This window comes from Paraburkholderia tropica, from assembly GCF_014171495.1.
In the GTDB taxonomy this organism is placed as follows: domain Bacteria; phylum Pseudomonadota; class Gammaproteobacteria; order Burkholderiales; family Burkholderiaceae; genus Paraburkholderia; species Paraburkholderia tropica.
In genome coordinates, this window is sequence record NZ_CP049134.1 from 977402 (window position 1) to 1034396 (window position 56995).

56 protein-coding genes (2 of these 56 cut by a window edge) are annotated in these 56995 nt (G+C 64.0%); 22 read left to right on the forward strand and 34 right to left on the reverse strand.

All coding sequences use genetic code 11. The features are described 5' to 3' along the window. The 3 genes from G5S35_RS04370 to G5S35_RS04380 form a co-directional block, all read left to right on the forward strand. A protein-coding gene (locus G5S35_RS04370) for an acetolactate synthase large subunit (protein ID WP_065063635.1) crosses the window boundary here: on the forward strand, nt 1-17 show its end. 1630 nt of this gene lie to the left of the window's left edge; 17 of the gene's 1647 nt are visible here — the last part of the coding sequence; its start codon lies beyond the left edge, outside the window; it ends in the stop codon at nt 15-17. 153 nt (nt 18-170) lie between these two features. Continuing rightward, complete coding sequence (locus G5S35_RS04375; RefSeq protein ID WP_074984771.1) at nt 171-1613, forward strand: aldehyde dehydrogenase family protein; 1443 nt, start codon at nt 171-173, stop codon at nt 1611-1613. A 690-nt stretch (nt 1614-2303) separates the two neighbouring features. Next, the gene (locus G5S35_RS04380) at nt 2304-3812 is read left to right on the forward strand and encodes a DEAD/DEAH box helicase (protein ID WP_183038661.1); all 1509 of its coding nucleotides are present in this window, start codon (nt 2304-2306) and stop codon (nt 3810-3812) included. Between the two features lie 81 nt (nt 3813-3893). Here the strand turns inward: G5S35_RS04380 and gluQRS are convergent, their stop codons facing one another. Both gluQRS and G5S35_RS04390 read right to left on the reverse strand, forming a co-directional pair. Then, nucleotides 3894-4850, reverse strand: coding sequence for a tRNA glutamyl-Q(34) synthetase GluQRS (gluQRS, locus tag G5S35_RS04385; protein ID WP_074984864.1), 957 nt, complete (start codon nt 4848-4850; stop codon nt 3894-3896). A gap of 13 nt (nt 4851-4863) precedes the next feature. Next, nucleotides 4864-5730, reverse strand: a complete 867-nt coding sequence (locus tag G5S35_RS04390) for a sulfurtransferase (protein WP_065063629.1) — start codon at nt 5728-5730, stop codon at nt 4864-4866. Nucleotides 5731-6071: 341 nt separating this feature from the next. Between G5S35_RS04390 and dnaE the strand changes: the two genes are divergently transcribed. Further along, complete coding sequence (gene dnaE / locus G5S35_RS04395; RefSeq protein WP_183038807.1) at nt 6072-9650, forward strand: DNA polymerase III subunit alpha; 3579 nt, start codon at nt 6072-6074, stop codon at nt 9648-9650. 126 nt (nt 9651-9776) lie between these two features. On the opposite strand, the gene G5S35_RS04400 is transcribed toward dnaE, so the two are convergent. Beyond that, nucleotides 9777-10517 (reverse strand): glycosyltransferase family 2 protein, encoded by a 741-nt coding sequence (locus G5S35_RS04400; RefSeq protein WP_231957713.1) that lies wholly within the window; start codon nt 10515-10517, stop codon nt 9777-9779. Nucleotides 10518-10894: 377 nt separating this feature from the next. On the opposite strand from G5S35_RS04400, the gene msbA reads away from it, so the two are divergent. Next, a complete protein-coding gene (gene msbA, locus G5S35_RS04405) occupies nt 10895-12688 on the forward strand; it encodes a lipid A export permease/ATP-binding protein MsbA (protein WP_074984774.1) in 1794 nt (597 codons plus the stop codon). A gap of 222 nt (nt 12689-12910) precedes the next feature. Here the strand turns inward: msbA and G5S35_RS04410 are convergent, their stop codons facing one another. Next, nucleotides 12911-14125, reverse strand: coding sequence for an O-antigen ligase family protein (locus G5S35_RS04410; RefSeq protein ID WP_313903841.1), 1215 nt, complete (start codon nt 14123-14125; stop codon nt 12911-12913). 298 nt (nt 14126-14423) lie between these two features. Between G5S35_RS04410 and G5S35_RS04415 the strand changes: the two genes are divergently transcribed. Both G5S35_RS04415 and G5S35_RS04420 read left to right on the forward strand, forming a co-directional pair. Next, on the forward strand, nt 14424-15485 hold the full coding sequence (locus G5S35_RS04415; protein ID WP_183038662.1) for a glycosyltransferase family 4 protein: 1062 nt from the start codon (nt 14424-14426) through the stop codon (nt 15483-15485). 205 nt (nt 15486-15690) lie between these two features. After that, nucleotides 15691-15996, forward strand: coding sequence for a DUF4148 domain-containing protein (locus G5S35_RS04420; RefSeq protein ID WP_065064476.1), 306 nt, complete (start codon nt 15691-15693; stop codon nt 15994-15996). A 231-nt stretch (nt 15997-16227) separates the two neighbouring features. Here the strand turns inward: G5S35_RS04420 and mnmH are convergent, their stop codons facing one another. Together mnmH and G5S35_RS40160 are read right to left on the reverse strand one after the other, a co-directional pair. Further along, nucleotides 16228-17304, reverse strand: coding sequence for a tRNA 2-selenouridine(34) synthase MnmH (gene mnmH, locus G5S35_RS04425; protein ID WP_183038663.1), 1077 nt, complete (start codon nt 17302-17304; stop codon nt 16228-16230). Between the two features lie 268 nt (nt 17305-17572). Continuing rightward, on the reverse strand, nt 17573-18145 hold the full coding sequence (locus G5S35_RS40160; RefSeq protein ID WP_338048709.1) for an excisionase: 573 nt from the start codon (nt 18143-18145) through the stop codon (nt 17573-17575). Between the two features lie 230 nt (nt 18146-18375). Between G5S35_RS40160 and G5S35_RS04435 the strand changes: the two genes are divergently transcribed. The 3 genes from G5S35_RS04435 (at nt 18376) to G5S35_RS04445 (ending at nt 20291) form a co-directional block, all read left to right on the forward strand. Then, nucleotides 18376-18987: a DUF4145 domain-containing protein gene (locus tag G5S35_RS04435; RefSeq protein ID WP_237181340.1), complete on the forward strand. Its 612-nt coding sequence runs from the start codon at nt 18376-18378 to the stop codon at nt 18985-18987. Nucleotides 18988-19585: 598 nt separating this feature from the next. Next, nucleotides 19586-20074: an HNH endonuclease signature motif containing protein gene (locus G5S35_RS04440; protein WP_183038665.1), complete on the forward strand. Its 489-nt coding sequence runs from the start codon at nt 19586-19588 to the stop codon at nt 20072-20074. Then, entirely contained in the window at nt 20064-20291 is a 228-nt protein-coding gene (locus tag G5S35_RS04445; protein ID WP_183038666.1) for a hypothetical protein, read from the forward strand. The genes G5S35_RS04440 and G5S35_RS04445 overlap by 11 nt, the downstream gene beginning before the upstream one ends. 103 nt (nt 20292-20394) lie before the next feature. On the opposite strand, the gene G5S35_RS04450 is transcribed toward G5S35_RS04445, so the two are convergent. From G5S35_RS04450 to upp, 27 genes are all read right to left on the reverse strand, one after another. Further along, nucleotides 20395-22143 carry an AAA family ATPase gene (locus tag G5S35_RS04450; protein WP_183038667.1) on the reverse strand — a complete coding sequence of 583 codons (1749 nt, stop codon included), beginning with the start codon at nt 22141-22143 and terminating at the stop codon, nt 20395-20397. 497 nt (nt 22144-22640) lie between these two features. Continuing rightward, a complete protein-coding gene (locus tag G5S35_RS04455; RefSeq protein ID WP_237181341.1) occupies nt 22641-23546 on the reverse strand; it encodes a tyrosine-type recombinase/integrase in 906 nt (301 codons plus the stop codon). Between the two features lie 107 nt (nt 23547-23653). Further along, nucleotides 23654-24433: a phage tail protein gene (locus G5S35_RS04460; protein WP_183038669.1), complete on the reverse strand. Its 780-nt coding sequence runs from the start codon at nt 24431-24433 to the stop codon at nt 23654-23656. After that, the gene (locus G5S35_RS04465; RefSeq protein ID WP_183038670.1) at nt 24430-24816 is read right to left on the reverse strand and encodes a hypothetical protein; all 387 of its coding nucleotides are present in this window, start codon (nt 24814-24816) and stop codon (nt 24430-24432) included. Before G5S35_RS04465 ends, G5S35_RS04460 begins: the two co-directional genes overlap by 4 nt. 62 nt (nt 24817-24878) lie before the next feature. Next, complete coding sequence (locus G5S35_RS04470) at nt 24879-25067, reverse strand: hypothetical protein (protein ID WP_183038671.1); 189 nt, start codon at nt 25065-25067, stop codon at nt 24879-24881. A 9-nt stretch (nt 25068-25076) separates the two neighbouring features. Further along, nucleotides 25077-25949, reverse strand: coding sequence for a hypothetical protein (locus G5S35_RS04475; protein ID WP_183038672.1), 873 nt, complete (start codon nt 25947-25949; stop codon nt 25077-25079). Between the two features lie 289 nt (nt 25950-26238). Next, on the reverse strand, nt 26239-27321 hold the full coding sequence (locus G5S35_RS04480; protein ID WP_183038673.1) for an HlyD family secretion protein: 1083 nt from the start codon (nt 27319-27321) through the stop codon (nt 26239-26241). Beyond that, complete coding sequence (locus tag G5S35_RS04485; RefSeq protein WP_183038674.1) at nt 27318-27821, reverse strand: hypothetical protein; 504 nt, start codon at nt 27819-27821, stop codon at nt 27318-27320. Before G5S35_RS04485 ends, G5S35_RS04480 begins: the two co-directional genes overlap by 4 nt. Before the next feature lie 171 nt (nt 27822-27992). Continuing rightward, a complete protein-coding gene (locus tag G5S35_RS04490; protein WP_183038675.1) occupies nt 27993-28559 on the reverse strand; it encodes a hypothetical protein in 567 nt (188 codons plus the stop codon). Nucleotide 28560: 1 nt separating this feature from the next. Next, complete coding sequence (locus tag G5S35_RS04495) at nt 28561-29211, reverse strand: hypothetical protein (protein WP_183038676.1); 651 nt, start codon at nt 29209-29211, stop codon at nt 28561-28563. Beyond that, nucleotides 29208-30845: a YfjI family protein gene (locus G5S35_RS04500; protein ID WP_183038677.1), complete on the reverse strand. Its 1638-nt coding sequence runs from the start codon at nt 30843-30845 to the stop codon at nt 29208-29210. The genes G5S35_RS04495 and G5S35_RS04500 overlap by 4 nt, the downstream gene beginning before the upstream one ends. Nucleotides 30846-30999: 154 nt before the next feature. Then, on the reverse strand, nt 31000-31359 hold the full coding sequence (locus G5S35_RS04505; protein WP_183038678.1) for a hypothetical protein: 360 nt from the start codon (nt 31357-31359) through the stop codon (nt 31000-31002). Continuing rightward, nucleotides 31356-31646, reverse strand: a complete 291-nt coding sequence (locus G5S35_RS04510) for a hypothetical protein (RefSeq protein WP_183038679.1) — start codon at nt 31644-31646, stop codon at nt 31356-31358. The genes G5S35_RS04505 and G5S35_RS04510 overlap by 4 nt, the downstream gene beginning before the upstream one ends. Then, on the reverse strand, nt 31639-31905 hold the full coding sequence (locus G5S35_RS04515) for a hypothetical protein (protein ID WP_183038680.1): 267 nt from the start codon (nt 31903-31905) through the stop codon (nt 31639-31641). Before G5S35_RS04515 ends, G5S35_RS04510 begins: the two co-directional genes overlap by 8 nt. Before the next feature lie 293 nt (nt 31906-32198). Then, complete coding sequence (locus G5S35_RS04520) at nt 32199-32507, reverse strand: transcriptional coactivator p15/PC4 family protein (RefSeq protein ID WP_237181342.1); 309 nt, start codon at nt 32505-32507, stop codon at nt 32199-32201. Further along, nucleotides 32507-32737: a helix-turn-helix transcriptional regulator gene (locus G5S35_RS04525; RefSeq protein ID WP_183038681.1), complete on the reverse strand. Its 231-nt coding sequence runs from the start codon at nt 32735-32737 to the stop codon at nt 32507-32509. Before G5S35_RS04525 ends, G5S35_RS04520 begins: the two co-directional genes overlap by 1 nt. 180 nt (nt 32738-32917) lie before the next feature. Then, nucleotides 32918-33895, reverse strand: coding sequence for a DUF6387 family protein (locus tag G5S35_RS04530; protein ID WP_183038682.1), 978 nt, complete (start codon nt 33893-33895; stop codon nt 32918-32920). A gap of 91 nt (nt 33896-33986) precedes the next feature. Next, nucleotides 33987-35222, reverse strand: a complete 1236-nt coding sequence (locus G5S35_RS04535; protein ID WP_183038683.1) for a tyrosine-type recombinase/integrase — start codon at nt 35220-35222, stop codon at nt 33987-33989. Nucleotides 35223-35401: 179 nt separating this feature from the next. Then, nucleotides 35402-36871, reverse strand: a complete 1470-nt coding sequence (gene rng / locus G5S35_RS04540) for a ribonuclease G (protein ID WP_183038684.1) — start codon at nt 36869-36871, stop codon at nt 35402-35404. A gap of 9 nt (nt 36872-36880) precedes the next feature. Then, complete coding sequence (locus tag G5S35_RS04545) at nt 36881-37504, reverse strand: Maf family protein (RefSeq protein ID WP_065064634.1); 624 nt, start codon at nt 37502-37504, stop codon at nt 36881-36883. 225 nt (nt 37505-37729) lie between these two features. After that, complete coding sequence (rlmH, locus tag G5S35_RS04550; protein WP_065064482.1) at nt 37730-38200, reverse strand: 23S rRNA (pseudouridine(1915)-N(3))-methyltransferase RlmH; 471 nt, start codon at nt 38198-38200, stop codon at nt 37730-37732. 37 nt (nt 38201-38237) lie between these two features. Beyond that, the gene (gene rsfS, locus G5S35_RS04555; RefSeq protein WP_074984781.1) at nt 38238-38702 is read right to left on the reverse strand and encodes a ribosome silencing factor; all 465 of its coding nucleotides are present in this window, start codon (nt 38700-38702) and stop codon (nt 38238-38240) included. A gap of 2 nt (nt 38703-38704) precedes the next feature. Next, the gene (locus G5S35_RS04560; protein ID WP_074984782.1) at nt 38705-39433 is read right to left on the reverse strand and encodes a nicotinate-nucleotide adenylyltransferase; all 729 of its coding nucleotides are present in this window, start codon (nt 39431-39433) and stop codon (nt 38705-38707) included. A gap of 4 nt (nt 39434-39437) precedes the next feature. Then, entirely contained in the window at nt 39438-40385 is a 948-nt protein-coding gene (gene hemF / locus G5S35_RS04565; RefSeq protein ID WP_074984784.1) for an oxygen-dependent coproporphyrinogen oxidase, read from the reverse strand. Nucleotides 40386-40652: 267 nt separating this feature from the next. Beyond that, nucleotides 40653-41927, reverse strand: coding sequence for a phosphoribosylamine--glycine ligase (gene purD, locus G5S35_RS04570; protein ID WP_183038685.1), 1275 nt, complete (start codon nt 41925-41927; stop codon nt 40653-40655). Nucleotides 41928-42035: 108 nt separating this feature from the next. Beyond that, the gene (locus tag G5S35_RS04575; protein WP_065064492.1) at nt 42036-42764 is read right to left on the reverse strand and encodes a YebC/PmpR family DNA-binding transcriptional regulator; all 729 of its coding nucleotides are present in this window, start codon (nt 42762-42764) and stop codon (nt 42036-42038) included. Between the two features lie 719 nt (nt 42765-43483). Beyond that, on the reverse strand, nt 43484-44134 hold the full coding sequence (upp, locus tag G5S35_RS04580) for a uracil phosphoribosyltransferase (RefSeq protein WP_065064494.1): 651 nt from the start codon (nt 44132-44134) through the stop codon (nt 43484-43486). 322 nt (nt 44135-44456) lie between these two features. Here upp and G5S35_RS04585 point away from each other — a divergent pair, with 322 nt between their 5' ends. From G5S35_RS04585 to G5S35_RS04595, 3 genes are all read left to right on the forward strand, one after another. Further along, nucleotides 44457-45236 (forward strand): SDR family oxidoreductase, encoded by a 780-nt coding sequence (locus G5S35_RS04585; protein WP_065064496.1) that lies wholly within the window; start codon nt 44457-44459, stop codon nt 45234-45236. 92 nt (nt 45237-45328) lie between these two features. Next, nucleotides 45329-45718, forward strand: a complete 390-nt coding sequence (locus G5S35_RS04590; protein ID WP_065064498.1) for a methylglyoxal synthase — start codon at nt 45329-45331, stop codon at nt 45716-45718. An 83-nt stretch (nt 45719-45801) separates the two neighbouring features. After that, complete coding sequence (locus tag G5S35_RS04595; protein ID WP_074984787.1) at nt 45802-46776, forward strand: quinone oxidoreductase family protein; 975 nt, start codon at nt 45802-45804, stop codon at nt 46774-46776. A gap of 50 nt (nt 46777-46826) precedes the next feature. On the opposite strand, the gene G5S35_RS04600 is transcribed toward G5S35_RS04595, so the two are convergent. Then, on the reverse strand, nt 46827-47030 hold the full coding sequence (locus G5S35_RS04600) for a hypothetical protein (RefSeq protein WP_124261146.1): 204 nt from the start codon (nt 47028-47030) through the stop codon (nt 46827-46829). A gap of 17 nt (nt 47031-47047) precedes the next feature. On the opposite strand from G5S35_RS04600, the gene G5S35_RS04605 reads away from it, so the two are divergent. From G5S35_RS04605 to G5S35_RS04645, 9 genes are all read left to right on the forward strand, one after another. Then, nucleotides 47048-47173, forward strand: coding sequence for a potassium ABC transporter ATPase (locus G5S35_RS04605; RefSeq protein ID WP_065064636.1), 126 nt, complete (start codon nt 47048-47050; stop codon nt 47171-47173). Then, on the forward strand, nt 47151-47261 hold the full coding sequence (locus G5S35_RS04610) for a potassium-transporting ATPase subunit F (protein WP_237181343.1): 111 nt from the start codon (nt 47151-47153) through the stop codon (nt 47259-47261). Before G5S35_RS04605 ends, G5S35_RS04610 begins: the two co-directional genes overlap by 23 nt. Further along, nucleotides 47258-49063 carry a potassium-transporting ATPase subunit KdpA gene (gene kdpA, locus G5S35_RS04615; protein ID WP_065064502.1) on the forward strand — a complete coding sequence of 602 codons (1806 nt, stop codon included), beginning with the start codon at nt 47258-47260 and terminating at the stop codon, nt 49061-49063. Before G5S35_RS04610 ends, kdpA begins: the two co-directional genes overlap by 4 nt. A 16-nt stretch (nt 49064-49079) precedes the next feature. Next, nucleotides 49080-51164 (forward strand): potassium-transporting ATPase subunit KdpB, encoded by a 2085-nt coding sequence (gene kdpB, locus G5S35_RS04620; protein WP_065064504.1) that lies wholly within the window; start codon nt 49080-49082, stop codon nt 51162-51164. A 44-nt stretch (nt 51165-51208) separates the two neighbouring features. Continuing rightward, nucleotides 51209-51787, forward strand: coding sequence for a potassium-transporting ATPase subunit KdpC (kdpC, locus tag G5S35_RS04625; RefSeq protein WP_183038686.1), 579 nt, complete (start codon nt 51209-51211; stop codon nt 51785-51787). Nucleotides 51788-51974: 187 nt separating this feature from the next. Then, a complete protein-coding gene (locus G5S35_RS04630; protein ID WP_176080501.1) occupies nt 51975-54950 on the forward strand; it encodes a sensor histidine kinase in 2976 nt (991 codons plus the stop codon). Beyond that, nucleotides 54943-55641 carry a two-component system response regulator KdpE gene (kdpE, locus tag G5S35_RS04635; RefSeq protein WP_065064506.1) on the forward strand — a complete coding sequence of 233 codons (699 nt, stop codon included), beginning with the start codon at nt 54943-54945 and terminating at the stop codon, nt 55639-55641. Before G5S35_RS04630 ends, kdpE begins: the two co-directional genes overlap by 8 nt. Before the next feature lie 154 nt (nt 55642-55795). Further along, the gene (gene sugE / locus G5S35_RS04640; RefSeq protein ID WP_065064508.1) at nt 55796-56116 is read left to right on the forward strand and encodes a quaternary ammonium compound efflux SMR transporter SugE; all 321 of its coding nucleotides are present in this window, start codon (nt 55796-55798) and stop codon (nt 56114-56116) included. A 292-nt stretch (nt 56117-56408) separates the two neighbouring features. After that, nucleotides 56409-56995, forward strand: the 5' portion of a protein-coding gene (locus G5S35_RS04645; protein ID WP_065064510.1) for a DUF4126 domain-containing protein. 28 nt of this gene lie beyond the right edge of the window; only the first 587 of its 615 coding nucleotides appear in the window; it begins with the start codon at nt 56409-56411; the stop codon falls past the right edge of the window.

Here is a 56995-nt window from a genome sequence, read left to right on the forward strand (position 1 = left end):
TGAGCGCGCAGCTTTGAGCCGTTCGTTGAGCCGTTCGTTGAGTCATTCGTTGAGCCATTCGCGCGGGCGCGCGCCTTGCGCGCCGTCCCGCATTGCCTGACTTCAGGCGCAGTGCAGGCGCGGCTGATCCGACGCGACCCGACGGACCGCGCTTCCCCGGAGAACACGCCATGCTCAAGCCGACTTATCCGTACTATCTGGCGAATCAGGCCGTCGCCGCCAACACCGATCTCGAGGTCACCGACAAATACAGCGGCGAAGTCGCCACGCGCGTCGCGCTTGCCGACGCGAAGGCGATCGACGAGGCCATCGCCGCCGCCGAAGCCGCCATGCCTGCCATGCGCGCGTTCCCGCCGTTCAAGCGCCAGGCGGTGATCGACCATTGCGTGGCGCGCTTTCGCGAGCGATTCGACGAGCTGGCGATGGCGCTCTGCATCGAGGCCGGCAAGCCGATCAACGATGCGCGCGGCGAAGTCACGCGCCTGATCGACACCTTCCGCGTGGCGGCCGAGGAGAGCGTGCGCATCGACGGCGAAATCGTGAATCTGGAGATTTCGCCGCGCGCGAAGGGCTATCACGGCTACGTCAAACGCGTGCCGATCGGGCCGTGCTCGTTCATCTCGCCGTTCAACTTTCCGCTCAATCTGGCCGCGCACAAGGTCGCGCCCGCGCTGGCGGCGGGCGTGCCGTTCGTGCTCAAGCCCGCGAGCCGCACGCCGGTGGGCGCGCTGATCATCGGCGAGGTGCTGGCGGAAACCGATCTGCCGAAAGGCGCGTTCTCGATCCTGCCCGCGCATCGCGACGGCGCCGATCTGTTCACGACCGACGAGCGCTTCAAGCTGCTCTCGTTCACGGGCTCGCCGGGCGTCGGCTGGGATCTCAAGAAGAAGGCGGGCAAGAAAAAGGTGGTGCTGGAACTGGGCGGCAACGCGGCGGCCGTGGTCGACGCGGATCAGGGCGCGAAGCTCGATTATGTCGTGGACCGGCTGGCGTTCGGCGCGTATTACCAGTCGGGGCAGAGCTGCATCGGCGTGCAGCGCATTCTCGTGCACGCCTCGCTCTACGACGCGCTGCGCGACAAGCTGATCGCCAAGGTCAAGACGCTCAAGATGGGCGATCCGAAAGACGAAAAGACTTTCGTCGGGCCGATGATCTCGGAGTCGGAGGCGAAGCGTCTCGCGGGCTGGATGGAGCAGGCGGTGCTGGCGGGCGCGAAGATCCTCGCGGGCGGCCAGGTCGACGGCGCGATGTTCGAGGCCACGCTGCTCGAAGACGTGGGGCGCGGCACCGATCTGTATCGCAAGGAAGCCTTCGGGCCGGTGGCGATCCTCGAACGTTTCAAGGATTTCGGCCAGGCGCTCGATATCGTCAACGACAGCGACTTCGGTCTTCAGGCGGGTGTGTTCACCGACTCGCTCGCCAACGCGCATCGCGCGTGGGACGGGCTCGATGTGGGCGGCGTGGTGATCAACGATATTCCGTCATTTCGCGTCGATAACATGCCGTATGGCGGCGTGAAGGACTCGGGGCTCGGGCGCGAGGGCGTGCGCTACGCGATCGAGGACATGACCGAGTTGCGGCTGATGGTGATGCGCGAAACGTGGCAGGGCTGAGGGAGGCGCGGCATCCGCGTGAGGGGCCGGATGTCGATGCCTGACGCCTCGGTCCGCACTTCGGGCGCGCCGAGGCAAATGGCCCGGCGCCGTCAGGTAAAAGTAAGCACCATTGACAGAAGGCCGCCCCTGCGGCCATAGGGATTTATGCCAAGGTGCTACAATACCGGCCTTTCGCCGTATTGCGCCTGCACCCTTTGCGGGGGCGACATGGCAAAAACCCGTGGCGGCGCAGGTCTGCGCGCCCGGATACGCCGGCGCAAGCGCCGGCATCGACTGAAGCGGCCGCGCCCGAGCGCGCAGCCGGAAAGAGGGTACGAGCAAACGCTCGAGCGCAAGGGGGCTGCCCCGCTCGCGTGAAGGCATCGGTTGGACCGGATGACGCGGGTCGAGCGCGGTCGGAGCGCCAGCGCACCCCGTCGCCATCGCCGCCGTTGCCGTTCAGCACGCCGCCGCGCTCTGCGTCGCGAGCCGTCCGCCGGACGGCCCACGCCCGAGCGTCCGTCCCGGTGTCGGGTTGCGTCACCGCCGGCCCGGCGTCAGGCAGGGCCTCGCGACACGCGGCCCACCGGGCGTACCCAGCGACACCAGGCGTACCCAGCGACACCAGGCGTACCCAGCAACATCCGCAGTGATTATTTGAGGCGCGCCGCGCCTCGCGCGCATAGCGCCTTTATAGCGAAAGCCACCATGTCCGACACAGCCGTCACGCCCAGCACTGAGACCTTCGATCAGTTCGGCCTCGCGCCCGAGATCCTCAGGGCGATCCAGGAGCAGGGCTACACGACGCCCACGCCGATCCAGGCGCAGGCCATCCCCGTGGTCCTCACGGGCCGCGACGTGATGGGCGCCGCGCAAACCGGCACCGGCAAGACCGCGAGCTTCTCGCTGCCGATCCTCCAGCGTCTCCTGCCGCTCGCGAGCACGAGCGCATCGCCCGCGCGCCATCCGGTGCGCGCGCTGATCCTCACGCCCACGCGCGAGCTGGCCGACCAGGTTGCCAACAACGTGCGCACCTACGCGCAGCACACGCCGCTGCGCAGCGCGGTGGTGTTCGGCGGCGTCGACATGAATCCGCAATCGGACGAACTGCGCCGCGGCGTGGAAATCCTGATCGCGACGCCGGGCCGTCTGCTCGACCACGTCCAGCAGAAGACCACGAACCTCGGCCAGGTGCAGATGCTCGTGCTCGACGAAGCCGACCGCATGCTCGACATGGGCTTCCTGCCCGACCTCCAGCGCATCCTGAACCTGCTGCCGAAGGAGCGTCAGACGCTGCTGTTCTCGGCCACGTTCTCGGCGGAAATCAAGAAGCTGGCGGCGACCTACCTGCGCACGCCGCAGACCATCGAAGTCGCGCGCAGCAACTCCACGAACGCCAACGTCACGCAGATCGTCTATGAAGTCGCCGAAGGCGACAAGACGGGCGCGGTCGTGCAACTGATCCGCGATCGCGGCCTCAAGCAGGTGATCGTGTTCTGCAACAGCAAGATCGGCGCGAGCCGTCTCGCGCGCCAGATCGAGAAGCAGGGCATCGTGGCCGCCGCGATTCACGGCGACCGCACGCAGAGCGAGCGCATGCAGGCGCTCGACGCCTTCAAGCGCGGCGAGATCGAGGCGCTGGTGGCCACCGACGTGGCCGCGCGCGGTCTCGACATCGCCGAACTGCCGGCCGTCATCAACTTCGACCTGCCGTTCAACGCGGAAGACTACGTGCACCGTATCGGCCGTACGGGCCGCGCGGGCGCGACCGGCGACGCGCTGTCGCTGTGCTCGCCGAACGAGAAAAAGCAGCTCGCCGATATCGAAAAGCTCATCAAGCGTCCGCTGACCGTCGAGCATCTCGCGGTCGATACGCCGGTGGCGCACCACGAAGGCGGCAGCCGCCGCCGCGAGCGCGACGGTCATGAAGGTCGCGAGGGTCGTGAAAGCCGCGAGGGTCGCGAAGGTCGTGGCGAGCGCGTCGGCCACCGCCGTCCGGGCGCGCACGAGCGCACGCATCATCACCGTTCGGCGCAGCCGGTCGACGACTTCTTCCTGAAGCCGTACGAAGCGCCGGCATCCGCGCGCAGCAAGGCCGAAGACAAGGCCGTGCCGGACAGCGCGCCGCAGAAGCAGTCGAAGCAGCCGCTCGCCGCGCTGCTCGGCGGTCTGGGCGCGGGCTGGCGCAACAAGCCGACTTCGTCGTCGTCTTCGTAAGCTTCGCCTCGCGCTGGATCGGCGCGTAAAAAAACGGCATGTCGTGGTGAACGACATGCCGTTTTTGTTTGTGCGGCTGTTTTATTCCGATGCCGATGGTGCGGGCAATGACGCGAGCCGCCGCTTCCAGGCGTCGATGGCGTCGGCCTGAAACGCTTCGAGCGTGGTCGGCGCGCCGTCGTGCAGGTCGAGCCCGAGATGGCGCGCGGCGCCCACCAGCGCATCGATCGGACGCGCGGCGTCGAGCGCCAGCGCGCCGGTCTGCTTCGAGAGCTTGTCGCCGTCCGCGTTGGTGACGACCGGCACGTGCAGATACGCGGGCGTCGGCACGCCGAGGCACTGCTGGAGCCAGATCTGGCGCGCTGTGGAATCGAGCAGATCCGCGCCGCGCACGATGTGCGTGATGCGTTGATCGGCGTCGTCCACGACGACCGCGAGCTGATACGCCCACTGGCCGTCGGCGCGCAGCAGCACGAAGTCGCCGACCTCGGTCGCGAGATCCTGCTGCTGCGGACCTTGCCAGCGATCGTCGAAGCGGATCAGGGCGGGATGAGTGCGCGGATCGCCGGCGTCGGTGGGTTCGTCGGCGAGTTCGTCGGGCACGCGCAGCCGCCACGCGCGCGCGGGCTTGCCGTGCAGCCCGTCGCGGCAGGTGCCGGGATAGATCAGCGTGGTGTTGCGCCGATGCGCGTGCAGTTGCGAATCGGCGATTTCCTTGCGCGTGCAGCCGCACGGATAGACGTGGCCGGACGCGATCAGCGCGTCGAGCGCCGTGCGATAAAGCGCAATGCGGCGGCTTTGCCACTCGGGCGGTTCGTCGGCGTGAAAGCCGAAACGTTCGAGTGTTGCCAGAATGTCTTCGGCCGCGCCCGGCACCGTGCGCGGCCCGTCGATGTCCTCGATGCGCACGAGCCACGCGCCGCCGTGCGCGCGCGCGTCGAGCCAGCTCGCGAGCGCGGACACGAGCGAGCCGACATGCAGCGGACCGGTGGGCGACGGCGCGAAACGCCCGCGATAACCGTGCGGCGACGCGCTCACGCGCTCGCGCACCTTACGCGGCTTGCACGCTGGCCGCGCGCTGCGGATGGCACGCCGGGCAGCTCTTGCCCGCTTCGTAGAGCGGCGAAGCCTGCTCGGCGGGCGTGACCACGGCGCGGCAGGCGAAGCACTGCACGGTGTCGGTGGGTTCGAGTTGCGGATTGAGCGCGGTGCGCTGGTCGAACACGAAGCAGTCGCCGGTGTAATGTGCGCCGCCCACTTCCTCGAAGTACTTCAGGATGCCGCCTTCGAGCTGATAAACGTGGTCGATACCCACTTCCTTCATGTGGATCGCGGCCTTTTCGCAGCGGATGCCGCCCGTGCAGAACGACACCACGGTCTTGCCGTCGAGGTCGGCGCGGTTCGCGGCGATCACCTCGGGGAATTCGCTGAACTTGTCGATGCGGTAATCGAGCGCGTTGTCGAAGGTGCCGACGTCGATTTCGAACGCATTGCGCGTGTCGAGCATGACGACCGGACGGCCTTCGTCGTCGAAGCCGCGGTCGAGCCATTGCTTGAGCACGACCGGGGCGACCGACGGCGCGCGACCTTCCTCGGGACGGATGGCCGGCTTCTTCATCGTAATGATCTCGCGCTTGAGGCGCACGAGCATGCGGTTGAAGGGGCGCGTTTCCGAGAAGCTCTCCTTGAACGGCAGCGTCGCGAACTTGCCTTCGAACAGCGGATCGTTGTTGATGTAATCCATGAAGGCGCGCACGTTCGGCTCGTCGCCGGCGACGAACAGATTGATGCCTTCGGGCGCGAGCAGAATGGTGCCGCGCAGGTCGAGCTGCTTGCAGCGTTCGAGCACGAACGGGCGCCATTGCTCGGTCTTGTCGAGCGTCGCGAACTGATACGTAGAGAGATTGAGAATACGCATGGCCAAACGGTAAAAGCGGGATCGGACGGGCCCGGCGGGCTGCCTCGACGAAAATTGGGGCGATTCCTGCGATTCGGGCGGTTTCGTCGAGGAAAGACGAGGGCGCAAAACGGTGAAATCGGGGCGAGATCGGCTGAAAATACCGGGTCTCGCGAGGCGTCGGGCGCGGCGGGCGCAATCCGCTATTATCCCTCAATCGCGCGATGCGCTGCCCGTCCGGTGCACGCATGCGCCGGGGCCGTTACGGCATCGGCGTGACCTCGCGCAAAGCCTTGTCCGTTTGGCCAACGTGGTCCCGACGCCGCCCGGCGCGGCAAAAATCGCGCGACCGTAGAGGTACAATCACGTCCATGTCAGATCCCCGCTTCGTCCATCTTCGCGTCCACTCCGAATTCTCGATTGCCGACGGCATCGTGCGCCTCGACGACCTCGTCAAGGCGGCGGCCAAAGACGGTCAGGGCGCGCTCGCGCTCACCGACCTCAGCAACGCATTCGGCCTCGTCCGTTTTTACCAGGAAGCCCGCGGCAAAGGGGTCAAACCCATTGCCGGCTGCGACGTCTGGATCATGAATCCCGACGACCGCGACAAACCTTCGCGCCTGCTGCTGCTCGTGAAGGATAAGCGCGGCTACCTGAATCTCTGCGAGCTGCTCTCCAAGGCGTGGCTCACGAACCAGTATCGCGGCCGCGCGGAAGTCGACGTCGCATGGCTCGAAGCGGGTCTCGGCGAAGGGCTGCTGGCCATTTCGGGCGCGCAGCAGGGCGACGTGGGCCTCGCACTCGCGGCGGGCAACGTCGAAAGCGCGAAGCGTCATGCGCAGCGCTGGGCGAAGCTGTTCCCGAACGCGTATTACATCGAGCTGCAACGTTGCGGCCAGCCGGGCGGCGAACAGTACGTCGAGCAGGCGGTGGGCATCGCGGCCGAGCTGCAACTACCGGTGGTCGCCACGCACCCCATGCAGTTCATGACCGACGAGGAATTCACCGCGCACGAAGCGCGCGTGTGTATTTCCGAAGGCGACATGCTCGCGAATCCGCGCCGCCAGAAGCGCTTTACGACCGATCAGCGTTTTCGCACCCAGGACGAAATGGTCGCGCTGTTCGCGGACATTCCCTCGGCCATCGCGAACACCATCGAGATCGCCAAGCGCTGCAATCTGACGCTCGAACTCGGCAAGCCCAAGCTGCCGCTGTTCCCCACGCCGGACGGCCTGTCGCTCGACGACTACCTCGTGCAGCTTTCTAAGGAAGGTCTGGAAACGCGCCTCGTGCAGCTGTATCCGGACGAAGCCGAACGCGAAAAAGAGCGCGCGCATTACTACGAGCGTCTGGATTTCGAGTGCGGGACCATCATCAAGATGGGCTTCCCGGGCTACTTCCTGATCGTGGCGGACTTCATCAACTGGGCGAAGAACAACGGCGTGCCGGTCGGTCCGGGCCGGGGCTCGGGCGCGGGCTCGCTGGTCGCCTACGCGCTCGGCATTACCGACCTCGACCCGCTGCGCTACAACCTGCTGTTCGAGCGTTTCCTGAATCCGGAACGCGTCTCGATGCCCGACTTCGACATCGACTTCTGCCAGCACGGGCGCGACCGCGTCATTCAGTACGTGAAGGACAAGTACGGCGCGGACGCGGTGTCGCAGATCGCCACGTTCGGCACGATGGCGGCAAAGGCGGCGGTGCGCGACATCGGCCGCGTGCTCGACCTCGGCTACAACTTCACCGACGGCGTGGCCAAGCTCATCCCGTTCAAGCCGGGCAAGCACGTCACCATCGCCGACGCGATGAAGGAAGAGCCGCAGCTCCAGGAGCGCTACGACAACGAAGACGAAGTCCATCAGCTGCTCGACCTCGCGCAGCTCGTGGAAGGGCTCACGCGTAACGTGGGCATGCACGCGGGCGGCGTGCTGATCGCGCCCGGCAAGCTCACCGACTTCTGCCCGCTCTACACGCAGGGCGACGAAAGCGGCGTCGTGAGCCAGTACGACAAGGACGACGTGGAAGCCGTCGGCCTCGTCAAGTTCGACTTTCTGGGTCTGACCACGCTCACGATTCTCGACTGGGCCGAGCGCTATATCCGCATGCTCGATCCGTCGAAGAAAGACTGGTCGCTCGCCCAGGTGCCGCTCGACGACGCGCCGTCGTTCCAGATCCTCAAGAAAGCGAATACGGTCGCCGTGTTCCAGCTGGAAAGCCGCGGCATGCAGGGCATGCTCAAAGACGCGCAGCCCGACCGCTTCGAGGACATCATCGCGCTCGTGGCCTTGTACCGTCCGGGCCCGATGGACCTGATCCCGAGCTTCTGCGCGCGTAAGCACGGCCGCGAAGTGGTGGAGTATCCGGACCCGCGCGTCGAACCTGTTCTGAAAGAGACCTACGGCATCATGGTCTATCAGGAGCAGGTGATGCAGATGGCGCAGATCATCGGCGGCTACTCGCTCGGCGGCGCCGACTTGCTGCGCCGCGCGATGGGTAAGAAGAAGCCCGAGGAAATGGCCAAGCACCGCGAGATCTTCGCGGAAGGCGCGGCGAAGAACGGCCTCACGCGCGAGAAGGCGGACGAAACCTTCGACTTGATGGAGAAGTTCGCGGGCTACGGCTTCAACAAGTCGCACGCGGCCGCTTACGCGCTGCTCGCGTATCACACGGCTTGGCTGAAGGCGCACCATCCGGCGGAATTCATGGCGGCCAATATGTCGCTCGCCATGGACGACACCGACAAGGTCAAGATCCTCTTCGAGGACTGCCTGACGAACAAGATGGTCGTGCTGCCGCCGGACGTGAACGCGTCGGCGTATCGCTTCGAGCCGGTCGCCGATGCTCACGTGGCCGAAGGCAAACGCTCGCGCACGATCCGCTACGGTCTGGGTGCGATCAAGGGCAGCGGCCAGAACGCCATCGAAGAAATTCTGCGCGCGCGCGAGGAAGGCGGTCCGTTCAAGGATCTGTTCGACTTCTGCGAGCGTATCGACCGCCGTCTCGTGAACCGCCGCACGATCGAAGCCATGATTCGCGCGGGCGCGTTCGACACGATTCACGCGAACCGTGCGCAGTTGCTCGCGTCGGTGCCCATGGCGATGGAAGCCGCCGAGCAGGCGAGCGCCAACGCCATGCAGGCCGGTCTGTTCGACATGGGCGACGCGCCGCTGGCCGCGCACGAACTCGTCGACGAACCGGCTTGGGGCGAAAAGCGCAAGCTCCAGGAAGAGAAGGGCGCGCTCGGCTTCTATCTGTCGGGCCACCTGTTCGACGCCTACAAGGACGAAGTGCGCCGCTTCGTGCGCCAGAAGATCGGCGAACTCAAGGAAGGCCGCGACAAGCTGGTGGCGGGCGTGATCGCCTCGCTGCGCACGCAGATGACCCAGCGCGGCAAGATGCTGATCGCGCTGCTCGACGACGGCACCGGCCAGTGCGAAGTGACGGTGTTCAACGAGCAGTTCGAGGCGCACAAGGCGTTGTTCAAGGAAGACGAACTGCTGGTCGTGCAGGGCGGCGCGCGTAACGACGCGTTCACGGGCGGCATCCGCTTCACCGTGGATACCGTGATGGATCTGGAGCGCGCGCGCAGCCGCTACGCCCAGGCCGTGAAGGTGCAGATGAACGGCAACGCGAATGCGGGCGCGCTGCGTGCGGTGCTCGAAGCCCATCGCGCGAAACCCGACGACTCGCTGCCCGCGCCGGTCGAACAGGCGCGCGGCCGTGGCGGGCGCGATGGTGGCGGTGGTGGATATGGCGGCCGCGATCGCGACCGTGCGCAGGCCGTGATTCCGAACGGGCTCGCGGTGCAGATCGTCTATCGCAACGAACGCGCGGAAGGGGAAGTGCGGCTTGGCGACGCCTGGCGCGTGAAGCCCACCGACGACCTGCTCGTCGCCCTGCGCGGCGAATTCGCGAACAGCTCGGTCGAAATCGTCTACTGACGATTCAGGCGGATGTGGGATGCGGCGCGCGATGTTTCATCGGCGCCGCGCCGTGCATTTCAGGTGTATCGCGCTGAGTCGCGGGTATTGGTCGCAAGCGCCGGTTGCAAGCCCCAGTTGCAAACCTCAGCGCTTTTTCGCCACCTTGCCGTCGCGCGTGAGCAGCGCGAGTTTCGCGTAGCGGTAGTACGTCGTTTCGGCGTTGTTGATCGCCAGCATCAGGCCTTCGGCACCGTCCAGAAAGCCCGCGCGTATCACCCACGTGCGGAAGAATGCCCAGAAACCCTTGCCCAGCGCCTTCGCGAGCGACGAGCGCTTGCCGTTCTCGGCCATCGTCAGCGCGCCCTCCGACGAATAGACGTTGGTCTTGTCGAGCGCTTCGTGCAGATCGGGCATCGAAATATGGATGAACGGGCCGTCGAAACGTCCGGTCGTGCCGTCGATTTCCAGATGCGTGTGCGTGCGCACATCGGTGAAGCGCGCGCTGCCGCGCCGGAACAGGCGCACGATGCGGTCGGGCCACCAGCCCGAATGCTTCATGAACCGGCCGCAGAAGCTCGAACGGCGCGGCGTGCTGAAGGCCGCATGCGGGCTGCCTTGCGCGAGCAGTGTTTCGATTTCGGCGCGCAGCTCGGGGCTCAGGCGTTCGTCGGCGTCGAGGCAGATCACCCAGTCGCCGCGCGCTTCGGCGAGCGCACGGTTTTTTTGCGGACCGTCGCCGGGCCAGTCGGTTTCGAACACGCGCGCGCCCAGCGCGCGGCAGATATCGGGCGTGCCGTCCGTGCTGCCGGAATCGAACACGATGGTTTCCAGGGCGAGTCCGCGCACGGATTCGAGGCAGTCGCGAATGTCGTGCGCCTCGTTCATCGCGACCACGATCACGGAGAGCGTGGCGCGCGGCGTGCGGCTGCTGGCCTCGCGGCCCGCGCGGTTCGGGGAAAGTCCTTCGGACATGAAGATGACGCCTGTGCTGGAAATGTGTCGAATGCGGCGCGCCTGCCGGTGGCGGCCCGGCGCGCAGAGGTGCGTATTCTAGTCCATGTCCCGCCGACGGCCAGGGGGCGGGCGGCCGGCACGTCCTGTGCGCGCCCTGCGGACGCCGCGCCACACTGGCCCGACTCGCGAGGCGAGCCGCCGCGCCTAGCGTATACAATGCGGTACCTTGCTGTCGCGACCGGGCAAAAGCCCCGCGCGCGGCGCGAGACGAGACCATATTTTCAGCATCCGCCTTTCCAGAGGATTCCTTGAGCGAGAAGCCAAAACAATCCACCCTCAGCAAGCCGATCGGTAACGGTGCGGCTTCGAATCCGGCATCGGTTGGCCGCCGGTTGTGGCCCTATCTTAAGCCGCTCATCTGGGTCTCGATCGCCGCCATCCTCACGCTGGCGCTGGTGGCCGCGACCGAGGCCGGCATTCCGGCGCTGCTCAAGCCGCTGCTCGACCACGGCTTCGGCACCAAGGGCAGCCCGAGCGCGATGTGGATCGTGCCGGTCGCCATCATCGGGCTCGCGCTGGTGCGCGGTCTGGCGCAATACGCGTCGGGCTATCTGCTGCAGTACGTGTCGAACCGCATCCTGCTGGAACTGCGTCTGAAGATGTTCGAGCGGATGATTCACGCGAGCGTCGGCTTCTTCCAGCGCGAGACGGCCAGCACGGTCATCAACGCGATCGTGTTCGAGGTCAACCAGATCCTGAGCGTGCTGATGGGCGTGCTCGTCACGTCCGTGCGCGACTCGCTCACGGTGTTCTTCCTGCTCGGCTATCTGTTCATTCTCAACTGGCGCCTGACGCTGATCGTGGCGGTGCTGCTGCCCGCCATCGGCTGGCTGGTCAGCAAGATCAACCGCCGCCTGCGCCGCCTGAACCGCGAGCATCAGTTGCTGACCAACGAACTGTCCTACATCGTCGAAGAGACGGTGGGCGGGTACAAGGTCGTCAAGGTGCACAACGGCGAGCAGTACGAAATGAGCCGTTTCGGCGAGATGAGCCGCCGTCTGCGCGGCTACCAGATGCGCATGACGGTGTCGGGCGGTCTGGCTCAGCCGCTCACGCAGTTCCTCGCGTCGATCGCGCTCGCCATCGTGGTGACCATCGCCGTGGTGCAGGCGTCGCACGACCAGACCACGGTCGGCGGCTTCGTCGCGTTCGTCACGTCGATGCTGCTCGTGATCTCGCCGCTCAAGCATCTGATCGACGTGAACCAGCCGCTGCAGCGCGGCATGACGGCGGCCGAGCTGATCTTCGGTCTGATCGACGAGCCGGCGGAACCGGAAGGCGGCGGCAAGCCGCTCGAACGCGCGCGCGGCGAGATCGAGTTCCGCGATGTGTCGTTTGCGTATGGGCCGGAAGGGCGTCCGATTCTCGAAAGCGTGCATTTCAGCGCCGCGCCGGGCGAGATGATCGCGCTGGCGGGGCCGTCGGGCAGTGGCAAGACCACGCTCGTGAACCTGCTGCCGCGCTTCTTCGATCCGAGCGGCGGCCAGATTCTGGTCGACGGCGTGCCGCTGCCGGAGTACGACATTCACGCGCTGCGCAGCCAGATCGCGATGGTGAGCCAGGACGTCACGCTGTTCAACGACACGGTCGCCAACAACGTCGCGTATGGCCAGACGGCCGACCCGGAGCGCGTCGAGCACGCGCTGCGCGCCGCCAATCTGTGGGACACGATTGCCGCGCTACCCGAAGGCGCGGCCACGCTCGTGGGCGACAACGGCATGAAGCTCTCGGGCGGCCAACGTCAGCGTCTCGCGATCGCACGCGCGATCTACAAGGACGCGCCGATCCTGATTCTCGACGAAGCCACCTCGGCGCTCGATTCGGAATCGGAACGCCACGTGCAGGCGGCGCTCGAAACGCTGATGAAGGGCCGCACGACGCTCGTGATCGCCCACCGTCTGTCGACCATCGAGCGCGCGGACCGCATCCTCGTGATGGAAGCGGGCCGTATCGTCGAGCGCGGTTCGCATCAGCAATTGCTGGAGCAGCGCGGTTTGTACGCGCATCTGCACAAGATCCAGTTCCAGCAGCACGCCGCGTAACGTCGCGTATCGTCGCGTATCGTCGCGGACTATGCCTGAAGCCACGCGGGCGTCGCGTGCCTTTGGCGCACACTGCCCCGACAACGCAAAACGGGCCGCGCAATGCGGCCCGTTTTCATTTCTTGAGCGATATCCGAAGGGAAAGGCTTTTCCGTTGTGCACGCAACGGAGCGAAGGCGTGCGCGCGAGTCGCGCACGGCCGCCCGGCGCTTGTTCAGCGCATCAGACGCGCGGCGCGTCTGCGGCGAGTTCGCGCCGGCGCGACACGATGATCGCGAGGAAAGTGGCGGTGAGCAGCGAGACCAGCACGGTCACCTGAATGGGCACCAGCACGTCGATCGTCAGTCCGAACAGGATCGTGCTGAACGAAATCGCGAGCCCGCCGCAGGCCGCCGTGCGGATCACGGCGTCGTCCGAGCGGCGCGCGCGCCAGAAGTGCACCGAGGTGCCGACATAGAACAGCAGCAGCGTCGCCACGCCCATCGCGCCCATTTCCGCGATGGCCGAGAAGAAGTCGCTGTGCGCGCGTTCGTTGACGATCTGCGTGCTCGCCTCGCCATGCTGCGCGAGGTCGCCGAGCGCGCGTTCCAGATGCCCCTTGCCCACGCCATAGAACGGATGGCGTTCGAACAGCGTGATCGACGCGCTCCACAACTGCAGGCGCAGGCCGACCGAGGTGTCCTTGTCGCCGCGCTGCATCAGGGTGACGTCCGATCCGGCTGCGGCCACGCGCTCGCGGATGTTGCCCGTCGACAGCAGCACGCCCGCGGCGGCGGCCAGCAGCACGACGCTGATAAGCACGCGCTTCCAGTGCGAGAACCAGCCGTATTGCAAGCCGAGCAGCAGCACGAAGACGGGAATCGCGATCCAGCCGCCGCGCGTGCCCGAGAAGTAGGAGGCGAAGCCGCCCGCGACGAGCGCCGCGAGTTTCACGACCAGGGCGAGCGGACGCGCCTTCGTGTCCCAGCCGAATGTGAACACGGCGAGGAAGGCGAGCAGCAGGGCGGTATCGCCGAACGGAATGGCGTTCGTGTACGAGTTCGTGAGACGGTCCGCGACGTTCCAGCCACCCGCGGGACGGTCGACGACGATCCATGCGCTGGCGGCGAGCGCGCCGAGCGCGCAGCCCCAGCCGACCACCGTCAGATAGCGCGAAGGCAGGCGGCACAGCAGCAAAAAGAGCGGCAGCGCGAGCGCGAAGCGCGAGAGCGGGTCGAACTGGTGCGGCGCCCAGTAGCCGAACAGGGCTTGCTGCACGATGACGACGCAAAGCGGCACGATCATCGCGGCGGTGTACCAGCCGTATTCACGCCACGGGGCGAAGTAGCTGCGGTCGTGCCGCCAGGCCCAGGCGCTGTAGAGCGAAAAGGCGAGCAGCAGGAAGAAGCCGTAACCCGTTCCGCCGCGCCAGACCAGATTGACGGCCGGTGCGAGCACGAGAAGCAGGGAAGCGATTGGAGCCAGGCGGCGTGGGTATGTCGTCGTATCTTGATTCATGGCGGCCGGCGCAAATCGGTCGGGCAGTCGATTGTTATGTCGCTATGGCCGCGCCCGAGTGACCTCGCGCCCGGCACGCCCAAGGATGGACACGTGATGCCCAAAAAGCCGGTCGATTATACCGGAGGCACTTTTGGCTACGCAGTTCGGGGCAAGTCCCTGCACTCCGGTAGGGCGCGAAGCGCCCGCTATATAATCGTCGGCACCAGATTGCACAAAAAATCACGTCGGACGGGTCATGAAGGTCGGAATTTCCAGCAACGCGCTCAAGCACAGTGGCGGTCTCGAACGCTATGCGATGGATCTCGTGCGCGGTCTCGCCGCGCGCGGCATGCGGCCCGCGTTCTTCGCGCGCAAGTTCGATGTCTCGGTGCCTGAATGCGCGCTCGTCGAGCGGCATCGCATCAACGTGTCCTTGTTGCCGGGCAAGCTGCGCGACGCCTGGTTCTCCTGGCGGCTCGCCGCGCTGCGCCGTCGCGCGCGCGTGGACGTGCTGGTCGGCTGCAACCGGGTCGATTCGTCGGAAATCGCCATTTGCGGCGGCACGCATCGCGGTTTTCTGCGTGCGACCGGGCGGCCGCTGCGCGCCTCCGATCGGCGTCAGATCGCGCTGGAGAGCCGTCAATATGCGCAATCGCGAGTCGTCGTCGCGCACTCGGAACTGATGCGCGACGAACTGCGCGAACTCTACGGCGTCGACGACAGCAAGATCCGCGTGCTTTGCCCGCCGGTCGACGGCGAGCGGTTTTCGCCGGTGGACGCCGCCACGCGCGCCGCGCTGCGCAAGCAATACGGTTTCGCGGACAACGAAACGGTCCTGCTGTTTCCGTCGAGCAGCCACACGCGCAAGGGTCTGCCGCTGATCCAGTCGGTGGTCGAGGCGCTCGATCTGCCGGTCGTGGTGGCGGTGGCGGGGCGGCCGCCGGAGCGCACGAGCACGCGCGTGCGCTACATCGGCTACGTGAAGGATCTCGAAAACGCCTATCGCGCCGCCGACTATTCGATCCTCGCCTCGACCTACGAGCCGTTCGGGCTCGTCGGCATCGAGTCGGTGATGTGCGGCACGCCGGTGATCTTCTCGACGAACATCGGTTGCGCCGACGCCATCGCCGGGTCCGCCAAACAGCTTTTCGCGCCCGGCGACGCCGCCGGACTGCGCCGCATCATCGAGTCGGCCGTGGCCGCGCGCGCGCCGCGACTCGATGCGACCCCGCGCGACGCCATCCTCTACGACGCCAGCGTGCCCGCGCACGTGGACGCGCTTCTCGCCCTCGCAACGGACATCGTTTCCACACGATAGTGGCGTGTCCGGGTGCGGCGCGACTGCGTGTCGCGTCGCGCAACCGCCCGTGTGACGGGGCTTTCCGCGATATTTCCTGAATCTGGAACGGTCTTCTGAGAGGGACGGGGTTAACCCTGGTCTTCTACAGGACTAGGATGTGTACATCGGTCGCATGCACATACCGTCGCACGTCGGCCGTCTAGTCCAAACTGGAGGTCGTATCATGAAGTCCCTGATTCAAGCCGTTGCTGTTGCCGCCGCTCTCGTCGTCCCCGTTGCTTCGTTTGCGCAGCAAGCCCCCGTCACCCGCGCCCAGGTGCGCGCCGAACTCGCCCAGCTCCAGCAGGTCGGTTACCACGTCGGCGACGGCGATCAGGCTCACTATCCGCAAGCCATCCAGGCCGCCGAAGCGAAGGTCGCCGCGCTGAATGGCCAGAGCGCCTACGGCGGCGTCGCGAACGCATCGCAATCGGGTGTGCGTGCCGCCACCGTTTCGCAGCAAGACTGGAACGCGATGTACTCGCGCTAAGCACCAGCAAGCGAAACACGTTGTAAGGCAGTACAGAATACGCGTCACGCCGCAGGAGGGCGGCACAGCATGAGCTGACGCGACGATGCGGGTCCGGCGCCCACGCCCTGTGAAGGCGCCGCCGGCATCGTAAGCAACCTCCACCATCGGTCATGCCGATGGTTTAGCCCGGGCACGGATGGGTGCCCGGGCGCTTTTTCCCCGGGAGCGGCCGGCGCCATCACCGCGAGGCTAGCCCCCCGGCATCTCGCCGATGAGGTCTTCGCCGCGCAGTTGCGCGAGCAACGAATGCGCCTCGTCGAGCGGATTCCCCGACATCGGATGAAAGGCAAAACGCGGCGAACGCGCCAGCGTCGGAAAATGCTTGCGCGTGCTGCGCGCATAGGCCGGATCGTAGTGTTCGGTCACGAGCGCTTCCGACAACGCCAGGCGGTTGTCCTCGTCGAGCAGTTTGCACCACGATTCGATACGTTCGCGCCCATGCAGCGGCGTGAGCCTCACCAACTGTTCCCTGAAGTACTCGCGCTCGTCGAGCAGATGCCCGTATTCCTCGAGCAGCAGCGCGACGCGCTCCGCGTGCGTCACGTCCACGACGACGCACGGCGCGCCGTGCATCGTATCGACGAGCGAAAGCGGCAACGTGATCGCGCCGATGCGCCGGCTCTCCGCTTCCACGAACACCGGCTGCGCGGCGTCGAAGCCGCGCAGCGTCTGCGCGAGCGTGGTGTCGAACCACTTCTGCGAAGGCTGCGTGCGCGTGGGCAACGCGCCGAGCAGCGAACCGCGATGCGCCGCGAGCGCTTCCAGATCGAGAATCTGCGCGCCGGCACGGCCTAGCGCCTGCAACAGACGCGTCTTGCCGCTGCCGGTCGGGCCGGTGAGCACGAGGTAGCGGAATTGGGCGGGCAGGGCGTCGAGCGTCTCGAGCACGCTATGCCGATACGACTTGTAGCCGCCTTCGAGCTGCCGCGCGCGCCAGCCGATCATGTTGAACATGGCCGTCATCGAAGCGGAGCGCTTGCCGCCGCGCCAGCAGTAAATGAGCGGGCGCCAGTTGCGCGGACGCTCGGCGAACGTGGTGTCGAGATGATGCGCGATGTTGCGCGCGGCGAGCGCGGCACCCAGACGCGTGGCGTCGAACGGCGACTGCCTGTACAGCGTGCCGACGATCACGCGCTCCTCGTTGCTGAGCACGGGCGCGTTGATCGCGCCCGGCATGTGGTCCTCGGCGAATTCGAGCGGCGTGCGGACGTCGATAACTTCTTCGAATTCGCCGAGCTGGGCAAGGGTGACGCGCTGGTGATTCAACTGCGGTACTCCGGTGAAGCGATGACCTGCGTGCGGTGATGGCTTACATCAGCACGATGTCATACTGCTGCGAACTAATTTGAAAATTCACATTAAATCAATGATTTACATGTAAATTTAACTCTGGGTGACGTCGCTGGCTACCCATCTAGCTACCAATCGGCTTTGCAGATCGTCGCGTTAGGGTAATGCGCGCGCTAGTCCTCTCCCGAGTTGGGCTTCGTACGACCGCGCACATGGGGCGGTGCAATTGGGCTGGCATACCGGATCACTGCCCATAGATTTCATCGATTCGTTCTGCGACGTCGTCATAGCATTGCGCTGTGGGAGTGCAATAAAAGGCCCGCCCAATCTTCCTCGGTGCCGGGAGGATCTTGCCGTTGCGCGCCCACCTGCGCAACGTTTGGATTGACGGTGCGTGTTCTCCGAAAACTTGCCGTGCCCATACTTCCATTGGGATCAGTTTCTGGAAATCTTGGGTCTGCCGCGTCCTTGGCTGTTCGCGGGTGACTGCTTGCTCCGGTCCGGCGGGGAGGGTATGTGCGATGCGCTCCCCAAGGGGCGGTGTATGGTGTCGAACCTCGACTTCCAGCCACTTAAAATAAGCGTCAACGTTGATCTCTATTACCCAAGCTCCCTTACGCGGTAATGCTGGCCGCGGATTAGCTGGCCGCTCTTGATTTGAGAGCGAATGCGCGCTGCGCTGCGCTGCATTCCTTGGGCTGCTTCTTCGAGTGTCCGCCACCCATATCGTTCCATATTCGAATTTCCGATGCACGTGCCGTGCGTTGGCTGCAAGGCCGCCCCGCTTGGGGGCGCGCAGCGCTATCCCGCAGTCCATCCGTGGCGGATCAGTACGCTCTTCGAGCGCGGCTTACGCTGTTGATCATCACCTTAGTAAACGATTTAAGTCGTTTGGTCGATGTTACGCCACAAGCCGAATAACTTTGATGCTTGAGTTGCGACCTGGTTTACGGCACGCTCTTCGCGTCGAAAACGAACGTCGGGGTCCGTCAAATGAAGTGCCCACATTGCTTGGTTGAGGTTCATGCTGGATTTTTGTCTGATCGCTTGAATACGTATCCCATCGCAGGCGGCGGCACACATCACGACCAGATCGGCAGCCGATATTGGACTGCGGGTCACATGACATGTCCGTCGTGCAAAGATGCAATTATCTTCCTTGAGGCAAGTACAGGGTCAAAGTCACAGGTGCTGCCATTTATGGCTTACCCGTCAACCACGGGCCGACCACCGGCACCTATCGAAGTGCCATCACACATAGCGGAAGACTACGAAGAAGCAAGCTCCACAATAACGGCTAGCCCAAAGGCTTCGGCAGCGCTCAGTCGTCGGTGTCTTCAGACGATCTTGCGCGAGCATGGTTTTACGCAATACAACTTAGCCGAGGCGATTCAAGCAGTAATCGATTCTGGCAAGTTGCCGACCGGCGTAGCTGAAAACATTGACGCTATTCGCAATATCGGAAATTTCGCAGCGCATCCGATGAAGGATACGAGTACAGGCCAAATCTTGCCGGTCGAGCCGGAAGAGGCTGAGTGGAACCTTGACGTGCTGGAGGAACTTTTCGATTTCTTCTATGTACAGCCGGAGAAGGCCCGACAGCGGCGAGCAGCTTTGGATGCAAAGCTCGCCGCGGCTGGCAAGCCTCCGATGAAGTGACGTTGGGATCGCCAATCAAGAGTATCGTCGGGCCCCCGATGGTGGCATCTACGTGTCACTAGATGGGTTCCGGCGCTGGGCAGGGAGCCGCTACTTTCAAGTTGGTATGCGCGCCGGCTTTCATTGCCTCAGCTAATGTGGCCATGAAAAAGCCCCGGGGATTAGGCCGGGGCTTCGTCATATTTAGCGCCGCCTCACTTTTTCTTCGTCGGTGCGGGCGCCGGCTTTTTCGCCTGGCTCAGATCTGACCCAGCAACCGACTTCTGCGCTGGCGTGCTCTTCTTGTTCGACAGCTGTTTGCTGGCGAGCGAAGCGTCCTTTTTCCCGTAGTCATAGACAGTCCTTGGTTATTTAGTTGGGCACGTACTATCGCCTAAATGTAGGAAGAATTCATCGTTACCGCCGACTATCGTTTACCCGCGTGTTACCGCGAAGGTGATGGGACGTCATTGAACTCAAAATACGTTTACGGCACTCTCTTTCTCCCAACACCGGGGTCGCCTTAGAGGTTGATGCTGCGGGATAAGTACATTACGGAAAAGCAGAGCGGCTGCTGTTGATAGGTGACGGGATAGCAGGCCACTTATTGGACGGGTATATGAAAAATAACAGATGGAAACCCGAAGAGAAGGAGTTGCTTCGAAAAATATATCCGGACGCAACACCTGCGGAATTGGAGTCTAATTTTGATAAGTCTTATTCGACGGTAAGAGCCTATGCCGTTAGGATTGGCCTTAAAAAATCAGATGAATATATGAGGAGATTGATTGCGCGACGTGGATATGAACCTCGACCGGTTGGGTATGAGCGTATATGCAAAAATGGCTTTCTTTGGCGTAAGGTAAGCATCGAGCGAGGGTTCGTACTAGTTCACCAACTTGTGTGGGAAGAGGCGCATGGAGCGATTCCGCCAAATCATCATTTTAATTTTTTGGATGGAAATAGATTAAACGTAGACTTGGCTAATCTCCAACTCGAATCTAATGTGGATAAGGTGCTTAGAATATCTGTGCACAATTTGCCAGAGGAGCTTCGGGACGTTATTCGTTTAAAATCATTGATTACGAAGAAAATTAATGGAAAATAATATAGAAACACTAAGAGGGCATCTTTTCGATACATTGCGAGCTCTCAATGATAAGGAAAAGCCGATGGATATTGAGAGGGCTAAGGCTGTTGCTGAGGTCGCACAAGTGATCATCAATTCGGCAAAGGCTGAGGTCGAGCACTTGAAGGTTGTGGGTGGGAAAAGTACCGGTTTCATTTCTCCTCCCGGAACGATTCAGCATAAGCTCGGAGGGTAGTGCATACGGACTTCGCCATAGGCTTAGTGTCCGGAAAATCTGAGGGTGTCACAAGGGAGGATGAAGCAAGCCCGCTTAGTTAGAGCGGGCTTCATCGTTTTTTTCAGTCGTTCGCGGCGCGGATCATCGCCACTACTTCGCAGATCCTTTTGCGCAGATCGAGTACATCGAGATTTGCTGGCATCTGACAGACAGCCCGCGCGACCTTTACCTTGTCAACGTCGACGAATATCTCGCTGGAGCGAGACTTTGAGCGTTGTCCCGGCGTCTGATAGAACGGCAAGACATGATCATATTGCCCGTTCGCGGCCGGGGCACTGTAGCGCTCACCGTAAACCTGCCTCATGGCAATATCGAGGTCAGGGGGCGAAACGTAGTTTTCGATCTCACGTCCCTGTGTGAGCCAGCCAACGCCGCCATCGGCATTGAATTCGTCGAGAATTCTTTTCTTCGTTGCGTTGATTCGAGCATGGGCCGACTTCTTATCGCTATCGATGACAATAGCAAGGTGCCTGTTGAGCCTTCTCAATGCGATGAAGTCACTGATCTCCTGATCGCTTGCGCTCAGATGGCTCAGTAACCGGCCGCCGTAAAACATGATCGAATAGTGAGTCCCCTCGATCAGATCGGGGGCAAAAGCTGCTAGCCAATGGCGGAGATAGATGCGGTCAGACGGCCCTTCGACCCAGATAACCGCATTGGCTTGCATAAGGTCGGATGCTTTGTATCCTAGATCTCGACATATGCCGAACCGCTGATTCGGTGAAATCGTTCTATCAGCGACCGTTTCGCCGGAGTGCGCGTGGACATGGAAAACCGCGGCGTCGGGGGTGTCAATGAATGCAGCGGAGTGGGTTGCGATGAAGTACTGATTCGACGTGTTTCCTTGGAGGTAGCGGATCAGCTTGCGTTGAAGGACCGGATGGAGATGGATTTCGGGCTCTTCAATGCAGACGATTGATTCTTGTCGCAACGTGCAAAACGAGGCAAGCATGACGACCTCGTGAATTCCCGTACCCAGCGACTCCAAGGGAAGAAGCTTGTCGCCAATGTGGACCAACACATGTTCCCTGCTATGTGGAATCTCGATGCGGGCCGACGGCTCGTCCGTTACTTGCTGAACAAAACGATTGATTTCGTTGAACTGTTCAACCTTTCCTCTCTCATGTATGTCGGGATTTTGCAGGTTGGCGAGCTCCGCGATTAAGCCGCGGCCGCTATGATCGAAAGGAGTCCCGTCGTCTGCTCCGATTTGCCGGATGGCTGGAATTAGAACGCAGCCCGGAAAGTTCAACTGGATGCCCGTCAAGGTCTTGGTGAAGCATTGATTGATCGCTTGCTCTAGAGTCCCGCCGTGGTAATTCGGAAACATTGCGCCTGAAAGGCGTCCCCACGTCGTTTGGTCAAGCTGTTGCTGCGCAGCGAGTTCGTTTCCGAGGCTCCATCGCTCCTTGGCCCCACTCGGCGGAGATAACCATATCAACCCGTCTTCCGCCAACAGTCTGCTGATCCTCTCGGCTGTGGTACCCATGGCCGATCTATTCTGCTCGTTATCGATTTTCGCTAACAATGCGTCACTAACAAGTGATGGCTCTACGCCTATTCGCGCCGAAACTGCTGATGCCATGGCGCCCAGATGAATCTCAAGCGGATTCAGTTCAAAAACTGGCTTCTTGGTCGACAGGCTTCGCAACGAGCGCAGATGACGCGAGATGAAATTCAGGACCGTAGATTTGCCGGAGTTGTTTGCTCCAACGAAAAGGTTGCACGATCTGAATGGGCCCATCTGTTGGTACTTGTCCCCGAATCCACAGTAATTCCTCAGCGCGAGACCATGCAGAAAGTTCGCCATCTTTGTTCTGATGTTTGTGTTGTGATCGCAAATGCTAGCACGCGCTCACGCTGGCGCTCTTCTGGATCCTCAATCGGTGAGTGGAGCGAGTGGGGCGGCCTAACAAGAGCTGGGTGTTACCTTCGATTTTGTTACCCAAGTGCTGCTACTTCATCGTTTGGGTAACGGCATGGGTAACAGCGCAATGCCTTTCTGCATAAGGCTGCGCCCTCTCTGTTACCTGTTACCCGAATTCAAAAATTTCACAGCTAGACGAAGATCGCGGCTCGAATTGCCCTCATGTCAACGTTCCGTAGGGGGACCCGCGCCCCTTGATCGGAGGATTTCCCGGCCGGAAACTGACCTCGCCATGGTCAAAAGAGAGCTCCAGATGGCCCTATGCGGCGAGCGAAGGGCGGTTGACTCTGCACAACTCACGATAAAGGCAGGTGCCTTGCTGGGCGGCTGTTTGCTGGTGCTTTTCGCCACTCGTTCGCCACAGGGTCGGAGTGGGCTCACTAGAAGCCGCATTGCTCAGCGATGAGAGCTTGGGCGCGTGCTGCATGGACCAGGTCGACTTCGAGATAACCCATGGTCGTAAGCGGGCTCTTGTGTCGCATGACGCGCTGGATGACTTGAACGGGGGCGCCGTTCTCGCTCAACAATGTGGCGAACGTTCCGCGTAGCCGATGCGGCGTGATCTCGCCGATGCCGGTGTGCGCATTGGCAGTCTTGATTGTTGCGCGTGTGAAGCCACGGGCGAACGCTCGGCTGTCCGGTCGAGCGACCATCAGACCTGTCGACTGGCGCATGGGGCGCAGATAGTCGGCGAGCCATGCCGGAACTGGCACCGGGTCAGCTTCCCGCCCCTTCGTGCGCCCAGGGGTGTACGTCTGGCGAACGAGGTCCAGCCACTCCCAGCGCGCGCTGGCAGCCTCTGATTCCCGCAACCCCATTCCGAGCATCAGCCGAATGGCAACGCGCACTGGATTGCTGGCCACTGCGTCGACTGCCTCCAGCCATTGGCGTGCGAGTGCGACGGGCAGCGTAGCGCGCGGCCGTCGCTGGATCTTCAGCATCTTTACCTTGAACGGCACCTGACCGATGAGGCCGCGGTGTACGGCCCAGTTGCAGAGCAGTCTGATGATGCGCGACCAATGATTGACCGAACTCGGGGAGTGCGTTCGAAGGTGCTTGTTGCGTGCATCTTCCACACTGGCCGTCGTCAGACGGTCAATTGCCGTTTCGCCCAGGTCGTAGAGGTGCAGGCGTCTGAAGGCGTCGACGCCGTTCAGGTGTGATGCGCTGGCGATTGCAGCGTGGGAGTCAATCCACGCTTTGGCTAACTGCGCCAACGTCAGCGCGGGCCGAACCGGAAAGTGGTTTGCAACTGCAGATGCAGACTGGTAGGCAGCTTGCGCCACGGCCAACGCGTCACCATAAGCCAGGAGCCTTGTGGATCTTTGTATGCGGCGGCCGTCTACTTGAAAGCGATAGTGCCAGACGCTCCCGACACGGAATAGGCGCACCTTCATTTGGCAGTCGCGATCGCCTGATCGAGGCGGGCACGCATGAAGCGGTCAAAGTTCTTTTCGACGCTTTCCTCGACAACAGCGCCGAACGGGAATCTGGCCTTGTATGTCGGCGACTGGACGAAGAGGATCACTGGCGTGATGATTGCGCCATGCGTGCCACTTTTGGCGTAGATGCCCGGCGCGAGATGGACCGTTTTGCCTCTGCCATTGGCTGCGAAATACACCACGCCGTTGATTTTCTTGTATCCCCGGGTACTGACGCCGACCTTGGCGAGTTTTGCTATGCGCTTTTGCGTCATGTTGGCGCGGTAACCCGTTTCCGAGAAGGCTTGGAAATACGAAAGGAGTCGCACGAGGAAGCTGCCCGGGATATTACCGTTGCCGTTGATCGGAGCGCCGTCCCCGGGTACGGCATAAGTGCCTGCGGGCATGATTCCCTTGATCTGAAGTGCTTTCTCGAATCGCTTGTGGTTGCGCGGGCCGCCGAGAATTTCCGGCGATAGGTATTTCGCCGGCGGGATTCCCTTGTCCGGATCGTCACTGATAGCTACCGTGGCCACGGGCCGAGCCTTCGTCGCCAGCTTCAGGCGCACGCTGTTTAGTGTGTAAGGCACAGGATTTTCGAACACGCTTTGCATCGTGTCCCGAAGGTCCGTCCGAGCGTGTCTTGAGACATCGTTGATGGCCATCGCGGTTGCGAAAGGGATCTGCTTACGAGCGAGGTCGTCGAGCTGACGCTCGATCGCTTTCGAATCGATCTTGATGTCGAGATTCATTGCATCGCACTCCGTGGCTCTGTCCATGGGAACGCATCGAGCGTAGGCGGAGTCTCGAATCCTCCGGAAAGGGCGACGTCGATGAGGCCCCGAGCTGCGAGCATGAGGGCGGCCTCGCGCGAGTCGGCGAGCAATCCGAAGAAGCCGAGGTAGAGCCCGACGCGATTGTGCTCGAGCGGCAGGAGCACCAACATCGGATGGATCGCCGCGTCCTCCTCTTCGCCTTTGATGTTCACTAGCTGGGTGACAGGCTCTCCGAGTGCGTAATCCATTCCGGCGATGAACAGGTCGGCGCCCTGACCGGTAACACCCACGCTATGCAGCGCGGAGTGCGGGTTGTCGAAGTTGCCCATATGCACGGCTGGATAGAACTTTCCGCTCATGAGAATTCCGGTTTGATGGAAACATGACGCGCGAGGCCGATCTAAGGCCGTCGGCTGGTTTGTTACGCACTTGCCGGCGAGTTTTCCGGTGGTGTGCTGAACAGCCCATTGCTATATGTGCCGCCGATATAAGCCGGCCCGGATTGCTCGGTAACCTCCACCGCGGTCGTGTCTTCCGGGGGAGACCAAGACGCTGAGCCGTCCCAGACAACGATGTTCACGACGATTCCGTCTTTCACGAGTGCGTACATGAGTGCTCCTTATGCGTATTCCCAGAAAATGACCTTGCCGACACCACCCACGAGTCCGGGAATCGCAGACGACGATGCGCCGAGCGACTGACCGGCACCGCCTGCCCCGGGCCCGTTCGTGCCCCTGTTGATAGGCGACGAGCCGCCTGGGCCACTGATAACTCCGCCGGCGCTCGTGCCAACTGCCGGCGAGCCGACATTGCCTTGGCTTGAAATGATCACCGAGCCACTGTTGACCGTAGGCGCCGCCGATACCGAAGGAGCGGTTGCCACGACTACCGTGCTAGACGTCGGGCCATAGGACGTACTCCCAACACCACCCGGACAGGAGACAAGCGAACCAACCGACGTCGTTCCGCCGGTACCGCCCGTGCCAGCACCAGTCGGGCCAGCGGTGCCGCCCGAGCCGATGGTGACAGACTGACTTGCCCCAATTTGAGCTGCAGTCAGTTTCACCATCGCATACGTGCCGGACGGAGCGCCGGGCGAGCCGCTAAAGCCACCTGCGCCAGTCGCCGGAGCGCCGCCTGAGCCACCGCCCGCGCCTTGAACTTCCATGATCACCGTGCCCACTCCGGCGGTGGGCGTGTACGTTCCCGAGGTCGCGAAGGGCTGGACGTTGAGCAGTCGCCCGGGAGCGTTTGCCGGAACGAGTGCTTTGATGGCCGATAGCACCTGGTTGTACGTGGTCTTGCTCGGAGTCAGGCCCGCAGCCACGACAATGGCCCGCAGCTCTTCCTGAATCATGTTCATCCAGGAACCACGCACTTTTGTAGCAGGCGTGCCGGTCACAGGATTTCCCTCGGAGAAATAGCCTTCTGTGCCGGCGGTCTCAGGCGTCGGCAGTGTGGTGGATGCGGTTGCGTCGTCAATTCTGTACATCGTTCACCTCCTTTTCGCAATTGCGCTCCTCGGCCGGCGCTTGTGCGCACGGTTGTCCAGCGACGAGGCAATCAATCGGATTCGGATCTTTGTCGTCAGTTTGGAGTCCTTCGTTATTTGCGTTTTCCATTTCCTGTTTCCATACGGATATGAGTGTTTGAGGAGGCACCGCCCGCCGCGGCCGGAACTGGGAGAGGCATCCCAGGTGAGAACGCCGCTTCCATGAGCGTCGGTGCTTGCCGGTGTTTTAGCCCACCGCCGGCTGGGGCATACGATGCGCTTTGCCGGACTAGTTGTGGCCGCTCATGTCGAGCCGATGGAAGTTGCCCTGGTAGTCTCGAGGCGCGAAGATCTCGACCGTTCGAGGTGCGTCCTCAGGCACAGGTGCGATGACCTTAGGGGATACGGCATCGGCCGTCTGTTCTGGCATTTCGTCTTCGCCGTGAATGAGGACCATGTTTCGCTCGCGCAGGTAACGCGCGGTGGGCTCGTCGATCAGCACGTCCTCGCCGGGCCCGAAAGAGATGTCGCGTCGGTCGATGATCTTGCCGGTCTTCCCGGATCGGATGACTTCCGGGTCGCCGTTGATGGTTCCCTTCCTGACTCGGACCTTGATGCGAGCCACCTCCGGGAGCGGACGGGCCGGCTCTTCGCAGTCGACGCCAAGTTTGCGCAACTCGTCGACGATCGCTGCCGCCTCTCTGACGCCGAGACCTTCGGTCAGCGGATCAGCCCACGCCGGATGGAACCAGTAGTCCGGGTAGTCCGGCGTATAGGTCGCAGCGATTTTAGGATCGGCCAAGCGCGATGCCGTGTAGGGCACGCGTACGCCGTTCGAGCGAAGGTCTTCGAGAACCTGATTGCCGCGGCCCGGGAATGCTGCATGGTCGAGCGACGCACGCGCGTGGCGCCATGCTTGCTCGGCACCGGCCATCGCTGCGACGCCTTCCTCCATCGCGGCGACAGCCGCCAGATATTTCGCGAGGCCCGCGTCATGCTGGGCCATGATTTCCGCAGCGATTGCCGCGCGGTACTGTTCACTGAGGCTATCGAGCTCTGCGTCCGCGATCCGCAGGCCTTCGTCATAGATGTCCAGCGCGTCGCGCGACGTTTCGGCCGCAGTCTGTGCTGCCTCGTGCTGCTTCTCCGCGTTCGCGATCTGTGCGTCGATCGCAGACGTGTTCGCCGTCTTTTTTGCGATCAGCGCCTCGGCGCGCAGTGTGCGACGCTGGGCCTTCAGTTGCTCGAGCGTTTCGAGGTGCGCATCGGCGCCGTCGATCGCGGCTTGCGCGGCTGCGCGATCGGCAGTCAGGCGTTCAATGGCCTTGTGCTGGTCGGCGATCTTGTTCTTGATCTTGGTGATGTTGCTCATCGGGTGACTCCGGTGCGCGAAGAGTTGGTGCGGCGATTGATTTGATGTGCATCCACGGTATGAGGCGGTTGCTTTGCAAGCTTGGAAAACTCGTCGATGAAGGCGGTAGCTTCGTCAGCGGACACATTGGTTTTTGCGAGAGCGAGTCCAAGCCTCGGCACGTCGCACTTGACGGCGGATTCCATGATTCGTTCGAAGCGCGCCGCGGACGCGCCATCTACGCGACCGTGAGCGGACGACGGGGCGGTTACCGGCGGATTGGGCTGCACCGGCATGACCGCTGTTGCACTATTGACGTGACCACCGACTTCGTCCGCCTTGGCCGAAGATGCCTTCGGGATCACACGTGCAACAGCACGCGTGACCGCCCCGGGAACGCGCATGCGAGCGAACAGTGCGCCGAACGGATTCGGTATGGACTGCCGGATTGCCTTCGGCGCGCCGCCTGATTCCGTGTGCTTAGCTGCGATGCGGGCAAGCGATTTGGTGTCGAGTGCCATTGAACCCCTCCATCAGGGCAAGAACGTCAGAAAGCGATGGGAGAAGGTTCGTTGCGCAAACTGAGCAACGCAATAGCTGATTGCTGCCAGAAATGAAAAATGCGGCAGAGGCTCAAAGCCTTGCCGCATAAGGGATTCGATGGAGTTGGTTGATCAGCGCGGGTGAGCAGGTCAGATATTTTTCTGCTGCTCAGGTTGCGCAGCGGTCGCAGAGGCCGCGGAGTAGGTGAATTTCCACTCCTTCAGGCAGTGTCGTCGTATCGATTTGTCGGACCAGTCCTTCTTGAACTCTGCTTTGAGCAATGGGCGAATCGCCCGGGATGCCCCTACTGCTTTGAGGATTGAGCCATCCTTGTCAAACAGTTCGCATGCTTTCTGATTTGCGAAGGCGATCGCGGCGGCCACGACGTGCTCGCTTTGAAGCGTCGGCTCGTCGTCGTGACCGGGAGTACCGACAAAGTCACGGTCTGTGACTTCGATACCGACTCCCATGACCGTGAGGTAACGATTGAGTTCGGGAAGAGTAACGCGCGCAGAAGTGAACGTGCCGACGATTGCCCCGGGGCCTGCCGGATCAATCGGCGTGCACTCGAATCCAGCAAGCATGCGGAGCTCGCCTGCAATGAAGCTCTTTGCAAGTACCTGCAGCCAGCTCTTGGCAATTTCCTTTTGCTTTCCGGCGTCGCCCGGGGCGAGCCGCCGCGCGACTGCGCCGGCGGCATCGTAGATAGAGTGCATGTCACGGTCCTCCCCGAGAGTTGCGTGCGATCCGAAGCCGCGCATTGAAATATGCGAGGTCCGGTCGAAGCGTGCTGATCGGCTGCCGCTCGATACAGTACACCACGTGGTCGAAGTACTCGTCGGGCCACCGCTCAAACCGGGCAAGCTCCTCGACAGCGGCTAGGAGATCGCGTTGCATTTGCTGCAATTGCCCGGGTTCGACATACGGCCCCCACGGAAGATATGGACCGCCATCCGGGTGGTGCAGCGCGCCGACACAATCCAACGGGGGAGTCTCGGCTGCGCCGCCGCTCGCCGCTCGCTGAACATCAGCGTAATTCGATCCACGCCTCCCTAGGGTAGGTTCAAAAGGTTCGGAAGCCCCTTGTGAACCTTTTGAACCGATGCCCCCGGTGTCCTTTACGTTTTTCAACTGACTCGTATTGTTGTCAGCCAGTGTACGGTTCGCGCAATTCAATTTCTCGATATGCCTATCCGGAGCAGGTTCAAAAGGTTCAGAAGCATGCACGGAGAGAATCGACGGACGTGCGATTTGCTGATTGTGGCTACCCGTGGCAGGTTCAAAAGGTTCGGAAGTTCCTTTTGAACCTTTTGAACCTGCACTCCCGGCGCGCTTTTCAGATTTGATCAGTTGAAGGTACTTGTTCACGGCAGAACCTCCGGATTGATCCGGTAGACGGTTTTGCGACGGCCCCGGGTGTCGAAAGTCTCCGGCTGAATGTAGCCATATTCGGTCAGCACGGAGATAGCATTAGTGACGGCCTCAGCGTTCTCAAGACGCGCCCAGTGCTTCGCGTGGTAGACGTCTCGCGCGGCAAAGCCATCACCGATGTCTCCGGACTTGATACGCTTAAGCAGGGCCTTTGCGCCCTCCATTTCCGCGAGCAAGACCGATCCGTAGGCCCGCTCTGCATGGCTCCGAAGGTAGATGCTCCACGCCAGGGCGCGGGCCATCGCTGCGGCGGAAACCGGGCCTCTGCCGCCGTCAGTGAGATGGAAGATCAGCGCCAGAGACGGTACGAGCTTTCGGTACTTCGCGAGATGAGACTCCATCGCCGGGTGCAGGTCGCCGCCCCGGAGTTCGTTTTCCAGTTCACTGCGCCACTCAACGAACATCGTGGCCGCGTCATCGCCGAGCCGAAGAAACGGAGGATTGCCGTCTGGCTGCCCGTCGGGCCCGATCGGTACTTCTGCGAACCAGTGCTCGACCGGATCAGCGTCCGCCAACCGCCGGAATACCGTATGGGCAGCGTGCTTTGCTTCGGCGTCCGGCCAGCAGTCGACGTTCTCCCACGCTGCGCGCGGCACATCGGGCCAGACGAGCACTCCGAAGCGCTGCACGAGGCCATCATCTGCGACGCCGCCGGCGATTGCGCTGCGCAGGTACTCGGAGAGACGCCCGGGTTGCGTCGACCCGATCAACGACAGGCACACGGCCTCGATACGCTGATGTCCGCGCATGATCCGGTCGACGGTATAGCCGTCGTTTCCATTCCAGCCGGTCAGGTAGAAGCCGCGCGCGCTCTCTTGCCCGTCGCGCTCGAGGCCCTTGAGCAGGCTGACGAGCTCATCCCGAAATACGCCGACGCCTTGCGGATTCTCCGCGCAGATCTCGCCCAGTTTCTCGACCGTCGCATCGTTCACGAGGTAGCGTGTGAGCTTTGGCGGCTCCGGGGCTTCTGATTCGTGCAGGTCGACCGCCGCATCGGGGTTCTTTTTCAGTGCAGCCATCGCCTTCTTTTCGGCGGCGTCATGGCGCATCCTGTGAACCTTTGCCTCGGACTCATGCAGCGCCAGCTCGTTCTCGAACCGCTCGCTGGCCTCGATGTCGAGCCGCTTCACTGGAGCGAGTACGGCGCTCATCGCGGGCGACTTCATGACGCCAGGGCGGCCCACGATGCAGACCCATTGATTGGCGTACTCGGTCCAGTCGTCGCGCAGCTTCGGACGAACACCGACGCGCCGGCCGATAATGATTCCCAGCGCGCCAATGATCGTTGCGCCGATGAAATCGGGTGGGCACTGCACTCGGCTGGCAATGTCTTCGACCCATGGACGCAGGCTCTCCGGCATCAGCTCCATATCGAATGGCTCGACGGCTTTCAACGAGTCCGGGAGTCGATCGAGTTTCGGCCAGCTTGTCGCATTTTCTTTGGCAGCGGTGTCCGCTTGCTGAAAGAACTTGTTTCGAGCAGAGGCGATCACAGCGCGTTCTCGTGCGGCCTCACTTTCCGCAGTAGCAGCGTCAAAATCGACACCGGAAAGATAGTCAATCGCGTTCATAGCGCCCCCTTCGATGCCTGTTGCGCGATCCATTCCTTCGCGCTTGCGATCGCGTGCTGCGTCACCCATTCCCGATGTCTCTCCCATTCTTGCGATCCCATCGCATTCGCACAGCGTTGTAACTCACGCGCTATCGCCTGATTGAGGCGGTCCTTTATTGCTTGACCGTCGCGCATACGCCTCCCGACTTAGATGAGGACTGCTTAGCAACTGAGAAACGACGAAACTCGTCAAGGCCAAGTGCACGCGAATGCTGTTCGCTGCCGCGCGAAAACTCGAGACTGTAATTCGTGAAGTCGCTCTCGAGGTTGTCGCAGAGATTCTGGCCTGCGCGGGCGATGCGGCTTTGAAGCGAACCAGCCGGCGCGGCGGCCACAACAGCCTCAAGCAGCGCGGCGAGATCCGCGAACGACTGGGCAGCACTCGCGAGGAGGCCAGATGCCTGGTCGATCTCGTCGAGCAGTTCAAGTTCGTTCGGCGCGTTGACGGCGATGTTTTCCTGTTGCTTGCTCATTGCACACCTCCGCGCGCGCTGATGGTAAAGGCTTCTGCGATCGCGCTTCCTGCTGCGCTCCACGCGGCGAGATCCTTGGGGTTGATGCGACCGCCATCTGCAATGAACTGCATGGCTTGCTGAAGGCGCGAACGTCCAGCCGGATCGAGTTGGTCAGCGAGTGCAACCGCTTCTACCATCGAGACGTCAAATTGGGCGCCAAGGCTGTCGGCGAGACGGATGTGCACGCGCCCGGTGTCGTCGGACATTCCGATGTTGTCGCCGAGCCAGAACAGAGCATTAGCCATGGCACACCTCCGCGCGGACGATGGCCTCGGCGAGACGGCGTGCGAAGGCGTCGTTGAACGCTTCGCGGCGGAGTGCGTCGCCAGGCATCTCGTCGGTATCAGCGACCAGATTGCGAAAGTGAAGATCACGCAGGGCGCCAGCGCTCATCGGCGCAGAGAGCAGCCAGAGCTCGGCGGCGAGACGGCCAGCGCGAACGAACAGGGGAAATCGGTCAGGGGATTGCGTTTGCTCGGAACGAGCGGGGATATGGCGCAGCATCGTGCGGCCTCCAATTCGGGTTTCGGAACCCGGCTCCCAACGCCAATTGGGGTGGCCGGGCACAAGACAGGGTTGGCGTACCGGCGAATTGGAAACCGGCGTGCCCGAAGGCACCCCCGCCAAGGCCCGACCATTGAAGGCGTGCAAAGGCGTACGGACGTAAAAAAACCGCACTGCGGCGGTTGTCCGCCAATTCATTACCCGGACGCCAATCCGGTGGCCTGTTGTTTCAGGCACGAAAAAAGTATACGCCCCCGGGTTTACGCGGTGCAAGGTCTTTTTCTGGGGCGTCATCAGTTCACCGCCTTCGGATCGAAGGCGCGCGCCGCGAGCGCGAGGCCACGCATCAGCTCGGCCGCCAGGGACGGCTTGAACATCACGCCCTTGCTCGACGGTCGATACTCGCCGTCGTCCGTCACGTACCAGACGCGAATGTCGATGTAGGTGTTGCCCCGATATTCCTTGACGTCGACGCGCAGGCGCTCGCTTGGATTCTTCACAGCATCGAGGAATCGCGCCAGAAGGTCGGAACCGGTGTTAACATTGGCGCTGTCTAGGGCGCTCGTCATTCCTTCGGGGAGGCGGGCGTTTTTCTTTTGCATTACGCGGCCTCCGGCATCAGGTTGGCACGGAGCTGTCCTGCGTTCCAACGTGTGGAGTGGCCGAATTTCTTCGGCGCGGGGATGAGGCCGGCGGCCACTCGCCGCCAGACGGTTGGGACGGAGCAGCCGTATAGCGCCGCGACGGTACGCACGTCGACGTGCGCCGAGTTCGGCAGAGAGTCGAACGAAATGAGCGCTTTCGAGAGCAGCGCTTTGGCGAGATCGGACATCAGTATCACTCCTGTTATGGCGCGATACTGCTCGGGGGTATCGCGCCGTCAGTTGATTCAACTTGCGACGAGCGACCCCAATACTATGGATGATTAATCAGCGTTTCGAGTAACGGCAATTCTCGAAATTGGCTCCGGTTTGGTAAGCTCAAAAATACCGTCCGGAATTGAATTTTTGGATCAAGATTCCGGAGCGGAATTTTGAGTTTCCCGTTCCGCTTTCAGATACTGAGATTGCATAGCGCGCACAACATGTGGGCTCATCAGGTCCGCCGCGTAATCTGCGACCACCTTTCTGACCCGGTCATCGAGCCCGATGTCGAACTCATCGGGGAAAAGCACCCGACCCAAAACGGCGTTAGTCGCTTTCTGCTCAGTGAGTAAGAGCCAGGATTGCAAGTCGATGTACGCCAACACTCGCATGTCGGCCCACTTTTGCATGTCATTGAGGGAGAATTCGCGGGCGGCAGCACGCACGCCACGTGTTTCGCGTGCGTGGCGCAGCCATTTCCGGAAATCATCTGCCAGTTCGTCGTCTGATGCGTTTAGATCGACTGTCGCGAATGCGAACGAGCTGTCGTCATACTTTTGGACGAAAGCAGGTATTTCTGGTCGTTCAGCCGCTGTATCGCTTGGCTCTATCTGCCACTCTGGAGTGTCGGTGAGAAATTTTAGGCAGGCATCTTTCTTGGCGGCGATTTCATCGCGAGTCGCTTCGTCGTTCCAATGAGTCGGCCTTTCGAATGTGCCGTCAGCATTGAATCGAATTTTCAATGTCTCAAGAAATCGATAGGCATCGGCATATTTTGCAAATGCTTCGTTGGTGAAAATTTCGTGCGCGCTTAGATATTCCAGGCAACTAACATCACGCACGCGACAGGCGTACGCCTTGGATCCGGAGGAAAGCATCCTGCGACCATCCTCATCAGAGGCCCATTCTATTTCTGGATCTTTGAAGACATCAAGGCACGCGTCGCGCAGCATTGATGCGTACTTTGGCTCCGGGTTTTTGAGAACCGATTCAATTTCTCGTCTCCGATAGATCCGACGGTCCAGGTTTATTGCCCAGAGTCCAGCGTTCCACGTTCTGCAGATGCTGTACTTCTCAATGGAGAATTCCGGTGGAAGGTCGGCCGCCTTGATAAACCGATTTGCCATTGCTCGCCCCGAAGCAAAGCCCTATTGAGGAGCCGCGCCAGCCGGGTAGGGCACCCGGTCTTCGCCCCGTCGGGCTAGGCGCGGCAAACCGTTACGCCGCCCCGCGAAGCGGCGTTACATTCCATTGTTCGTTGCGCATGCGCGCCGTCAGAAACATCGCCCACAATTCCAACGCGGCCTTCCGCTCGTCCCAATACGTGTACTGGTCGTAGATGCCTTCGACGCCGGTGAGCTTGTGGTTCAGGCACATTTCGGAAATGTCGCGCGAGACGCCCAGCTTGCGCATGTGGCTCTTCATCGTGCTACGCAGGTCGTGCGGCGTGAATCTCCGGATCTCGGGCGAATGGTTCTCGATCCAGTAGTCGATAGCTTCGCGGATGGCATCCTTCGACACGTGCGTGTCGCCGTCGTAGCGCTCGAGCCGATTGCTCAAGCGTGCAGGTAGCACATAGTCGGATGTAGCCGCTAGCTCGAAGAGACGCTCAAACCATTCGATGACGACCGGTGCCAATGGAATATCCATCGCCGGGCCTGTCTTGCTTTCCGGGATATGCCAGCGCGCCTCGTCGAGATGAACGTCCTCGCGGCGTGCCGTGTATAGCTCACTGATCCGCACGCCGGTTGCTACACAGACACGCAGCGCGAATAGGTTCACGTCGCGCATCTTCGCGTTCATCAGCACGTGGATCTCGTCGTCGGTGAGCATCAGGCGCTTGCGCACAGGTGGCCGCTTCCCGATGATCGCCTCCAGTACGACGCCGGCGCATGGATTCGCGTCGATCAATCGTTTGCCGACAGCGTGTTTGAAGATCGCCTTCAGTACGCACCAATGCGTGAATTCCTCAACCCATCCGAGCTTCGTGCGCTCGATCTCGGCGACGATGTCGGCAGCAGTGACGACTCGCACTGACAGAGATCCCATGCCACGCTCGACGCGGTCGAGATTCCTGCCGTAGCTCTGTTGCGTGCTGTCCGCTAGTTCCGCCAGGACGCGCTCGCGATAGTCCTTGGCGAGCTGTCGAACGCTCCAGTCCTTCCGCGCTCTTTCCTTGCGCTTCTCGACGGCGGGGTTTGTGCCTTGCTGGACCTCGACGCGTTTCGCTGCGGCGAGCTTGCGTGCCGCAGTCAGAGCGAGGTCGGGGTAGTTGCCGAGCGTCAGTTCGTGGCGGCGCCCGCCGTGACTGAAGCGGAGCACCCACGTCGCTGTGCCCGCCGGCGACAGCGTGAATGTGAGTCCAGCACCATCCGATTTTGCGACAGGCGAGCCGATGCGCACGAGGTGCTTAAGCTCGATGTCCGAGAGGAGATTCGTCTGCCGCTTTGCCACCTGTTTTGCTCCTGACCAGCACCCGCATTGTTCTGAACTCTAGCTACCAATCTAGCTACCAATTTGAGGCGCGCTTAGCTGAGTTAAAATGATACGGGAAAATACAGGGAAATTAAAAAAGCCTTGTAGAACAAGGCTTTTGGTGGGGTCGGGTGATATGGCTTGATATAGGGTAAACCCTACATCAAAACTATGTCATACTGTTCCTGACTCAGATTCGACTCCACCTGCAACGACACCGGCTTGCCGATGAAATCGATCAGCATCGCGAGATGCTGCGACTCTTCCTCGAGGAACAGATCGATCACCTGCTGCGACGCCACCACGCGGAATTCGCGCGGATTGAACTGGCGCGACTCGCGCAGGATTTCGCGCAGCACGTCGTAACAGACCGTGCGCGAGGTTTTCACCTGACCTTTGCCGAGACACGTCGGGCACGGCTCGCAGAGCACGTGCGCGAGCGATTCGCGCGTGCGCTTGCGCGTCATTTCCACGAGACCGAGCTGCGAGAAACCGTTCACGGTCACGCGCGTGCGGTCGCGCGCGAGCGCCTTCTTGAGTTCGCCGAGCACCTGATCGCGATGCTCGAGGTTCTCCATGTCGATGAAGTCGATGATGATCACGCCGCCCAGATTGCGCAGACGCAATTGCCGCGCGATCGTGTGCGCCGCTTCGAGATTGGTCTTGAAGATCGTGTCGTCGAAGTTGCGCGCGCCCACGTAGCCGCCCGTGTTCACGTCGATCGTCGTCATCGCCTCGGTCTGGTCGATCACGAGGTAGCCGCCCGACTTGAGGTCGACGCGGCGCGACAGCGCGCGCTGGATTTCGGCCTCGATGTTGTAGAGGTCGAACAGCGGACGCTCGCCGGTGTAGTGATGCAGCTTCGGCAGCACGGCGGGCGTGAACTCGCCGGCGAATTCGCTGAGCTTCTGGAAGGTCTCGCGCGAATCCACCTGGATGCGCGTGGTTTCGTCGTTGACGAAATCGCGCAGCACGCGCTGGCCGAGATTCAGGTCCTGATAGAGCAGGCTCGTCGCGGGCAGGCGCTGCCCCTGCGCGATGATGGTCGCCCAGGTCTTGCGCAGATAGGCGACGTCGGCGGCCAGTTCTTCGCTGGTCGCGTCTTCGGCGATCGTGCGCACGATGTAGCCGCCTTTCTCGTCGGCGGGCAGCACGGCCGTGAGGCGCGCGCGCACGGCTTCGCGTTCGGCTTCGCTTTCGATCTTCTGCGAGATGCCGATATGCGGCTCCTGCGGCAGATAGACGAGCGTGCGGCCCGCGATGCTGACCTGCGTGGACAGGCGCGCGCCCTTGGTGCCGATCGGATCCTTCACGACCTGCACCATCAGCGTCTGGCCTTCGAACACGGTCTTTTCGATCGGCTGATGATGCGCGCTCGAATGCGTTTCGCCGGCGATGCGCGGATGCCAGATGTCGGCGACGTGCAGAAACGCGGCACGCTCCAGACCGATGTCGATAAAAGCCGACTGCATGCCGGGCAGCACACGCACGACCTTGCCGAGATACACATTGCCGACGCGCCCGCGCGACAGCGTGCGCTCGACGTGAAGCTCCTGTACTGCGCCCTGCTGGACCAGCGCGACGCGCGTCTCCTGTGGCGTAATGTTGATCAGGATTTCTTCGTTCATGATTGTTGTTTAGAAGTCGATGCTCGCGGCGCGCAGGAGAGCGGCCGTTTCGAACAGAGGCAAACCCATGATACCCGAATAGGACCCGTCGATTCGCTCGATGAATTCCGCCGCGCGGCCCTGAATGCCGTACGCGCCGGCCTTGCCGAACGGCTCGCCGCTCGCCACATAGTGGGCGATCGCGGCGGGCAGGGCGGCGGCGAAACGCACGTGCGAACGCGAGACCGCGACGGGCAGGCACACGCCTTCCGCATTCACCACGGCCACGGCGGTGAGCACTTCGTGCTCGCGGCCCGCGAGGCGTTCGAGCATCGCGAAGGCCTCGGCGGCGTCGTGCGGCTTGCCGAGGATGTGGCCGTCGATGCTCACGGTCGTGTCGGCGGTCAGGATCGGCGCGTGCGCATGCGCGCCCGCCACGAGCCGGGCGCGCGCGGCGTCGGCTTTCGCGGCGCACACGCGCTCGACGTAGACGGCGGCGCTTTCGCCGGGCAGCACGGCTTCGAGCGCTTCGGCGTCTTCGTCGGGACGCGGCAGCAGGAGTTCGAAACGCACGCCGAGCTGTTGCAGTAGCTCCTGGCGGCGTGGGCTCTGCGAGGCGAGATAGACGAACGGATAAGTCGCGGTGGTGGTCATCGGGGCGTCTTCACGGGCGGAGTTCGGGGGGAGCGGCGTTGCGGCGTCGATGCGTCCGGCATGATGCGCGCACGGCGGCACGCGCCGGCCGCTTTGAGGCTGCAGCGAAGCCGCTTCGAAGCCGCTTAGAGCCTGCGACGATGGCCGAAGGCGGTCATCGTGGCGGGCGCTCGAGCGGACATCAATCCGGCATCAATCCAGCTTCAAATGGATATCAAACGGATATCAAACGCGATGATAGGGGTGATTCTGCGTGATGGTCCACGCGCGGTAAAGCTGCTCGGCGAGCAGCACGCGCACCATCGCGTGCGGCAGGGTGAGGGAGGACAGGCGCAGCAGCGTGTCGGCGCGCGCCTTGAGCTGCGGATCGAGGCCGTCCGCGCCGCCGATCAGGAAGGCCACGTCGCGGCCGTCCTGCTGCCAGCCGGGCAGCGCCTGGGCGAGCTGCATCGTGGTCCAGTCCTTGCCGCGTTCGTCGAGCGCGACAAGGCGCGCGTTCTTCGGCAGCGCCGCCTCGATGCGCGTGCGCTCGGCGGCCATCACGCTTTCGGCGGAGCGGCCCGACGAGCGCTGCTCGGGCTTCACTTCGCGCAGCTCGATGCGCAGCTCGGGCGGCATGCGCTTCGTGTATTCCTCGAAGCCCTCGGCGATCCAGTCCGGCATCTTGTGGCCGACGGCGACGATATGCAGTTTCATCGTGCGTAACTCGACGTGCGCAATGCGACGCGCGCGCTTACTTCGCGCTCTTGCGCGCCGGCGTCTTGCGCGCGGTCTTCTTCGCGGCGACCGGTGCGTCGACTTCGTCCTCGTCGTCCATCGGCTCGCTCGGACGCGCGCCCACGAAGCCCGTGTTTTCCGCGAGCTTCAGACGCACCGGCTTGTCGCCCCAGATTTCTTCGAGGTTGTAGTACTGGCGCAGCGCCGGTTGCAGGATGTGGACGATCGCGTCGCCGCAATCCACGAGCACCCATTCGCCGGTCTCTTCGCCTTCCGTGCTGACGATGTCGCCGCCGGCTTCCTTGACCTTTTCGCGCACGCTCGAAGCGAGTGCCTTGGTCTGACGGTTCGACGTACCGCTCGCCACGACCACGCGATCGAACAGCTCGGTCAGATGGCTCGTGTTGAAGACGCGGATGTCCTGTGCCTTGACGTCTTCGAGAGCGTCGACGATGGTGCGCTGAAGTTTGCGGATGTCCATATTTACCCGTGGTGCCTGTACAAATGATGTTGAAGAATATAGTCCCACACTGGCGCGGGAATTTTTTCGGCGATGTCGCCGGCGCGTTGCCGCGCCGCCACGCAGGCGGCGATATCGCGCCGGATTTCGGTCGCCGAGACGTCGAGTGCGAGCGTGTCGTCGATCAGCAGATGGCCGTTCGGCGTGCTCGCGAGCGTGGCTGCATCGGCGCGCCGCGCGGCCGCTTCGGCGGCGACGGCGGCGGGCAGCGCCGCAAAATCGAAACCGGGGCGGCTCGCCACGCCCAGATGCGCGAGCGCGAACAGCTCGCGCCATTCGTGCCACGAATCCAGATGCAGCAGTTGATCCGCGCCCATCAGCATGGTGAGCGCGGCGTCGGCGTTGGGCCGGCCGTGCGCGTCGGACTTCGCACGCCAGCGGCGCAGCGTTTCGACCGTGTAGGTCGGGCCGTCGTGCTCGATCTCGTCGGTGTCGACCGTGACCGTCACGCCCGGCAGCGCCAGCGTGGCGGCGGCCGCGCGCGTCATCGCGAGGCGGTGCGCGGCGGGCGTCACGCCGGGCTTCTGCCACGGCTGACCGGCCGGCAGCAGGATCAGCTCCGTCAGGCCGAGCACGCGCGCGAAATGCCGCGCGAGCGCCAGATGGCCCTCGTGGATCGGGTCGAAAGTGCCGCCGAGCAGGCCGACGCGCCGTGCGAGCGCGTGAGCCGGAGCGATGAACGCTTGCGTCACGGTGTCAGATCCAGTCGCGCACGGGCAGGAAGTCGGTGTAGAGGCGCGCTTCCGGCGTGCCCGCTTCCGGCTCCCAGTCGTAGCGCCAGCTTGCGCCCGGCGGCATCGACATCAGGATCGATTCGGTGCGGCCGCCGCTTTGCAGGCCGAAGTGCGTGCCGCGGTCCCAGACGAGGTTGAATTCCACGTAGCGGCCGCGCCGGTACGCCTGGAAGTCGCGCTCGGCCTCGCCGTACGGCAGGGCGCGGCGTTTTTCGATGATCGGCACATACGCCTTCAGGAAGCCTTCGCCGACGCTCTTGAGCATCGCGAACGCCTGCTCGAAGCCGCCTTCGGCGTAGTCGTCGAAGAAGATGCCGCCCACGCCGCGCGCTTCGTTGCGATGCTTGAGGAAGAAGTACTCGTCGCACCATTGCTTGAAGCGCGGATACAGCTCCGCGCCGTAGGGCGCGAGCGCGTCGCGGCAGACGCGGTGGAAATGCTGCGCGTCTTCCTCGAAGCCGTAATACGGTGTCAGATCCATGCCGCCGCCGAACCAGAACACGGGCGCTTCGCCAGGCTTGGTGGCCATCAGCAGGCGCACGTTCATGTGCACGGTCGGGCAGTACGGATTGCGCGGATGCAGCACGAGCGAGACGCCCATCGCCTCGAAACCGCGTCCGGCGAGTTGCGAGCGCGCCGCCGTGGCCGAGGGCGGCAGGGCGTCGCCCTGCACGTCCGAAAAGCCGATGCCGCCACGCTCGAAGAACTGGCCGTTTTCGAGGATGCGCGTGCAGCCGCCGCCGCGCAGCTTTTCGCCGGGCGCGCGCTGCCAGGCGTCGGTCGCGAAGGGCGTGCCGTCGAAAGCGCCGAGCGTGTCGGCGATCTGCGTCTGCAGGCCCGCGAGCCAGGCGCGTACTGCCGCGCTATCGGGCGTGGCGCCGGTCTGGCCAGTCTGAATCGGTTCGTTCATCGGTGCTGAAGGGGTTGTCGGCCTCGGGCCGAACGGTGCCGCGCCGGCTTGTGCCGGTTTGCGCGGAGGTCGGGACGGCGTTCCGAACGCCGCTATGTGTCACTACGCGGCAGTGTAGCGCCGCATCGGCCTGGCTTCGAGCCTGCGCGGACAGGCGGTCGGACGAAGGGGCCAGATGACGCGCGGGCGCCGCATGGCGCCCGTCGTCGAGATGCTGTGTCGACAGGCAGCGCGCACACCGTGGTCCGCGCGCCGCGTGCCGCTGTCTTACTGCTTGCGCCCCGCGGCGCGATAGCCGATGTCGTGGCGATACTGCATGCCGTCGAACGAGATGCGGTTCACGGTCTCGTAGGCCACGTTCTGCGCGCTGCGCACCGAGTCGGCGAGACCGACCACGCACAGCACCCGGCCGCCCGCCGTCACCAGCTTGCCGTCGACGATCTGCGTGCCAGCGTGGAAGGTGACCGAGTCGTCGGTTTCCGCCGGAATTTCGCTGATGCGATCGCCCTTGCGCGGCGTTTCCGGGTAGTTGTACGCGGCCAGCACCACGCCCAGCGCGGTACGGCGGTCCCATTCCAGCTCGACCTGGTTGAGCGTGCCGGCGATGGCATGCTCGACGACCTTCGAGAAGTCGCCCTTCAGGCGCGCCATGATCGGCTGTGTTTCCGGATCGCCCATGCGGCAGTTGAATTCGAGCGTCTTCGGGTTGCCTTGCGCGTCGATCATCAGACCGGCGTACAGGAAGCCCGTGTAGCGGATGCCTTCCTTCTCCATGCCCGCCACGGTCGGCAGGATGATTTCGCGCATCACGCGCGCGTGCAGCTGCGGCGTGACGATGGGCGCGGGCGAGTAGGCGCCCATGCCGCCCGTGTTCGGGCCCTGGTCGCCGTCCTGCAGACGCTTGTGGTCCTGGCTCGACGCCAGCGCCAGCACGTGCTTGCCGTCGACCATGACGATGAAGCTTGCTTCCTCGCCCGCGAGGAATTCCTCGATCACGACGCGCGCGCCGGCGTCGCCGAGCTTGTTGTCGGCGAGCATCGAATCGATCGCCTGATGCGCTTCTTCCAGCGACATCGCCACGACCACGCCCTTGCCCGCGGCGAGGCCGTCGGCCTTGATGACGATGGGCGCGCCCTGCTGATCGACGTAGGCGTGCGCGGCCGTCGCGTCGGCGAAGGTCTCGTAGGCAGCGGTCGGGATGTTGTGGCGCTTCATGAACGCCTTGGCGAAGTCCTTCGAGCTTTCGAGCTGCGCGGCTTCCTTGCTCGGGCCGAAGACCTTCAGACCGCGCGAGCGGAAGACGTTGACGATGCCCGCGGCGAGCGGTGCTTCCGGGCCGACCACGGTGAGCGCCACCTGTTCGCGCTCGGCGAAATCGGCAAGCTCGTTGATGTCCGTGATGTCGACATTGGCGAGCCGCTCGTCCTGCGCGGTGCCGCCGTTGCCCGGTGCGACGTAGACGAGCTGCACGCGCGGCGACTGGGCGAGTTTCCACGCCAGCGCATGTTCGCGGCCGCCAGAACCGACGACGAGTAACTTCATGTAAATCCCCGAAAGACCAGAACCAGAAACAGTTGCGGCCGGCGCGACCTGCGCCAGCCGTGGAATGCGCGTGCGGGCGCGGGGCTGCCCGCGCCCGCGCCGATGCCATTATTCGTCGGCGATCGACGCGTTGGTGTACACCTCCTGGACGTCGTCCAGGTTTTCGAGCGCGTCGAGCAGCTTCTGCATCTTCACGGCGTCGTCGCCGGTGAACTCGACTTCGGTCTGCGGCTTCATCGTGACTTCGGCCACTTCGGCCTTGAAGCCCGCGGCTTCCAGCGCGTCCTTGACCTTCTGGAAGTCGTTCGGCGGGCAGACCACTTCGATGCTGCCGTCTTCGTTCGTCACGACGTCGTCGGCGCCCGCTTCGAGCGCGGCGTCCATCAGCTTGTCTTCGGGCGTGCCCGGCGCGAACACGAACTGGCCGATGTGATCGAACATGAACGACACCGAGCCGTCCGTGCCCATGTTGCCGCCGAACTTCGAGAACGCGTGGCGCACTTCCGCGACCGTGCGGGTGCGGTTGTCGGTCATGGTGTCGACGATGACCGCCGCGCCGCCGATGCCGTAGCCTTCGTAGCGGATTTCTTCGTAGTTCGCGCCATCGACGCCGCCCACGCCGCGCTGGATCGCGCGGTTGATGTTGTCCTTGGGCATGTTGGCGTCATAGGCCTTGTCGACGGCCAGACGCAGACGCGGGTTCGAGTCGATTTCACCCCCGCCCATGCGCGCCGCCACCTGGATTTCCTTGATGAGCCGCGTCCAGACCTTGCCGCGCTTGGCGTCAGCCGCAGCTTTCTTGTGTTTGATGTTGGCCCATTTCGAATGACCCGCCATACCTTTCTCCGTCGCACGCTCCGCGCGTGCATGGTGCTAGTGCAGTTGTCGTTGCTGCAGTGTCGATGCCGCAGTGCTCAATACCGTGCTCAATACGATTGCCGGACGCGCTCGCGCGCTGTCGAGCGGCGAGGCCGGTGTGCCCTTGAGTGTCTTGTCCGCCCTGGGTGGCTGCCGCTCAGGCGCCGATCCTTCCCGATCGTTGCCGGTCGCTGCATGCGGCCGAAACGCCCGGCGCACGCGAATGGTCCAACGCATTCGAGGCGTCCGGCGTGTACGGCGCACGCGAGCGGGACCGGTTTCCGGTGCGCGCGCCCGGGCGCATCGGCCTTGCATCGGTTCCGGGCGGGTTGCGCCGCGCGCGGGACCGGCCGTGCTTCGGACCACAGCGGCCGTCAGGTGGATCTGAATTTTATCACGCCGGGACCCGTCGGCTTCGCCCCGTCGCTGCGATTGCGCGCGGCGTGCGGGTTCGGGCCGGACGGCGGCGGGGTTGTCCGCGCGTGGCCGGACGATTCGTGTGGCGAAGCGCTCAGGCGCGGCGGGGCGCCGTAAACGGGGCGCGAGCAGGAGGCCGCGAACGCTGGCTGTGGCGCTATACGCCGCGCAAAGCCAGGCGCGACAAGCGCGACAAGCGCGACAAGCGGCAGACAGTCCGTGCGGAGCCGGCGCGGGCGTGGGCACAAACGCGCGCCCACGTCCCACGACGCCCGCCTGTCTTAGTTCTTGGTGCCGAACAGGCGGTCGCCGGCGTCGCCGAGACCCGGAATGATGTACGCGTGGCTGTCGAGGTGCGAATCGAGCGAGGCCACGTAGAGCTTCACGTCCGGGTGCGCCTTCTGGAACACCTCGACGCCCTCGGGCGCGGCCACCAGCGCGAGGAACAGAATGCGATCGCCGGGCACGCCGCGGCGCTTGAGCACGTCGATGGCGTGCGCGGCCGAGTAGCCCGTGGCGACCATCGGATCGCAGAGGATGAAGGTGCGGTCTTCCAGATCCGGCAGGCGCACGAGGTATTCGACCGGACGGTGGTCGTCGGCGCGATAGACGCCGATATGGCCCACGCGCGCCGACGGCACCAGTTCGAGCAGGCCGTCGGACATGCCCACGCCCGCGCGCAGCACCGGCACGATCGCGAGCTTCTTGCCGGCGATCACCGGGGCGTCGACTTCGACGAGCGGCGTCTGCACGCGGCGCGACGCGACCGGCAGGTCGCGCGTGATTTCATAGCCCATCAGCAGCGTGATCTCGCGCAGCAGCTCGCGGAACGTGCGCGTGGACGTGTCCTTGTCGCGCATGTGGGTGAGCTTGTGCTGGATCAGCGGGTGATTGAGGATGAAGAGATTTGGAAAACGGCTGTCCTGTTTCATGACGGGGCGCACAAGGCTGCTAGAGATATCGGGGGCGCTGGACGGGGCCTGAAAACGGCCGGTCCGCGTGACGGACTCAAGTATACGGGAACGGCGGGCGAACGACGCGGCCGTGGCGTGGGATCGGCGTGCGGATTGGCGTGTGGATCGACCAGGATCGGCAGCGGCGTCCCACGCGTGCGGCGCGATTCTTCTAGAATCGCAAAAATCGGACGCGGACGTGGGTGCCGGATCGCCGGACCGCCGGATCGCCGGATCGCCACGCCGCCGTCACGCTTCGTTCATGCAGGTTCACGCAGGCACAGAAAGAGGACGCAACAAGATGGACATGGGCATCGCAGGACGCAGCGCGCTGGTGTGCGCCGCAAGCAAGGGACTGGGGCGCGGCTGCGCCGAGGCGCTCGCCGCCGAGGGCGTGAACGTGACGATCGTCGCGCGCACGGAGCAGACGCTCGAGGAAACCGCCGCGCAGATCCGCGCCGCGACCGGCGTCGAGGTCAAGGCCGTGGCCTGCGACATCACCACCGAAGCGGGCCGCGCCGCCGCGCTGGCTGCGTGCCCGTCGCCGGACATTCTCGTGAACAATGCGGGCGGTCCGCCGCCGGGCGATTTCCGCAGCTTCACGCACGAGCAGTGGATCGCCGCGCTCGAAGGCAACATGCTCACGCCGATCGCGCTGATCCAGGCGACCATCGACGGCATGACCGCGCGCGGTTTCGGGCGCATCGTCAACATCACGAGTTCGTCGGTGAAGGCGCCGATCGACGTGCTGGGCCTGTCGAACGGCGCGCGCTCGGGACTCACGGGCTTCGTCGCGGGCGTCGCGCGCCAGGTCGCGAGCACGGGCGTGACGATCAACAACCTGCTGCCGGGCGCGTTCGACACCGACCGCATCCGCTCGACCATCGTCGCTCAGGCGCAGAAGCAGAATCTTTCGCTCGACGAAGTGCGCGCGCGCCGCGTGAAGTCGATTCCGGTCGGCCGCTTCGGCACGCCCGACGAATTCGGCCGCGCCTGCGCGTTCCTGTGCAGCGTGCACGCGGGCTATATCACCGGACAGAACTGGCTCATCGACGGCGGCGCCTATCCGGGCACCTTCTGAGCGGGCATAGTGCGCACGACGGCGTCCGGTCATCCGGCCGGCACGCCGCGATTCTTTCATCGACACCCGACATACCCAAGGAGCAGAAGGCCATGCCCACCCGCGTCGCGCTGATCGCGCACGACCATAAAAAAGACGACATCGTCCGGCTGACCGGCGAATACGTCGACACGTTGCGCCGCTGCGCGCTGCTCGCCACGGGCACGACCGGCGGGCGCATCGAGGCGGCGCACGGCCTGAACGTCGAGCGCATGCTGTCCGGCCCGCACGGCGGCGATTTGCAGATCGGCGCGCAACTGGCCGAGGGCAAGGTCGACGTGGTGATTTTCCTGCGCGATCCGATGACCCCGCAGCCGCACGAACCCGACATCAACGCACTCGTGCGCGCCTGCGACGTGCACGACGTGCCGTGCGCGACCAACATCTCGACGGCGCGCATGATTCTCGACGTGCTCACGCAGCGTATGAAGGACGTGGTGTAAGCCGCATCGAGACACATCGAAACGCAGCGAGACAGATTGACTCCGACTTTTGCACGCATTGGCACGACTCAAGGAGACATGAGATGAGCAAGGCAATCCGATACGACAAGACCGGCGGCCCCGACGTCATGAAGTGGGTGGACGTCGAAGTGGGCGAGCCGGGCGAGGGCGAGATCCGCGTGAAGCAGACCGCCTGCGGTCTGAATTACATCGACGTGTATTTCCGCACCGGCCTCTATCCGCAGGCGCTGCCCGCGGGTCTGGGCATGGAAGCGGCCGGCGAGGTGACGGCGGTCGGCGCGGGCGTGACGAGCGTGAAGGTGGGCGAGCGCATCGCCTATGTCGCGCGTCCGCCGGGCGCGTATGCGCAGGAGCGCGTGCTGCGCGCCGACCAGGTGATCCGCGTGCCCGATTCGATCAGCGACGAGCAGGCCGCCTCGCTCATGCTGCAAGGCCTGACCGCGCAATATCTGCTGCGCCGCACCTATCGCGTGAAGGCCGGCGACACGATCCTGATTTCGGCGGCGGCGGGCGGCGTGGGCCTGATCGTCTGCCAGTGGGCGAAGGCGCTGGGCGCGACCGTGATCGGCACAGTGGGCTCGGACGAAAAGGCCGAGATCGCGAAGGCGCACGGCTGCGATCACCCGATCGTCTACACGCGCGAGGACTTCACGGCGCGCGTGCGCGAGATCACGAACGGCGCAGGCGTGCCCGTGGTGTACGACTCGATCGGCAAGGACACGTACACGAAGTCGCTCGACTGCCTCGCGCCGCTGGGCATGTTCGTGAGCTTCGGCAATGCGTCGGGGCCGCTGCCGCCGATCGATTCGTCGGAGTTCGCGGGACGCGGCTCGCTGTTCTTCACGCGCCCGACCTTGTTCACCTATATCGCCAAACGCGCCGACTACGAAGCGATGGCCGCCGAGCTGTTCGAGGCGGTGGCTTCGGGCAAGGTGAAGACGTCGATCAATCAGCGTTACGCGCTCCAGGACGTGGGCCAGGCGCACACCGATCTCGAAGCGCGCCGCACCACGGGTTCGACGATCCTGCTGCCGTAAACACGCGGTTTCGCTCACGGCGTTTCCAGCCGATAAAAAAGGCGCGCATGTCAGCCATGCGCGCCTTTTTGTTTGTCCTTTGTTTGTCTTTTACTTTCCGCCCGTTTGCTTTCGCGCGCCGCCGCGCCTTGTCCGACAAGGCGGCGCGCGCGCATGCGCATACCGATGCCGTCCGCGTTTACGCGTTTTTTATACGCACGCCCCAAGCTTTGATCCGGATTTAACGCGATAAACCTTACCTTACCGCCATCCATCAATGGAGAACACGACAATGGATGTGCTGTATATCGGGGGGCTGGCGGTCTTCGCCGCGCTCACTTATGCGTTGATCGCCGGCTGCGAGAAGCTCATGCAGTACCGCCGCGCCGATCAGGGTGTCAAGGGAGCGCGCTCATGACCTGGATTTTCTGGTTGTCGGGGCGGCGACGCTGTTGCTGTTCGTCTATCTCGTCCATGCGCTGCTGCGCGCGGAGGACATCGAATGAACGCCAACAATCTGCTGCAAACCGGGCTGTTCATCGCCGTGCTGCTGGCGCTCGCGGTGCCCGTCGCGGGCTATATCACGCGCGTGCTCGACGGCCGTTCGCGCGTCGTGCGCCTGTTCGCGCCGGTGGAGAATCTGCTCTATCGCCTCGCGGGCGTGGACGTCAACGCCGAGATGAACTGGAAGCGCTATGCGTTCGTCACCATCTCGTTCAACGTGCTGGGCGTGGGTTTCCTCTACCTGCTGCTGCGCATTCAAGGCTGGCTGCCGGGCAATCCGCAGACCTTCGGCGCGATGACCGTGGACGGCGCGTTCAACACGGCGGTCAGCTTCGTCACCAACACGAACTGGCAGGACTATTCGCCCGAACAGACCGTGAGCTATCTCACGCAGATGCTCGGTCTCACGGTGCAGAACTTCCTTTCGGCGGCCACCGGCATCGTCGTGGTGGTCGCGCTGATTCGCGGTTTCGCACGCCATTCGGCGCAGACCATCGGCAACTTCTGGGTCGACCTCACGCGCACGACGCTCTACATCCTCGTGCCGATGGCGGCGCTCGTCACGGCGCTGCTGATGAGCCAGGGCATGATCCAGAACTTCAAGTCGTATCAGGACGTGCCGACGCTGCAAACCACGACCTATGCCGCGCCGAAGCTCGATGCGCAGGGCAATCCGGTCAAGGACGAGAAGGGCAACGCCGTCACCGTCGATACCAAGGTGACGACGCAGACGCTCGCGATGGGTCCGGTCGCCTCGCAGGAAGCGATCAAGATGCTCGGCACCAACGGCGGCGGTTTCTTCAACGCCAATTCCGCGCATCCGTACGAAAACCCGACGCCGTTTTCGAACTTCGTCGAAATGTTGGCGATCCTGATCATTCCGGCCGCGCTCTGTCTCGTGTTTGGCAACATGGTCGGCGACCGCCGGCAGGGCGTGGCGGTGCTCGCGGTGATGACGATCGCGTTCGCCGTGGCGGTGGGCGTCGAATTGTCCGCGGAACAAAGCGGCAACCCGATGTTCACGTCGCTCAACGTCGATCAGCACGCGAGTGCGCTGCAGGCCGGCGGCAACATGGAAGGCAAGGAAACGCGCTTTGGTATCGCGCAGACGGGCATTTTCGTCGTGACCACCACGGCGGCGTCGTGCGGCGCGGTCAACGCGATGCACGATTCGCTCACGCCGATCGGCGGCCTCGTGCCGATGCTCTTCATTCAACTCGGCGAAGTGATCTTCGGCGGCGTGGGCTCGGGCCTCTACGGCATGCTCGTGTTCGCATTGCTCGCGGTGTTCGTGGCGGGCCTGATGATCGGCCGCACGCCCGAATACGTGGGCAAGAAGATCGAATCGTTCGAGATGAAGATGGTGTCGATCGTGATTCTGCTCACGCCGCTGCTGGTGCTGCTCGGCACCTCGATCGCCGTGCTCACCGCCGCGGGCAAGGCCGGCATCGCCAATCCGGGCGCGCACGGTTTCTCCGAAATCCTCTACGCGTTCAGCTCTGCCGCGAACAACAACGGCAGCGCGTTCGCGGGCCTGACCGTCAGCACGCCGTTCTACAACTGGCTGCTCGGCATTGCGATGTGGTTCGGCCGTTTCGGCACCATCGTGCCGGTGCTGGCGATCGCGGGTTCGCTCGCGAGCAAGAAGCGCATCGCCGTGACGGGCGGCACGCTGCCCACGCATGGCCCGCTGTTCGTCGTGCTGCTGCTCGGCTGCGTGCTGCTGGTGGGCGCGCTCACCTACGTGCCGGCGCTTGCGCTCGGTCCGGGTGTCGAGCATCTGATCATGCTCGGCGTGCATTGAACGGGGATCTTTCGAAATGACACAACATAGTGCAACACGGTCCATGTTCGATCCGGCGCTGGTGCGCCCGGCCATCGTGGACTCGTTCAGGAAACTCAATCCGCGCACGCAGCTGCGCAACCCGGTGATGTTCTGCGTCTACGTGGGCAGCGTGCTCACGACGATCCTCTGGATCGCGGCGCTGATGGGGCAGGCCGAAGCGCCCGCGGGCTTCATTCTCGCGGTCGCGCTGTGGCTCTGGTTCACGGTGCTGTTCGCGAACTTCGCCGAAGCGCTCGCCGAAGGCCGCTCGAAGGCGCAGGCCGCCTCGCTGCGCCAGGCCAAGCGCGACGTGATGGCGAAGAAGCTCAACGAGCCGCATCCGAAGGCGCCGATCCGCATCACGACCGCCACCGATCTGCGCAAGGGCGACGTGGTGCTGGTCGAAACCGGCGACACGATTCCCGCCGACGGCGAGGTGATCGAAGGCGTGGCCTCGGTCGACGAATCGGCGATCACGGGCGAATCCGCGCCGGTGATCCGCGAGTCGGGCGGCGACTTTTCGTCGGTCACGGGCGGCACGCGCGTGCTGTCCGACTGGATCGTCGTGCGCGTCACGGCGAATCCGGGCGAGGCGTTTCTCGACCGCATGATCGCGATGGTCGAAGGCGCGAAGCGCCAGAAAACGCCGAACGAAATCGCGCTGACGATCCTGCTGGTCGCGCTGACGCTCGTGCTGCTGCTCGCCACCGCAACGCTGCTGCCGTTCTCGATGTTCTCGGTCGAAGCCGCGAAGATGGGCCACGTGGTGACGATCACGGCGTTGACCGCGCTGCTCGTCTGCCTGATTCCGACCACCATCGGCGGGCTGCTCTCGGCGATCGGCGTGGCGGGCATGAGCCGCATGATGCAGGCCAACGTGATCGCCACTTCGGGCCGCGCCGTGGAAGCGGCCGGCGACGTCGACGTGCTGCTGCTCGACAAGACCGGCACGATCACGCTCGGCAACCGTCAGGCGTCGGCTTTCGTGGCCGCGCCGGGCGTGAACGAAGAAGCGCTCGCGGACGCCGCGCAACTGGCCTCGCTTGCCGACGAAACGCCCGAGGGCCGCAGCATCGTCGTGCTCGCGAAGCAGCGCTTCAACATTCGCCAGCGCGACATGCATGCGCTCCAGGCCGTGTTTCTCGCGTTCAGCGCGCAGACGCGCATGAGCGGCGTGGACCTGCCGGGGCGCGAGATCCGCAAGGGCGCCGCCGACGCGGTGAAGAACTACGTCGAGCAGCACGGCGGCCGCTTCCCCTCGGAAGTGAACACGGCCGTGGACGAAGTCGCGCGGCGCGGCAGCACGCCGCTCGTCGTGGCCGAGCGTCACGGCGACGATGCGCGCGTGCTGGGCGTGATCGAGCTGAAGGACGTGGTGAAGGGCGGCATCAAGGAGCGCTTCGCCGAGCTGCGCAAGATGGGCATCAAGACCGTGATGGTGACGGGCGACAACCGCCTGACCGCCGCCGCGATCGCCGCCGAAGCCGGTGTCGACGACTTCCTCGCGCAAGCCACGCCGGAAACCAAGCTGGCGACGATTCGCGAGCATCAGGCGCAGGGCAAGCTCGTGGCGATGACCGGCGACGGCACCAACGACGCGCCGGCGCTCGCGCAGGCCGACGTCGCCGTGGCGATGAACACCGGCACGCAGGCCGCGAAGGAAGCGGGCAACATGGTCGATCTGGATTCGAATCCGACCAAGCTCATCGAGATCGTCGAGATCGGCAAGCAGATGCTGATGACGCGCGGCTCACTCACGACCTTCTCGATCGCCAACGACGTCGCCAAGTACTTCGCGATCATTCCGGCCGCGTTCGCCACCACGTATCCGCAGCTGAACGCGCTCAACGTGATGCATCTCGCCACGCCGGCCTCCGCGATTCTCTCGGCGGTGATCTTCAACGCGCTGATCATCGTGCTGCTGATTCCGCTCGCGCTCAAGGGCGTGAAGTACCGGCCGCTCGGCGCGGCGATCCTGCTGCGCCGCAATCTGCTGGTCTACGGGCTCGGCGGGATTCTGGTGCCGTTCGTCGGCATCAAGCTGATCGACATGGTGCTCGCGGCGTTCGGTTGGGTTTGAGGTGCGCCTTGCAAATGCGCTTTGCAATTGAACAGGAAGCCAAAATGAAATCGCAGTTTCGTCCTCTGATCGTGATCTTCGCCGTGCTCGCGGCGATCACCGGGCTCGTCTATCCGGCCGTGATGACCGCGTTCGGGCAGGCCGTGTTCCACCGCCAGGTCAACGGCAGCCTCGTCGAAGTCGACGGCAAGGTGGTCGGCAGCGAGCTGATCGGCCAGCAGTTCGACGCGCCCCAGTATTTCTGGGGCCGCCTCTCGGCCACCTCGCCGATGCCGTACAACGCGCAGGGTTCGGGCGGTTCGAACCTGGGCCCGACCAACCCGGCGCTCGCCGATGAAGTCAAAGGCCGCATCGACGCGCTCAAGGCTGCGGGCACCGACGTCTCGCAGCCGATTCCCGCCGATCTCGTGACCTCGTCGGCGAGCGGTCTCGATCCGGAGATCTCGCCCGCCGCCGCCGCGTACCAGGTCGCACGCGTGGCGAAGGCGCGTCATCTGAGCGCCGGCGACGTGCAGGCGCTCGTGGACCGCTACACCCAGGGCCGCCAGTTCGGCCTGCTCGGCGAGCCGCGCGTGAACGTGCTGGAGCTGAACCTCGCGCTCGACGGCAAGGAAGTGAGCTGAATCCGCTGACGGGGTAAGCCTCGCAGGCTGGATGGGCACCGCACGCCGCCTTTCGCGCGGCGTGCGGTTTGCCATTTCGGCGCCACGGTGAGACGATCGGCGATGGCGTTCCGGCGCTTGCCGACCCGCGCCGGGTGCGAATCACCACACTGCGCACAACACGCGAAACACATAACGCGAAATCCGCATGAACCGTCCCGATCCCGACGAACTCCTCGACCGGCTGCAACGCGATGAAGAAAAACGCCGCCGCGGCAAGCTGAAGATTTTCTTCGGCGCGTCGGCGGGCGTCGGCAAGACTTACGCGATGCTGCAAGCCGCGCGCCGCCGCGCCGACGAAGGCGTGGACGTGGTGGTCGGCATCGTCGAAACGCATGGGCGCAGCGAAACCGCCGCGCTTACGAACGGCCTCGACGTGATGCCGCGCCAGCGCCTCGCGTATCGCGGCCGCATGCTCGACGAATTCGATCTCGACGCCGCGCTCGCGCGCAAGCCGCAACTCGTGCTGGTCGACGAACTCGCGCATTCGAACGTGCCGGGCGCGCGCCATCTGAAGCGCTGGCAGGACGTCTACGAACTGCTCGACGCGGGCATCGACGTTTATACGACCGTCAACGTGCAGCACCTCGAAAGCCTCAACGACGTGGTCGGGCAGATCACCGGCATCCGCGTCTGGGAGACGGTGCCCGACCGCGTGTTCGACGGCGCCGACGAAGTCACGCTGGTCGACCTGCCCGCCGAGGAACTGCTCGACCGCATGCGCGACGGCAAGGTGTATCTGCCCGCGCAGGCCGAGCGCGCGGTGCGCAACTTCTTCCGCAAGGGCAATCTGATCGCGCTGCGCGAACTGGCGCTGCGCCGCACGGCCGACCGCGTCGACGCGCAGATGCACGAATACCGCGCCGACCGCTCGATCCAGCACGTCTGGCAGGCGCGCGAGCGGCTGCTCGTGTGCGTCGGGCCGGGGCCGGAAGCGCCTGCGCTGGTGCGCGCGGCGGCGCGCCTCGCCGCGAGTCTCAAGGCCGACTGGATTGCCGTCTACGTCGAAACGCCGAAGCTCCAGCGCCTGCCCGACGCGATCCGCGAACGCACGCTCGGCGCGCTCAAGCTGGCCTCCGAACTGGGCGCGGAAACCTCGACGCTCGCGGGCGAGGACGCCGCCGTCACGCTCGCGGGTTACGCGCGGCTGCGCAACGTCTCGAAGCTGGTCGCGGGCGCGTCGCTGCGCAGCGGCTTCTCGCGCTGGTGGCGCAGGCCGTTCGGCGAGCGGCTCGCGGAACAATCCGGCGACGTCGACCTGACGCTGGTGCGCGCGAGCGGCAACGACGTCGACCGTTTGATCGGCCGCAGCGGGCGCGATGGGCGCGACGCGGGCTCGGCCGCCGCGCGCGCCGCCAACGCGTGGCGCGAGGCCATCGCCGAGGGCGCCGCGCATCGCTCGCCGCCGCGCGCGTATGCGGCGGCGCTGGCGATCTGCGCGGGCATCACGCTGCTCGCCAACCAGTTGAACGACCGCATCGCGCTCGCCAATCTCGTGATGCTGTATCTGCTCGGCGTGATCTTCGCGGCCACGAAGCTCGGGCGCGGGCCGGGCGTCATGCTCTCGTTCGCGAGCGTGGCCGCCTACGACTTTTTCTTCGTGCCGCCGCGCCTGTCGTTCTCGGTCAGCGACACGCAGTATCTGCTGACCTTCGTGGGCATGTTGCTGACCTCGCTCGTCATCAGCCATCTCACGTCGAGCCTGCGCCGCGAGGCGAGCGTCGCGCAGCGCCGCGAACAGCGCACCGGCGCGATGTATGCGATGGCGCGCGAACTCGCCGCCGCGCTCGCGACCGAGCAGATCGTCGCGATCGGCAGCCGCCATGTGAGCGAGGTGTTCAACGCGCGCGTCGGCATTCTGTTGCCCGATAGCGCCGACAAGGTGCAGCAGAAGATCGAGGACCCCGATCCGCAGATCATGCTCGACGCCGCGAGCCTCGATCTCGACGTCGGCCAGTGGGTCTACGACCAGCAGAAACCGGCGGGTCACGGCACCGACACCTTGCCCGCGGCCGCCGCGCGCTATCTGCCGCTCAAGGCGCCGATGCGCACGCGCGGCGTGCTGGCCGTGGTCACGCGCGATGCGCGCGAATTGCAGGTGCCCGAGCAGCAGCGCATGCTCGACGCCTTCGCTGCGCAGATCGCGCTCGCGCTCGAACGCGTGCACTACGTGGAGATCGCGCGCGACGCGCTCGTCAACATGGAGTCCGAACGGCTGCGCAACTCGCTGCTTTCGGCGATTTCGCACGATCTGCGCACGCCGCTCACGACCATCGTCGGCTTTTCGTCGATGCTGGCGCAGACGCACGAGCCCGGCGCGCCTGACGACACGCACAGCGCGCGCACCGGCGAGCTGATCGAGGCGATACACGACGAGGCGCTGCGCATGACCGGCATCGTCACGAATCTGCTCGACATGGCGCGTCTGCAGGCCGGCAGCCTCAAGCTCAACCGGCAGTGGACGCTGCTGGAGGAAACCGTCGGCGCGGCGCTCGCCGCGTGCCGCCGCGTGCTCGCGCGCCATCCGGTGCAGGTGAAGCTGGAGGCGGGCTTGCCGTTGCTGCAGCTCGACGCCGTGCTGATGGAGCGGCTCTTTTCGAATCTGCTGGAAAACGCGGCGAAATACACGCCGCCCGACACGCCGCTGACGATCGCCGCGCGCCGCATCGAGGAGCACGGCCAGCCTTTCGTGCGCGTGAGCATCGACGATCGCGGGCCGGGCCTGCCGCCTGGCATGAACGAGCGCATCTTCGAGAAGTTCACGCGTGGCGAGAAAGAGTCGGCGAAACCGGGCATCGGGCTCGGGCTCGCGATCTGCCGCGCGATTGTGGAAGCGCACGGCGGTACAATCGGCGCGGCCAATCGCGTCGATGCCGACGGCCAGACGGAAGGCGCGTCGTTCTGGTTCGCGCTGCCCGTGGAGGCGCCGCCGCCGTTGCCGAGCGACGTCGCCGAGTCCGAAGAGGCCGATGCAGCCGACGCGGAACACGGCCTTCATGACGCGCTCGACGCGCATGACGACGCGCATGACGAGACGCATGAAGCGCGCGACGGCGCTTCGGCGCCTTCAACCTTCGATCTGAAACCTGCATCGCATTCGAACCCGCATCCCGACCATGAGTGATCCGAGTCTTGCCGTTGTCCTGATCGAAGACGAAAAACAGATCCGCCGCTTCGTGCGTGCTTCGCTGGAGGGCGAGGGCATCACGGTCTACGACGCCGAAACCGGCAAGCAGGGGCTCGTCGAGGCGGCCACGCGCAAGCCCGACCTCGTGATCGTCGATCTGGGGCTGCCCGACACGGACGGTCTCGATGTGATCCGCGAGCTGCGCGGCTGGAGCGATCTGCCGGTGATCGTGCTGTCCGCGCGCACCCAGGAAAGCGAAAAAGTCGCCGCGCTCGATGCAGGCGCCGACGACTATCTGACCAAGCCCTTCGGCGTCTCCGAACTGCTGGCGCGGATTCGCGCGCATCTGCGGCGGCGCAACCGCGGCGGCGCGAACGAGGCGCCGCAGGTGAGCTTCGGCGCGGTGACCGTCGATCTGGGCATGCGCCAGGTGACGCGCGAGGGCGCGCCCGTGCATCTCACGCCGATCGAATATCGCCTGCTCGCCACGCTCGTGCGCGACGCGGGCCGCGTGCTCACGCATCGCCAGTTGCTGCGCGAGGTGTGGGGGCCGTCGCACGTGGAAAGCAGCCACTATCTGCGCATCTACATGGCGCATCTGCGGCAGAAACTGGAGCGCGATCCGGCGCAGCCCGAGCACATCGTCACCGAGACGGGCGTGGGCTATCGCCTCGTGGGCGTGCAGTGACGCAGGTGAAGCAGCCGCGTCGCGAGTAGGGCGGCAAGGCGGTTCGGTGACGCGCGTCGCGCACCAGACTGGTGCTATACTTACAGGCGTGTAAGGACGACCTTGCACGTCTTTCTTCGGGGACGGCCCCATTTTTTCAAGTGGAGCGTCCCGGATGCCCTGGTTCATTCTTCTCATTGCTGGCCTGCTCGAAGTCGCCTGGGCGGCCGGTCTCAAGTCCTCCGAAGGTTTCACGCGTTTCTGGCCCTCCGTGTTCACGATCGTGACCGCGCTCGGCAGTTTCGTGCTGCTCTCGATCGCCATGCGTCAGTTGCCGCTCGGCACGGCCTACGCCGTGTGGACGGGCATCGGTGCGGTGGGCGCGTTCGTGTTCGGCATCGTGATGATGGGCGAGGCCGTGAGCGCCGCGCGCGTGGCGAGTGCGGCGCTGATCGTGCTCGGCATCATCGGGCTGAAGCTCAGTTCGGCGGCCTGATCCGGTTCCGGATCGGCGAGACCTTCCACGCGCCGTGCGGCGATGCGGCGCGCATTTTCCCCACATTTTCGGCAAAAATCGTGGGTTTTTGCGTGGCGCGCATGCGCAACACCGCTGCGGCGGTGCAGCGAGCGTGGCTATAATGGGATGGTCATCAACCGATAACACTCCGCGCCGCGGATAACGCGAGCGCCGCTGCCCGATGGCGCCGTGTCCGGCGAAGCGGGCGCGCTGCGTTTGCGCCAGATTCGTGGGGGACGGCGCCGCGCGAGCCTCGCGCGAGGAGGCAGTCATGCTCGAACCGATTTCGCTTGCCGCGGGCCTGTCCTGGGGCAGCGGCCTGCGCCTCTACCTCACGGTCCTCATGGCCGGCGTGCTTCAGCGCCTCGGCTTCATCCATCTGCCCGACACGCTCGCGGTGCTCGCTTCGCCCTGGGTGATCGGCATCGCCGCCGCGCTCACGGTGCTCGAATTCCTCGCCGACAAAGTCCCCGCGTTCGATTCGCTGTGGGACGCGCTGCACACCTTCATCCGCATTCCCGCCGGCGCCGTGCTGGCGGCGGGCGCGCTCGGCCACGCCGATCCGGCGGTGCTGACGATCGCCGCGCTCGCGGGCGGCACGCTCGCGGGCACCGCGCATCTGGCGAAGGCGGGCACGCGCGCGCTCATCAATCTGTCGCCGGAACCGGTCTCGAACGTGGTCACGTCGAGCGCCGAGGACGGCATGACCTTCGTCGGCGTGCTGCTCGCGCTGTTCGTGCCGCTGCTGTTCCTCGTCATGCTCGCCGCGTTCCTGCTGGTGGCGACCTGGGCGCTGCCGCGTCTGTGGCGCGGCGTGCAGGGCGGCTTTCGCGGCATGGCGACGCATATGGTCTCGCG

Coding starts and splice junctions, on each gene's coding strand:
- G5S35_RS04465 (WP_183038670.1), bottom strand. CDS start 24,816: ATGAGCGGAAAGTTCTATCCAGCCGTGCATATGGGCAACTTCGACAAC.
- G5S35_RS04600 (WP_124261146.1), bottom strand. CDS start 47,030: ATGGATGGCGGTAAGGTAAGGTTTATCGCGTTAAATCCGGATCAAAGC.
- upp (WP_065064494.1), bottom strand. CDS start 44,134: ATGAAACAGGACAGCCGTTTTCCAAATCTCTTCATCCTCAATCACCCG.
- G5S35_RS04505 (WP_183038678.1), bottom strand. CDS start 31,359: ATGAGCAAGCAACAGGAAAACATCGCCGTCAACGCGCCGAACGAACTT.
- G5S35_RS04585 (WP_065064496.1), top strand. CDS start 44,457: ATGGACATGGGCATCGCAGGACGCAGCGCGCTGGTGTGCGCCGCAAGC.
- G5S35_RS04575 (WP_065064492.1), bottom strand. CDS start 42,764: ATGGCGGGTCATTCGAAATGGGCCAACATCAAACACAAGAAAGCTGCG.
- G5S35_RS40160 (WP_338048709.1), bottom strand. CDS start 18,145: ATGGACTGCGGGATAGCGCTGCGCGCCCCCAAGCGGGGCGGCCTTGCA.
- G5S35_RS04460 (WP_183038669.1), bottom strand. CDS start 24,433: ATGAATCTCGACATCAAGATCGATTCGAAAGCGATCGAGCGTCAGCTC.
- rsfS (WP_074984781.1), bottom strand. CDS start 38,702: ATGGACATCCGCAAACTTCAGCGCACCATCGTCGACGCTCTCGAAGAC.
- rlmH (WP_065064482.1), bottom strand. CDS start 38,200: ATGAAACTGCATATCGTCGCCGTCGGCCACAAGATGCCGGACTGGATC.
- G5S35_RS04605 (WP_065064636.1), top strand. CDS start 47,048: ATGGATGTGCTGTATATCGGGGGGCTGGCGGTCTTCGCCGCGCTCACT.
- G5S35_RS04485 (WP_183038674.1), bottom strand. CDS start 27,821: ATGGCACTCGACACCAAATCGCTTGCCCGCATCGCAGCTAAGCACACG.
- G5S35_RS04525 (WP_183038681.1), bottom strand. CDS start 32,737: ATGTCCGATCTCGCCAAAGCGCTGCTCTCGAAAGCGCTCATTTCGTTC.
- hemF (WP_074984784.1), bottom strand. CDS start 40,385: ATGAACGAACCGATTCAGACTGGCCAGACCGGCGCCACGCCCGATAGC.
- G5S35_RS04530 (WP_183038682.1), bottom strand. CDS start 33,895: ATGGCAAATCGGTTTATCAAGGCGGCCGACCTTCCACCGGAATTCTCC.
- kdpB (WP_065064504.1), top strand. CDS start 49,080: ATGACACAACATAGTGCAACACGGTCCATGTTCGATCCGGCGCTGGTG.
- G5S35_RS04515 (WP_183038680.1), bottom strand. CDS start 31,905: ATGCTGCGCCATATCCCCGCTCGTTCCGAGCAAACGCAATCCCCTGAC.
- sugE (WP_065064508.1), top strand. CDS start 55,796: ATGCCCTGGTTCATTCTTCTCATTGCTGGCCTGCTCGAAGTCGCCTGG.
- G5S35_RS04440 (WP_183038665.1), top strand. CDS start 19,586: ATGAAAAATAACAGATGGAAACCCGAAGAGAAGGAGTTGCTTCGAAAA.
- G5S35_RS04380 (WP_183038661.1), top strand. CDS start 2,304: ATGTCCGACACAGCCGTCACGCCCAGCACTGAGACCTTCGATCAGTTC.
- G5S35_RS04375 (WP_074984771.1), top strand. CDS start 171: ATGCTCAAGCCGACTTATCCGTACTATCTGGCGAATCAGGCCGTCGCC.
- G5S35_RS04415 (WP_183038662.1), top strand. CDS start 14,424: ATGAAGGTCGGAATTTCCAGCAACGCGCTCAAGCACAGTGGCGGTCTC.
- G5S35_RS04450 (WP_183038667.1), bottom strand. CDS start 22,143: ATGGCGAACTTTCTGCATGGTCTCGCGCTGAGGAATTACTGTGGATTC.
- G5S35_RS04595 (WP_074984787.1), top strand. CDS start 45,802: ATGAGCAAGGCAATCCGATACGACAAGACCGGCGGCCCCGACGTCATG.
- G5S35_RS04545 (WP_065064634.1), bottom strand. CDS start 37,504: ATGACCACCACCGCGACTTATCCGTTCGTCTATCTCGCCTCGCAGAGC.
- kdpA (WP_065064502.1), top strand. CDS start 47,258: ATGAACGCCAACAATCTGCTGCAAACCGGGCTGTTCATCGCCGTGCTG.
- purD (WP_183038685.1), bottom strand. CDS start 41,927: ATGAAGTTACTCGTCGTCGGTTCTGGCGGCCGCGAACATGCGCTGGCG.
- G5S35_RS04490 (WP_183038675.1), bottom strand. CDS start 28,559: ATGCACTCTATCTACGATGCCGCCGGCGCAGTCGCGCGGCGGCTCGCC.
- rng (WP_183038684.1), bottom strand. CDS start 36,871: ATGAACGAAGAAATCCTGATCAACATTACGCCACAGGAGACGCGCGTC.
- G5S35_RS04390 (WP_065063629.1), bottom strand. CDS start 5,730: ATGCGTATTCTCAATCTCTCTACGTATCAGTTCGCGACGCTCGACAAG.
- G5S35_RS04400 (WP_231957713.1), bottom strand. CDS start 10,517: ATGAACGAGGCGCACGACATTCGCGACTGCCTCGAATCCGTGCGCGGA.
- G5S35_RS04590 (WP_065064498.1), top strand. CDS start 45,329: ATGCCCACCCGCGTCGCGCTGATCGCGCACGACCATAAAAAAGACGAC.
- G5S35_RS04510 (WP_183038679.1), bottom strand. CDS start 31,646: ATGGCTAATGCTCTGTTCTGGCTCGGCGACAACATCGGAATGTCCGAC.
- G5S35_RS04500 (WP_183038677.1), bottom strand. CDS start 30,845: ATGAACGCGATTGACTATCTTTCCGGTGTCGATTTTGACGCTGCTACT.
- G5S35_RS04480 (WP_183038673.1), bottom strand. CDS start 27,321: ATGAGCAACATCACCAAGATCAAGAACAAGATCGCCGACCAGCACAAG.
- G5S35_RS04520 (WP_237181342.1), bottom strand. CDS start 32,507: ATGCAAAAGAAAAACGCCCGCCTCCCCGAAGGAATGACGAGCGCCCTA.
- G5S35_RS04445 (WP_183038666.1), top strand. CDS start 20,064: ATGGAAAATAATATAGAAACACTAAGAGGGCATCTTTTCGATACATTG.
- kdpC (WP_183038686.1), top strand. CDS start 51,209: ATGAAATCGCAGTTTCGTCCTCTGATCGTGATCTTCGCCGTGCTCGCG.
- G5S35_RS04475 (WP_183038672.1), bottom strand. CDS start 25,949: ATGTACAGAATTGACGACGCAACCGCATCCACCACACTGCCGACGCCT.
- kdpE (WP_065064506.1), top strand. CDS start 54,943: ATGAGTGATCCGAGTCTTGCCGTTGTCCTGATCGAAGACGAAAAACAG.
- G5S35_RS04420 (WP_065064476.1), top strand. CDS start 15,691: ATGAAGTCCCTGATTCAAGCCGTTGCTGTTGCCGCCGCTCTCGTCGTC.
- G5S35_RS04470 (WP_183038671.1), bottom strand. CDS start 25,067: ATGTACGCACTCGTGAAAGACGGAATCGTCGTGAACATCGTTGTCTGG.
- G5S35_RS04630 (WP_176080501.1), top strand. CDS start 51,975: ATGAACCGTCCCGATCCCGACGAACTCCTCGACCGGCTGCAACGCGAT.